The organism is Streptomyces sp. bgisy100 (assembly GCF_057709105.1).
The window spans coordinates 1-45,425 of the sequence record NZ_JBYITE010000055.1 but is presented as its reverse complement, the minus strand read 5'-3'; the positions used below and the strand labels follow the sequence as shown (position 1 = coordinate 45,425).

The window sequence follows — 45,425 nt, the reverse complement described above, 5'->3', positions numbered from 1 at the left end:
CGGTGTGTGCGTCCGCGAACGGCACCGCCCGCACCCCGGTACCGCAGCCCCGGGGCGCCCCGCCCGCACCCGGCCGCCCCCGGTGCCGCCCCAGGACACGGCCGGGTGGCTTCATGTGCCCGGACGGGGACCCTCTGTCGCCATTTCCCAGCGCCGCCGCCGCCCGGAGTGGCAGTCTGCTGAAACAAACAGCGGTACAAGTCGGAGGTGCAGCCGCGTGGCGTCCCATGTCAATCCAACGGTCAGACGACGCCGGTTGGGCCAGGAGCTGCGCAGGCTCCGCGAGCTCAAAGGGATGACGGCCGAAGAAGTCGCGGACCGGCTGCTGGTCTCCCAGTCGAAGATCAGCAGGCTGGAGAACGGCCGGCGCAGTATCAGTCAGCGCGACGTCCGCGATCTGTGCGGCGTCTACGAGGTCGAGGACCACCGGATCGTCGACTCGCTGATGCAGATGGCCAAGGACTCCCGCCAGCAGGGCTGGTGGCATGCGTTCGGCGACATCCCGTACAGCGTCTACATCGGGCTGGAGACCGACGCCGCCTCGCTGCGGGTGTACGAGCCGCAGGTGATGCCCGGCCTGCTGCAGACCCGGGCGTACGCGGAGGCGGTGATCACCGGTGCGCTCCCGGAGGCGTCCCAGACGGACATCGAGAAGCGGGTGCAGGTCCGGGTCCGGCGGCAGGAGCGGATCACCTCCGAGGAGAACCCGCTGCGGCTGTGGGCGGTGCTCGACGAGTCGACGGTCCGCCGCATGGTGGGCGGCCGGCAGATCATGCGCGACCAGCTGGACCATCTCATCGAGCTGTCCCAACTGCCGCATGTGACCGTGCAGATCATGCCGTACACCATGGGGGCGCATCCGGGGGTCACCGGGCAGTACACGATCCTCGAGTTCCCGGACGCCGCCGACTCCAGCGTGGTCTACCTCGAGGGCGTGACGAGCGACCTCTACCTGGAGAAGGCGAACGACGTGCAGAGCTACAGCGTGATGTACGAGCATCTGCGCGCGCAGGCGCTGAACGTGGAGCAGACACGGCAGTTCATCACGGATGTCGCCAAGGGCTACACGCGCTGAGCCGGAGCCGCACGGGTTGAGGCAGAACTTATCCACAGGGGAGGCGCCGGTACGGTACACCCCGCAGCGGCACCAGGGAAGCATCCCAGGAATATGCCATCCGGTCGAGTGAACGACCGCTTCTGGCAGGCAGGTTGGCGAGTAGCGTCGATCACGCCATCGAGCAAGGACCGCTGGCGAACCCCACCCCCTGGCACAAACCGGAGCAGAGCAATGGCCATTCAGCAAGGCGCCACGGACATCTGGACCAAGTCCTCGTACTCCGCCGGGAACGGCGCGTGTGTCGAGGTCAAGTCCCCCGCCCCGCGCACGGTCGCCGTGCGGGACTCCAAGGACCCGGAGGGCCCCTCGCTCGCCTTCGCTCCCGAGGCGTGGACCGCGTTCGTGGCGGAGGCCGGCCGAGGCGCCTTCGACCTCGACTGACCGGCCCCGGGCGGCCCCGCCGCCCGTCGCCTCACCTGGAGCCCTCTCGACTGGTCCGCCGTCCCGGCCGAGGGGGCTCAGCCATGCCCGGGAGCCCCGGCGAAGCGGGTTCCGGCACGGCCGCGCGGCCGCGGGGCCCTTGCGCCATGCCCGCCCGGGTCGCGCACTCATGGCGCACGGCCCCTCAGCGCAGCTCGTCCACGTAGCGGTCGGTCCCGGGGACGGTCGGGACGAAGGGGGCGACCAGCTCCACCCGGCCCCGGCCGGAGGCGGCGAGGTCGCCGTCCAGGCCGGCGAAGTGCTCCCCGAAGCACGCCCGCGGGTCCTGCTCCAGGAACCACAGCAGCGTGAGCCGGGTGTCGACGCCCGCCACCTGCGCCACGTACGACATACGGTCCGTCGGCAGCGGAGTGGGGCGGAAGACGGTCACCATGGCCGCCGGGGAGCCCTGCAGGCGCTGCGGGAGATGGCGGCGGCGCAGCCACTCCAGGAGTTCCGCCCGCTGCCGCGGCCCGTCGGTGTCGATCACCTGGAGGAGCAGGCCGGCGTAGGGGTGGTCGAGGGCGTGGAAGTCGCGGGGGCCGGCCGCGCCGTCGCGGTAGACGGTGGCCTCGTGGTCCTGGAACGCGGTGAAGACATGGGTGCGGTCGTGGTGCACCCGCTCGTCCCGGTTGAGCCGCTTGTTGACGGCGACGGTCCAGGCCATGTGGTCGTCGTAGCGGCCGTCGGTGATCCAGTAGACCGAGAGGTAGCAGCCCGCGGTGACCGGCCGGGCCACGGCGGACTCGGCCGGGTAGCGCAGCAGTTGGAGCTCCCGGGTGGCGACCCAGCGGCGGCCCGCGTAGAGCCAGGGCATGGCCATGGCGCCGGCGATGAAGTGGTCGTCCTCGTACCAGCGGTTGTACGCGTACTCACGGCCGGGGTGCGGCTCGACCATGGTGATGAGGGCGTGTCCCGGGTGCACTCCGTACGGGCCGACGGAGGCCAGCTCCCCGTAGTCCGTGCTGCGCGTCTCGTTCGTGCCGCGCGCCCTGTCCGCGCTGGCCGTCTCCTCCATGCTGCGCGTCTCGTCCGCGCTGCGCGTCTCGTCGCTCGTCTTGTCCGTGCCGCGTGTCTCGTCCGTCATGGCAACCGGTTTAGCTGACATCACGTCAGATGAGGAGAGGCATCGCGCCCCGGGGCACAACGGTCCCGCTCCGGGCCCGCCGCCCACCCCGCAGAACCCACGGCCGGGCTCTGGCCTTCACCGGGGCGCCACCGTAACCTGACGAACCGTCAGCAAGATGGAGCCGATGTGCCGGAGGTCGTCATGCTGCGAGGCAGGACCGTGCTCGTGTCCGGAGTCGGCGCGGGGCTGGGGCATCAGGTGGCGTCCGCGGTACTGCGGGAGGGCGGCAACGCCGTGCTGGGCGCCAGAACCCCGGAGAAGCTCGCCGACGCCGCGGCACGCCTCGACCCCGGCGGCGGGCGGACCGCGTGGCGGGCCACCGACATCGCCGACGAGGGCGCGTGCGCGGCGCTGGCGGAACTCGCCGTGGAGCGGTTCGGGCGGATCGACGCGGTGGTCCATGTCGCCGCACTCGACACCTGCTTCGGCGGTCTGGCGGACGCCGACTTCCCCACCTGGGCCGCGGTGCTGGATGTGAACCTGCTGGGCACGCTGCGGATGACCCGGGCCTGCCTGCCCGCGCTGACGGCACGCGGCGGCTCGGTGGTCGTGATCGGCACCCAGTCCTCGGTCGTGGCCCCGTCCCAGGTCCAGCAGGCGGCGTACGCGGCCTCGAAGGGGGCGCTCGTCTCCGCGATGTACTCCCTCGCGCGGGAGCTGGGCCCGCACCGCATCCGCGTCAACACCGTGCAGCCCGGCTGGATGTGGGGCCCGCCGGTGCAGGCCTTCGTCCAGCTGACGGCACAGGCCGAGGGCGTACCCGAGGGCGAGGTCCTCGGCAGGCTGGCGGAGCGGATGGCGCTTCCGGACCTGGCGACGGACGGGGACGTGGCGGAGGCCGTCGTCTTTCTGGCCTCCGACCGCGCCCGGGCGATCACCGGGCAGTCGCTGCTGGTCAACGCCGGTGAGGTGATGCGCTGAGCGGTGGTCCGGGAGGTGCGGGCTGCGGCACGGGGCACCCTGCGGCCCGGTAACGGCTCGATGACACGAGCATGATCACGCTAGGGTGCGGGGTCCTGCTCGGCCACGGGGGCCGAGAGCCTTTCCGTGGAGCCACGTTGAGCAGCCAGCAGCGCCTGAGCGCCGTGACCCGGTCGATACCGAACCCGGTCTCCTCGGCCGCCGCACTCACCCGACCCTCCCGCCCCGGGATGATCGAGGACCCCGTCATCAGCGGACTCCACCGCGGACGCACCGCGCTGGGGCTGCTCGCCACTGCGTGGCTGCTGCTGTCGTACCCGCTGCGCGAGGGCGGCGAGGCCTTCGTGCTGGGCAAGCTGGAGGAGCTGGTGATCGGCTGCGGCGTCCTGCTGGTGGGCGGGATCGTCGGCGTCGGCTTCTTCGTCCTCGCGGCCCGGCCGCCGCTCGGCGGGCGCTACGCCGGCCGGCTGGGCGGCCCGCTGCGCGCCGTGGCCGCGCCGCTGCTGGGGGCGTTCACGGTCTGGCTGATGGCGCGGGCGGTCTCGGGTGACATCATCTCGACGGCCGACATCGGCGCGCACGACTTCTTCATGGGCCTGCTGGGCGGCTTCCTCGGCACGCTCATCAGCGGCATCGTCATCGGCCTGGCGTTCGTGGCGGGGGCCCTGGCCTGTGTGGCCGTGCTCGTCGGAGCCGCGCTCTTCACCCTGATCGCGCTCGTGACGGGGCTGAATTCCTGCTTCCGCACGGCCGAGGTGCACGAGCTGCTGCCGGCGCTGCTCTCCCCGCTGCTGGTCTGGTCGCTCTTCGTCCTCAATCTCGTCGGCGACGCCGATGTCAACGCCCCGCCCGGGGTGCTGTACACCTTCCTGCTCGGCGGGCCGCTGTCGGTGACCGCGCTGTCCGTGTGGGAGGTGCGGCGCCTGCGCGGCCGGTACGGCGTGACGCTGCGGTCGGCGCTGGGGCGTGGGCCCGCTCGGTGAGGGACGCTCCCGGGCCGCCTTCGCGAGCGCCGGAGGGCCGGGACGGGCCGCGCCCGCCGACGTCCCGGCTCCGAACAGCGGCGGGCCCCGGAGGCCGACGACGGGCACCGGAGGCCGGCATCGGGCACCGCGGGCCGCGTCGGGCACCACAGGCCGGCGACGGGCACCGCGGGCCGCGTCGGGCACCGCAGACCGGCGGCGGGCACCGGAGGCCACGTCGGGCACCGCGGACCGGTTGAGGACCATCGGGGCTGCGGCGGTCCGGACGCGGCACACGCCGGAGCGCCGGCCGTCCGGCCGCTCCCTCAGGCCCGGGGGTAGCGGGCGAGCCAGCCCGGCACGGACTCCGCCGGGCTGTGCAGCGCGGGGCCCTGAGTCATCTCCATCGCGAAGTCGTCCGCGAGTTCGAGGATGGTGGGGCGGCCCTCGATCTCGGCCAGCCACCCCGGCGGCAGCGCCGTCTCACCGTGCAGGGTGCCGAGCAGATTCCCGCAGACCGAGCCGGTGGAGTCGGAGTCCCCGCCGTGGTTGACGGAGAGCAGCAGGCCGTGCCGGACGTCCTCGGCGATCAGCGCGCAGTAGACCCCGATGGCGAGGGCCTCGTCGGCGGTCCGGCCCCCGCCGAGGGACTCGACCCGGGAGGCGGTCGGCATGCCCTGGCGCACGGCACCCAGCGCCTGCCGCAGAGCGTCCGTGGTCTCCTCGTGGCCGGGGCGGGCGGCCAGCTGGCGCAGTGCGTGCTGGACGGCGCTGTCGAGGCTGTCCCCGCGGGCGAGTCCGTGCACGACGACGGCGAAGGCACCGGCCGCGAGATAGCCGGTGGGGTGTCCGTGGGTGTGCACGGCGCACTCGATGGCGAGCTGGAAGACGAGTTCCGGTTCCCAGCCGACGAGCAGCCCGAAGGGGGCGGACCGCATCACGGCGCCGCAGCCCTTGGAGTCCGGGTTCCGGGGCTGGTCGAGGGTGCCCATCACGCCGTCGGCCAGGCCGCTCAGGCAGGCCCGGCCGGGCTCCCGGCGGGCGTACAGCCACTCCTCGCGGGCGAGCCAGCCGTCGTCCTCGCGCCGTTCGTCGGGTCCCCAGTCGCTCTGGGTGACCGCCCAGCGCCGGTGGGCCCGGAAGACGTCGGTGGGCGGGTGCCAGGCCCCGGTGTCCCGGCGGACCTGGGCCCGGATGAGCCCGTCGAGGGTGAAGAGGGTCATCTGGGTGTCGTCGGTGACGGCACCGCGCCGCCCGTGCGCGGGGACGTAGTCGGTGATGCCGTTCGGGCCGTGCTCCTTGCGGATCCCCTCGAGCGACTCGAACGCGACCGGGGCACCGAGGGCGTCTCCGATCGCGCCGCCGAGCAGGCAGCCGCGGACGCGGCTGCGGAAGTCCTGCTGCTCGGCACGGCCCCAGACAGCTGTGCCTGCTGCGCTCACTCGCGTCCCTCCCGCTCCCGTTCCGGTTCCGACGCCCCAGGACATCCCGTCGCCGCTCGCGCAGCACTGTAATGGACCGGGAATGGTCGGCTCCGAGTCGAGAACGGAATGTGAGCAGTCGCCCCTGAGGTCGGGTTTGATCGAGTACGCAACGGGGTGGACCGCGCCCGCGGCAGCGCCGGACGGGGCCCGGCCGGGGCAATCCGTGCGGGCCGATCCGTGCGGGGGAGTCCGGCATGCGGGAATCCGGTGCGCGGGAAGCCGACGCGCGGGCTCCGGCGTGCGCGGGCTCCGGCGTGCGGGGGCTCCGGCATGCGGGGCTCCCGGACGCGCCCGGCGCTGGGCCGTGGAGGTCACGGCCCGGCGCCGCCGGGAGGCACACCGGCTCAGTCGTCCGCGGGCCGCACGGTCTTCATGATCTTCTGGATCTGCGCCGGGGACAGGGCGTTCTTGATCCCCTGGTCCGCGTAGAGCACCCAGCCGTGCATGGTCCCGTCCGGGAACTTCTGGGCGATGCTGACCGCGACGGCGGACGGCGGCACGCACTTGCTGGGACGGTTGGTGACCTTGACCTTGGCGGTGGCGGTGTACCCCTCGATGCCGTTGTGCTTCCACGGCTTGGCCTGGCCGACCTCCATCTTCGGCTTGTGCTCGTCGCCGCCATAGGCGATGTAGCCCCAGTTCCCGGCCCAGTTGCGGGCGTTCTCCTGGAGGGTGCCGTCCTTGCCGCCGCCCGTGGTGCCGACCGTGGCGAGCTGTCCCTTCCCCGCCTCCCCGATGCCGTCGGGGTTGGGCTGCGAGGAGCAGCCGCCCTCGCGGTAGTTGCCCGCGCCGGTCATCACGACGATCGGCTTGCCCTTGTCGTCGTTGTAGGACAGGGCGGTGTCGTCGTCGAAAACCTGCCACTTCTCGGCCTTGCCCGGGACGTCGTAGCTGAAGTCGTGCTCCTCCCGGGTCTGCGTCTGCCAGCCCTTCACCATCGGCCCGTCCGCCGTCGGGCCCGCGTTCGGGGCTTCGGGGCCCTCCGTGCGGCCGGCGGCCGGAGCGGAGACCGGCGGGGAGGAACGGATCTTCTTGCGGGCGCCGTTGGGCTTGTCGTCGCCGCCCGAGGCGAGGGCTATCGCGCCGCCGACGGCGCAGAGCACCACCACGGCTCCGGCAGCGATCAGCACCGTCCGGTTGGTGTTGCGGTGCGGCGGCCGAGGCGCGGGCGGCGGAGTCGGCTGCCAGGCGGGCGCCGGACCGAAGCCGGCCTGCTGGGGCGGCTGCTGGTACTGGGGCGGCTGCCCGGGCTGCTGGGGCCCGGGCTGCTGGGGCTGCTGCGGTTGGTGGGGCTGCTGGGGGTGCTGTTGCCAAGACATGACGGCCACCTTATGCAGGCGGCTGTCGCCGCCCTGTCCGTGTGCGGTGACAGGGCGGCGACAGGCCCCTGCCCATATGTGCGGCCAACTGCCCCGGCCCGCCCGGTTCGACCGGGCCGGTCCCGGAGATGGCCCCCCAGGTGGTACCCGGGGGGGCCGGCACCGGAGCGTGGAGCCGATGTCGCCGACGGCCTCCCCACCTTCGGTCGGCCGTCCGTACCGCACCCTCCCGGCGGAGGTCAGATGAGGAGTTCCCCTGCCTGCCAGCCGTGGCCGATCCGGGCGCGAGGCTGGTACCCGTCGGCACCGTTGCCCTTGTACAGCCAGAGATCACCGGCACCGTCACGACCGATCAGATCCGCCTTGCCGTCACCCGAGAAATCCCCGGGAGCCGCCAGCGCGTCGTACACCTGCCAGCCATGGCCGATCTTGGCGCGAGGCCGGTACCCGCCGGCACCGTTGCCCTTGTACAGCCAGAGATCACCGGCACCGTCACGACCGATCAGATCCGCCTTGCCGTCACCCGAGAAATCCCCGGGAGCCGCCAGCGCGTCGTACACCTGCCAGCCATGGCCGATCTTCGTGGGTGTCCCGTAGCGGCCGGACGCACTGCCGGGGTACAGCAACAGGTCACCCGCGCCGTCCCGGCCGATCAGATCGGCTCTGGCGTCACCGGAGAAGTCACCGGGGGCGAGCAGGGTGTTCATCGGCTGCCAGCCCTGGCCCACCTCGACCCGGGTGGAGCCGGAGTACGAACCGGAGGCGGCGTCGGCCGGGTAGCGCCAGAGCTTCCCGTCCGGGTCGACGGCGATCAGGTCCTTGCCGTTGCGGGCGACCATCCGCATGGGGTTCCAGCCCGTACCGACCTTGCACCCTCCGGACACGGTCCCGTCCGCACTGCGCGGGTGCGTGAACAGCGCCCCGTCCGCGTCCCGCCGGACGAGCGGCCCCGGTCCGGACGCCGAGGGTCCGCAGTCGGCCCAGGTGGCCGCGGCGCGGAGCATCCGGTGGTCGGAGACCTTGGGGTCGAGGGGCAGCGCATCGCCCTTGACGCCCTTGACGTAGCGGGAGCTGAGGAAGACGTAGTCGATCTTCCGTTCGCCGAAGGTGGGCTCACCGGACCGGCAACGGCGCGTCGCCGCGGTGCAGGCGGCCGGGTCGAAGTGGTCCTTGTCGGTCTCGTCGGCCTCGACGAAGGTGCCCTGCCCGCCGTCGTTGATGCCCCGGTCGTAGAAGCTGGACAGCGCTGTCGTACGGGGACGGTTGTTGAAGTCGCCGGCGAGCACCACCGGAACACCGGAGTCCTCCCACTGCTTCGCCTGCGCGGCCAAGGCGCGCGCTTCGGCGTTGCGGTACTCCTCCTCTCCCCAGTAGAGGTGGACCGAGCAGGCCCAGTTCGCCCGGCCCTGCAGAGAACTCTTCACGCAGGGGACTTTGATGGGCTCGCTTTCGCCGCCCACCGTGAGGTCGAGCACCTTGGTGTCCGAGAGCGGCCCCTTGACGAGCACGGCCACCCCGTAGTCGCTGCCGCCGCAGATGTTCGCGTCCCCGGACAGCGTCTCGGTGAACAGCCCCTGGAAACCCTTCGGGGCTAGGCGGCCGCGAATGGCGTCGTACTGTGTCCGGCACACCTCCTGGAGGTGGATCTGGTCGGCCTTCCAGCCGGAGCCGGACGCCTCCGCGACGACGGTGTCGATCCGTCGCTGATTGTCGTACCCGGCACCGCACTTGTTGCCGCAGATGTTGTAGCTGACGAACCGCAGCGGCGGTGCGCTGCCGGACGGCACGCTGTCCGCCAGGGCGGACGGCGCCAGGGCCGCGGTTCCGGCGAACGCCAGAGCCGCCGTGCTCAGGGCGGCCCAGAGGGTCCTGATGTGTCGCACAAGAATCTCCCGGTGAGGGGTCGGAGAGGTCGATCGGGCTCCCGCGCCTACCAGTGGGTGCCGATCTGGACGCGGCTGCCGCCCTTGAAGTCCGGCCCGGAGTAACGGAACAGCTTGCCCGTGGACTTCTCCACCGCGAGCAGGTCCGGGACCTTGTCCCCGGTGATGTCACCGACACCCGTGAGGTTGATCATCGAACCCCACTTGGTACCGATCTTCACCTTCGTGGCACCGCTGAAGTCCGGGCCCGAGTAGCGGTACAGGTTGCCGGTGGACTTCTCCACCGCGACGATGTCCGCCTTCCCGTCACCGGTCAGATCGCCGGCTCCCACGACGGAGGACATCGCGTTCCAGCCCGTGCCGATCTGGACGCGGCTGCCGCCCTTGAAGTCGGGACCGGAGTAACGGAACAGCTTGCCGGTGGACTTCTCCACCGCGACGATGTCCGCCTTCCCGTCACCGGTCAGGTCACCGACCGCCGCGATATTGGTCATGGAGTCCCACTTGGTGCCGATCCTGACCTTGGTGCGGCCGTTGTAGTGGGGTCCGGAGTAGCGGTACAGGTCACCGGATTGCTTGTCGAGGGCGATGATGTCCGCCACGCCGTCACCGGTCAGATCCCCGGTGCCCACGATGTCGCTCATGGCGTTCCAGCCGTAGCCGAGTTTCACCCGGGCACCGGAGCCTCCGTAGCCGGGCCCGGCGTAGCGGTACAGATCCCCGGTCGAGACCTCGACGGCGAGCATGTCGGGCTTCCCGTCTCCGGTGAGGTCGCCGACCGGGGTGAGGTTCGCCATCTCGGACTGTGGCGTGGGCGGTTCGGCCGGATACGGATCGGCGTGATCGTTCCCGAGGCCGGCGCGGGGGCCGCAGTCGGGCCAGGCACCCTCCCCCTGGGTGGCCAGGACCTTCTCACCGATGCGTATCTGCTGTTCCTTGCTGGCATTGTGCGGGTAGGACGCGTATCGCTTGCCGCCGAAGGCATCCCAGGTGGACTTCGCGAACTGGAGCCCGCCGTAGTAGCGGTTTCCGGTGTTGATGCTCCAGTTGCCGCCGGATTCGCACTGCGCCACCTTGTCCCAGGTGCTGACGGAGGCCGCCTGCGCTGCGGGGGCGGTGAGCAGGGAGAGAGTGAGTGCGGCGAGGGGAGCGCTGAGCAGCGCCGTCAGGACCGGCTTGGTGCGCCGGTGCTGCGGATGGTGAACGGGTCTGGGCATGCGGGTTCTTCCTCCGGTCGTGCGGTGACGGACTTCGAGGGGCACTCGTGGTGAGGCCGCCGCGGACGGCCTCACCACGAGTACGGGGACGTCAGTTCCTGGCCGGGGTCACCAGTGGGTGCCGATCTGGACGCGGCTGCCGCCCTTGAAGTCGGGGCCGGAGTAGCGGAACAGCTTGCCGGTGGCCTGCTCGACCGCGAGCAGGTCCGGGACCTTGTCCCCGGTGATGTCACCGACACCCGTGATGTTGATCATCGAACCCCACTTGGTGCCGATCTGGACGCGGGATCCGCCGTTGTACTTCGGGCCGGAGTAGCGGTACAGATTCCCGTTCTCCGCGTCGACCGCGACGATGTCGGCCACACCGTCACCCGTCAGATCGCCGACGCCCACGATGGTCGACATCGCGTTCCAGCCGTTGCCGATCTTGACCCGGGAACCACCGCTGTAGTTCGGGCCGGAGTAGCGGTACAGGTTGCCGGTGGACTTCTCCACCGCGATGATGTCCGGCTTCCCGTCACCGGTCAGATCGCCGACCGCCGCGATGTCGGTCATCGAGTCCCACTTGGTGCCGATCTTGACGCGGGATCCGCCGTTGTAGTTCGGGCCGGAGTAGCGGTACAGATTCCCGTTCTCCGCGTCGACCGCGATGATGTCGGCCACGCCGTCACCCGTCAGATCGCCGACACCCACGATGTTGCTGATGGAATTCCAGCCGTTGCCGATCTTCACTCGTGCTCTGGAGCCGACGTAATCGGGGCCGGCGTAGCGGTACAGGTCACCGGTCGCGGTCTCCACCGCGATGACGTCGTTCTTTCCGTCACCCGTGAGGTCCCCGACCGCGGTGACATTGGTCATGCCCTTGTCCGGATCGGGCACCGGGGCATCGGTGACCTTGTTGTAGCGGTAGGGCTTGAACCCGTTGCTGTTGATGTAGTTGCGGCTGTACGTGGACTTCCGGGCGTTGGTGCCGGTGCGGGCCTCTTCCATGATGTTCGCCGTCGTGTGGCTGGAGTCGGTCCAGCTCGCGAAGATCACCACATGCCGGTCGATGTTGTTGAGGATGTCGCCCGGCTTCAGGTCGTCGAGGCTGCCGAGGCGCGTGGAGTAGTTGGGCAGCGTCCAGGTGGTGGCGCTCGTGGGCAGATGCCAGGCCATGGACACCATGCCGGAGCAGTCCGTGCGGTAGGTACGCCCCTGGGGATCGCGGTAGTAGCGCGACTGGCTGTAGGGAACGCCCTCGTCGACCCAGTACTGCGCCCGCTGGATCATCTCGGTCCGGGATATGGCGCCGCCCACGCTGGAGACGCTCGGCGCGGCGACCGACGCCTTCGGTGCCCGGGAGACGGGCTCCGCCTGGGAGGGCGCGGTCACCCCGAGGACGACGGCGGCGAGGGAGGCCGCGACAACCGCGGTCCGGACGGCGGGGCGTGCGGGTCTTTGGGACATGCGGAATCTCCTGTGATCGGTGGTGCAGGGATGAGAAAGCCGGGCCGGTCCGGTGATCCGGAACCGGCTGCGGCACCACGAGCTCCTTTCGCTCGTGGGCGGGAGGCGGTCCTGGGCAACCGCCGGGCGCATCGGAACCGATGCCGGTCCCGACGGACGCCGGCGTCCCGGGGCTCCGTCTGCAGTGGTCGAGAGGTTCTCCGGGGACGGCGCGAGCAGGTACCGGCGGCGTGAGGTCCGCTCGGGCAGCGCTGCATCCGCCGTCCTCCGGACGGTGGTGAAACGTTTGGTCTGTGCTACGAGGCCGGTTCGCGCGTCCGGCGCGGGGCCAACCGGTGCCCGGGGCGCCCCTGGCGGGTGTTCCCCACGCCGGCCGGGTGCCGCCGGGCCTGACGAACTGCGGCCCGTGCGCCCCACCAGCAGATCAGGACCGTCAGGACCGCAAGTCCTCCTGCTGCGACGGCGAGAACGCCACCCGACAGTCCCACGCCGTCGCCGGCCGCTTCCCGGGGAGCAGCCAGCCAGCCGGCTGCGACCGCCCCCATGACGAACGCCGCCGACAACGGCGCGGCCAGGGCCCAGGCCGCCGACGCGTACGCAGCGGACCGCCTGCCGGCGAGCGCGCCGGGCTGCCCGCTCCTGCGACCGAAGTCGAGGAATGCGGAGAGACCGGCGAGGGCGAGGGCCAGGGCGAGGGTCAGCATGCCCGGCAGGCCGAGGAGGACGATCCACTTCCCGCGGGTGCCGGCGTCCCTCACGCCTCCGAGCCATTCGGCGCCCGGCGCGCCGACGCCCGCGGAGGCGACCGGCAGTTCGTCCCTCAGCGTCTGTTCGATCCTCGTCCGGGGCAGGGCGCCACCGTCGGAGGCGACGAGCACCAGCCTCACCGGGCGGACCGCCGAGCGGCCGGGAAGCGGCGCCCCCTGCCGCACCTCGAAGCGGTCCACCACGGGGCTCACCCAACGGAGCGCTTCCACCAGACGCGGGTCGGCCATGCGTGAGGAGACGAGCGTGGGCCGTTCCGGACAGCGGAGTTGGAGGGTCCGCAGGAGCGGACAGGCGCCCTGAATCCGGGCGGGCGTGCGGGATCCCGGATCGCCCGTCGGGTACACGGCGAGCGTCCCGACGCCTGCCGGGAGGCCGTGGAGCGCCGTGCTCACCCGCTCCCGGGGCAGGTGATCGGAGAGTTTCAGGAGCAGTACACGGTCACCGACGCGGCCGGCCGTGATCTGGGCGGCCCGTGCGTGCTCCCCCACCCGTGTGCCCTCGAGGTGCAGATGGCCGACGAGTGCGAGAGCGACGGCGACCCCGGCGGCCAGGCGCACCGTCACTCCCCGGTGTGCGGTGAGGTACCGGCCGGCGAGCAGGGCGCCCTCGTCACCGGTGCGGCTCGCCCGCCGGGCGAGCCGCCGGCCGAGCGCCGCGGCACCGACCGCGACCGCGCAGGGCAGGGTCGCCAGCACGGCCACGACCCCAGCGGTGTAGAGCGTCTCCCGGAGGGCGCCGGGGCCCGCGGGGTCCAGCTGCGCCGGTCCCCAGACGGTCGCGAAGAGCAGCAGAGGGCAGGCGAACGCCGCCCGCTCCGTCACCCGGTACCGGTGCAGGGCACGTCGCGTCGGTCCCGGTGTCCGCTGCCTTGCCGGACGGAGGAACGCGACGAGAAGCAGCGCCATCACCACCGCCCCGCCGCATCCGGCGAGAGCCGACGCCGGCCACCCGTTCCGCAGGTCCGCTGACGACAGCCAGTAGTCGACCCAGGGAAGCCGCACGTCGCCGACGGCCATCACGAACAGCGTGGGGAGGGTACCGACCACGGCGCCGGCCGCCACGGGCACCGCGGCCTCCGCGAGGGTGAACAGAGCCCGCTGGGCTCTGCCGACACCCAGCACGCCGAGCAGTGCCCTGCGCCGGTCCCGGCCCGGGGAGCCCAGCCGGACCGCGACGAGCGCCAGCACCGCGCCCGGCACGAGGAGCAGCAGGAGGACCGGGAGGAACGTCGCACGGTCGGGGATGAAGCGGATGTCACCGGTGGGCATACCGCGGTCGCCGAAGCCGACGACCGGATGCGAACGCCGGGTGTCCAGCTGTCGGTCCGTGGGATTGACATAGGCGAACCGCTCGCCGGGATGGGCCAGGCCCTCGTCACGGATCGTCCCCGCCGTCCGGCCGTACCGCTCCGGCGCCCCTTCGGACCGCAAGGCCCGGGCCAGCGCCGGGGACAGCACGGCTTCCCCGGGAGCGGGCCAGCGGTCGACACCCGGTGGCGGCTCCGGACGCGGGGACAGCGGACGCAGGTGGACCAGAGCGAACTGCCGTCCTTCGGCCTTCTCGAAGTCGAGCATCGCCGTTGCCGTCACCGGGCGCGAGGGAAAGTCGTCACGGAACCGCAGTGCGCGGTTCTGTGTCCGGTGCTCGATCCCGTCGTACACGGCGTACGTCGCCGCCACCGCCGACAGGCCGAGGCTCAGGACCGCGGTGGCCAGCAGCAGAGCGACGAACCGAACTCGGCCGGGGCCCGCGCCCTTGGCCGACGCCCGGCCCATCCGCAGCAGCCGCCACAGCGGCGAGGTCCGCTTCATGGGCCCGTCACCGCCCGGGCCCTCGTCCGGAGGGCCACGCCGTCCGGCAGGGCACGGCCGGCCCGTGCGTCATGCGGCCCTGTGCCGTTCAACGGGGTCCGGTCCTCCCCCGCTTCGTCCTTGTTGCGGCCCACTGGGTCCCTCTCCGCTTCCGCCGTCCCGCAGAGCCGGGCGGGAAGGCCGGTCGTCGAACCGCCCCTCCCGCCCTGCCTCACTCAGGTACTGCCTCACTCAGGCACTGCATCCGGGCGGCAGGCGCCGCCCGCCGCCCGGAGTGCCGTCAACCGGCGATTTCCCAGTCGCTGCAGGGGTCCCAACCCGTCTGCGAGTTGCACGTCCGCAGGTCGGTCACCTTGCCGCCGATGCCGCTGTACGTGGTGTTGCCCTTGATCCCCGACTTGTTCCACAGGGTGTAGAAGTTCTCGCTGTCCGTCGTGCGGTAGTAATTCGCATAGGCCTTCGTTCCCCTGGTGTGAATCTTCACCGCGACCTGGGTGTCGTTCTTCTGGCTCCAGGAACCGGCCTTGCCTTCGGGGGAATAGCTCTCGAAGGCAGCCGACGCCGGCGACGCCCCCAGAAGCGCCGCACCCGCAATGACGAGTCCCACAACCGTCTTCTTCATCATGGTGTGAATTCCTTCCGAGGAAGACCGGCGCGATGGGCGGGCCTTCCCGATTCCAAAACCGCCCCTGTCGGCGGATGTTCACCAGAATCATGGAAAGCCACCACAGCGTCGTTAGCATCGGGTGAACAGAACCGTTGACAATGAGCGCACACAAGAGCGGCTACGGCGCGTCGATATGACACAGCCCCCTCCGGATACCCGGGCCGCCATTCGCGACACCCGCCCGGCCGCGACCACGAGAACTGAAGTGCAGCATTCCGGAAGTGCGGGTGCCAGTACCGGCCTTGGATTCCCCGGTGCGCGAACTGCAGCAGAATGGGGCGCGGCTCGGTTGCCTGCACGCGAACGGGGAGAGAATTGTTGAACGAGACAGTGTTCCGGAGTGACACCGTGCCCGTGGCGGACCGGTTCGACTACTGGCAGGAACGCCTCGGGCAAACCCATGCGCCCATGCATCTCAGCAGCGAGCACGCCCATGACTACCGGGCTGTCCAGCGGATACTGGATCTGGGCACGGTGTCCGTGTGGCCGGCTGCCTACCATCCCCTCGTCTTCCGCCGCACGGCGAAACAGATCCGCCAGTCCGACCCGGAGGTCTTCCACCTCTCACTGTTGCTCAACGGATGCGGGGTGGCGGCCTGGAAAAAGCGGAATACCCAGTACCGACCCTACGACTTCCACTGCAACGACTCATCCGTGCCGTATGAGATCCACGCGCACGGGGAGGTGATCAGGACCATCGGACTCGAAATCCCCAAGGCGGTTCTGCCCTTGCCCCGCGGTGCCGCCGACCGCGTGGTCGGCAGCCGGCTGCCCGGCCGGACCGGAATGGGGGTCCTGCTGGCACAGTTCCTCACCCAGCTGGCGGACGACACCAGCAGCTACCTGCCGAGCGACGGCCCCCGCCTGGGAACTGTCGTGACAGACCTGGTCGCCATGCTCTTCGCGCACACGCTGGAGACAGCGGACGACCTGCCTCCCGAAACCCACCAGCGGATTCTCCTGCTGCGCGTCCAGGAATTCATCCGGCAGAACCTGCACGACTCTCAGCTCACCCCGGCCGCAATCGCCGCCGCGCACCACATTTCCGTCCGGTACCTTCACCGCCTCTTCCACAGCGAAGGCACCACAGTCGCTGCCCGAATACGCCACCTGCGCCTGGAAGCAGCCCTCCACGACCTCACCGACCCCGCGCTGCGCAGCACGCCGATCCACGCGATAGCCCGCCGCTGGGGCTATTCCCGGGCATCCGAATTCAGCCGCGCCTTCCGCGCCGCATACGGCCTTCCGCCCAAGGACTACCGGCAACAGCACCCGGGCTGAGCGCCCGGGTGGGTCGCGGCCGGGAGGACTACGGGTCGTGCGTCTCCGTGCGGACTCGCCCGAGACAGGGCCTAGTCCCCCACCACCGGCAGCAGTTCGGGGAGGTGTCCGTCGGAGGCGAGGGCCGACTCCTGGCGTTCGGCCGGGACCTCGCCGTAAGTGGTGGTCCGCTGCCGGGCGGGGCGTCCGGCGGCCTCGGCGATCGCCACCAGGTCCCGGATCGAGCGGTACGAGCCGTAACTCGATCCCGCCATCCGGGAGATGGTCTCCTCCATCAGCGTGCCGCCCAGGTCGTTGGCGCCCGACCGCAGCATCTCCGCCGCGCCCTCGGTGCCCAGCTTCACCCAGCTGGTCTGGATGTTGGGGATGTGCGGGTGCAGCAGCAGCCGGGCCATCGCGATGACCGCGCGGTTGTCCCGGTCGGTGGGGCCGGGCCGGGCGATACCGGCCAGGTAGACGGGCGCGTTGGTGTGGATGAACGGCAGCGTCACGAACTCGGTGAAGCCCTGGTGTCCCCCGGCGAGCGCCGCCTGCTGGATCTCGGCGAGCAGCCGGAAGTGGCCGAGCCAGTGCCGCGGCTGGTCCACATGGCCGTACATCATGGTGGAGGAGGAGCGGATGCCGAGCGCGTGCGCCGCCTTGATGACCTCGACCCAGGTGGCGGTGGGCAGTTTGCCCTTGGTCAGGATCCAGCGGACCTCGTCGTCCAGGATCTCGGCGGCGGTGCCGGGGATGCTGTCCAGGCCGGCTTCCTTGGCCGCCTCCAGCCACGCGGGGATGGACATGCCCGTGCGGGTGGCCCCGTTGACGACCTCCATCGGGGAGAAGGCGTGCACATGCATGCCGGGGACACGCTCCTTCACCGCCCGCGCGATGTCGAAGTACGCGGTGCCCGGCAGATCGGGGTGGATGCCGCCCTGCATGCAGACCTCGGTCGCGCCCACGTCCCACGCCTGCCCGGCCCGGTCGGCGACCTGGGACAGCGACAGGGTGTAGGCGTCGGCGTCGGTGCGGCGCTGGGCGAAGGCGCAGAACCGGCAGCCGGTGTAACAGACGTTGGTGAAGTTGATGTTGCGGGTGACGATGTAGGTGACGTCGTCGCCGACGGTCGAGCGGCGCAGGTCGTCGGCGATCCGGCAGAGGGCGTCCAGCGCGGGGCCGTCGGCGTGCAGCAGCGCCAGGGCCTCGGCGTCGGTGAGCTTCGTGGGGTCGTCGGCCGCGGTGGCGAGCGCGGCGCGGACGTCGCCGTCCAGCCGGGACGGCGCCATGCCGGGGGCCGCGGCCTCGCGCAGCACCTCCCAGTCGCCGTAGACCTCGTCGAAGTCCTCCCGCCGGTCGGCGGTGCGGCCGTCGGTGTCGATGGTGCGGTGCAGTTCGGTGCGGCCGGAGGCGGCGAAGCCCTCGTCGGGCTCCTGCCAGGGCAGCCCGACGGGCAGGGCGTCCTCCTTGGCCAGCCCGGTCTCCGGGTCGGCCAGCGCGCGGACGTGCGGCAGCAGCCGCGGGTCCAGCCAGGGCTCACCCTTCAGGACGTACTCGGGGTACACGGACAGGCGCTCCCGCAGCCGGAAGCCGGCGGCGGCGGAGCGCTCGGTGAGTTCATCGATCTGCGGCCAGGGGCGTTCGGGGTTGACGTGGTCCGGGGTGAGCGGCGAGACGCCGCCCCAGTCGTCGATCCCGGCGCCGATGAGCATCGCGTACTCCGCGTCGACCAGGTTCGGCGGTGCCTGGATGCAGCCGGAGGGGCCGAGGATGTGGCGGGCGACGGCGACGGTGGCGGCCAGTTCCTCCAGCTCGGCGTCCGGCATACCGCGCATGGCCGTGTCCGGCTTGGCGCGGAAGTTCTGCACGATGACTTCCTGGAGACCGTGGTAGGCGCGGGAGACGCGGCGCAGCGCGAACAGCGACTCGGCCCGCTCCTCGTGCGTCTCACCGATCCCGATCAGCAGTCCGCTGGTGAACGGGACGTTGGAGCGTCCCGCGTCCTCCAGGACCCGCAGCCGGACGGCCGGCTCCTTGTCCGGGGAGCCGTGGTGCGGGCCTCCGGGTTCGCTCCACAGCCGCTCGGCCGTGGTCTCCAGCATCATGCCCATCGAGGGCGCCACCGGCTTGAGCCGCTGGAAGTCCGTCCAGGACATGACGCCCGGGTTGAGGTGCGGCAGCAGCCCGGTCTCCTCCAGGACGCGGATCGCCATGGCCCGCACATAGGCGATCGTGTCGTCGTAGCCCTCGGCCTCCAGCCACTCGCGCGCCTCGGGCCAGCGGTCCTCGGGGCGGTCCCCGAGCGTGAAGAGGGCCTCCTTGCAGCCCATTTCGGCGCCGCGCCGGGCGATGTCCAGCACCTCGTCGGGAGACATGAACATCCCGTGGCCCGCCCGGCGGAGCTTGCCGGGCACGGTGGCGAACGTGCAGTAGTGGCAGCGGTCGCGACAGAGCCGGGTGAGCGGGATGAAGACACTGCGGGAGTAGGTGATCACTCCGGGGCGGCCGGCGGCCTCCAGTCCGGCGTCGCGCACCCGGGCGGCGGAGGCCATCAGGTCCTCCAGATCGGTCCCCCGGGCCCGGAGCAGGACGGCGGCCTCGGCCGTGTCCAGGGCCACGCCGTCGCGGGCCCGGCGCAACGCCCGGCGCATGGCGTTCGCGGTCGGTCCGGGCTGGTCGGTCCCCTGCGCGCTGGTCGTCATCCCCCGAGCATACGAGCGCTCACCAGCAGCGAAAGGCCCCGCGGGGGCCGGGGATGTGTGCGGCTGATCACGGCGCGGCGGCCCGGCCGCCGGGACGGGCCGGAGTGCGGGGCCGGCTCCGCGCGGGCCTGCCTCGGAGGTACCGGCCCGGCCGGCCTCAGAGGTACTGCGCGTAGGCGTCGAGGGTCCGCAGGACCTCCGCCTCGTCCGCGGGCGGCAGTTGCAGCACGACCTCCTCGATGCCCAGCTCGGCGTAGTGGGCGAGCTTCCCCGGGGAGGGGAGGACGGCGTACGGCACCACCTCCGGGCCGTCCCCGGGCCGCCCCGCCTCCTGCCAGACCCGGCGCAGCTCCGGCAGCGCCTCGGCCAGTCCCCGGCCGCCGACCGGCAGCCAGCCGTCCGCGTACTCCGCGATGTGTGCGAGCAGCGTGGGCCCGGCACGGCCGCCGAGCAGCGTGCGGGGTCCGGTGAGCGGCGGTGCGCCCGCCCGCTCCCGGGGCGCGTGCACCGGCTTGGGGTGCGCCTGGCTGGCGCTCACCGACCCGAACTCCCCGTCGTACGCCGTCGGCTCCGCCGCCCACAGGGCCCGCATCAGCGCCATCCGGTCCCGGACGATCGCGCGCCGGCTCCGCCAGTCCACCCCGTGGTCGGCGGCCTCCTCCGCGTTCCACCCGAAGCCGACGCCGAGGGTGAACCGGCCGCCGGAGAGGAAGTCCAGGGTGGCGGCCTGTTTGGCGAGGCCGATCGGGTCGTGCTGGGCGACGAGGGTGATGCCGGTGCCCAGACCGAGCCGCTCGGTGACGGCCGCGGCCTGGCCGAGGGCGACGAACGGGTCGAGGGTGCGGCCGTACTCGGGCGGCAGCGGGCCGCCGGCGGGGTACGGGCTCTCCCGGCTGACCGGGATGTGCGTGTGCTCCGGCAGGTAGAGCCCGTGGAAGCCGCGCTGCTCCAGCTCCTGGGCGAGCCGCACGGGCGTGATCGTCTCATCGGTCAGAAAGATCGTGGTCGCGATGCGCACGAGCACCTCCGGTGACGGCAACGGGCCGGGCCCTTGATCCTGCCCGTTTCCCGAGGCCGGCGCACCCGGCTCCCGGCACACGTCACCGGCCGTTCACAGACGGACCGGCGCGGGCCGCGCGGGCACCACGTCGCGGGACCGGCGGTGCCGGTGCGGGCCCCGTGGGTGCCGGTGCGGGACCGCGGACACCGGCGGCATCGGCGGCAGGAGCAGCAGCCAGGAGCGGGGAGGACGGGCCGGCTCGGCGGCGCACGGGCGCGGCACGGCACGGCACGGCACGGCACGGCACGGCACGGCACGGCACCGGAAGCCTCCGTCACCGGCGCGAAAGCGGCGTCACCTCTTCCCTTGTCGCCGCGTTCACGGCTCAATACGAGGGCACGGCGCACCACGGAACGGCCCTCGTCCGTCCTTCTCGACCCTGGGGAGTCAGCGCGATGTGCGAAGACCACGAGTCCGACCGCTGGAACCGCCGCGGACTGCTGCGCGCGTCCGCGGTGACGGGCGCGGCGACCGCGCTTACGGTGAGCGGCGTGAGTGTCGCCGGCGGCGCCGAGCCGCGCGAGCCCGTCCGGGACGGGAGCGGCCGGGAGCGGACCCGGACGCTCACCGGCCACCTGCCGCCCGGGGCGCCGGACTTCGTGTATCTCCCGGTCGAAGTGGACCGCGGGGTCCGCGAGATCGCCGTCTCCTACCGCTACGACAAGCCGGCCGTCCCGCCCGGCACCCAGACGAACGCCTGCGACATCGGGATCTTCGACGAGCGCGGCACCGAGCTGGGCGGCCGGGGCTTCCGCGGCTGGTCGGGCGGGGCCCGCACGGAGTTCACGATCGGCGCGGAACGGGCGACGCCCGGCTATCTGGCGGGCCCGGTACGGCCGGGCACCTGGCAGGTGGTCCTCGGCCCGTACACCGTCGCGCCGCAGGGCATGGACTACACCGTCACCGTCACCCAGCGGTACGGCGCACCGGGGACGACGCCGGAGCCGGTGTACCCGCCGCAGCGGGCCAGGGGCCGGGGCCGGGCCTGGTACCGCGGCGACTGCCATCTGCACACCGTCCACTCCGACGGGCTGCGCACCCCGGCCGAGACCGCCGCCGCGGCCCGCGCGGCGGGGCTGGACTTCATCACCACGACGGAGCACAACACCGTCTCGGGGCACGGTGCGTGGGAAAGCCTGTGGGGCGACGACCTGCTGGTGCTGCCCGGTGAGGAGGTCACCACCCGCAACGGCCATGTGATCGCACTCGGCATCGACGGGGGCACCTTCATCGACTGGCGGTACCGCGCCCGCGACAGCGTGTTCGGTCGGTTCGCGCGGCGGATCCGGCAGGCCGGCGGCCTGGTCGTCCCGGCGCATCCGCACGGCACCTGTGTCGGCTGCAACTGGAAGTTCGGTTTCGACGAGGCGGACGCGGTGGAGGTGTGGAACGGCGCGTTCACCCCGGACGACGAGGCGGCCGTCGCCGGGTGGGACAACACCCTGGTGGCGGCCGTCCGGTCCGGCCGCTCCGGGGCGGGGGCCGGGCGCCACGGCTGGCTGCCCGCGATGGGCAACAGCGACGCCCACCGCGAGCCGCAGCCGGTGGGCCATCCGCAGACCGTGGTCCTCGCCGACGACCTGTCGCGGGCGGCGGTCCTGGAGGGCATCCGGGCCGGCCGGAGCTGGATCGCCGAGTCCTCGGCGGTGGAGCTGACGTTCGGCGCCACCGGCGGGCGCGGGAAGCACGCGGGCATCGGCGGGCGGCTGGAGGTGGACCGGGACACGCCGGTGACGGTGCGGCTGGAGGTGTCCGGCGCCCCCGGCTGCTCGGTCCGCCTGGTGACCGACCAGGGCCAGTTGCACGCCGAGCAGCTCCCCGCCTCCGGCTCCGGGACGGTCGAGTGGCGGACGACGCCGCAGTACGCGGCCTATGTCCGGGCGGAGGTGCGGCACGCACCGGCCGACGGCGGGTCCTCCGGGCTGCCGGGCACGATGGCGGCGATGACCAACCCGGTGTTCCTGGGGCGGGACTGACCAGGCGGGGACGGGCGGGGCAGGGCTGACGGGGCAGCGACCGGCGAGGCGGGACCGAGGCCGGGACCGACCGAACGGGCCCGACCGAACGGGCCCGCCGCGGCACGGAACCCCGCCGACACGGAACCCCGCCGGTCCGGCACCCCACCGACGGTCCCGCAGCACGCCCCACTAGCCCGTCCCCCGGCACCGCGCCAACCGGGGAGGCCCGGTCGGGCGATCCGGCACGGCAGCGGAGCGTACTGCGCGCGCACCCGGTGCCGTGGGACGGCGCCCGGGTACCGCTGAGGATCGTCGGGCCTCATCTCGGCCCGCGTCCAGCACTGCTGCCCCAGTGCGCGGCCACGCCCCGAGTGGCTGCCTCCGGCCGGGTCCGACGGCTCATGGGGCACGCCCGAACAGCAAGGACTGCATCGATGACACGGAATGCTGCACGCCTCCGCCGCGGAGCGCGCGTCCTCGTCCCCCTTCTGGGTGCTGTCACCCTGACAGCCGCCATCACCACCTCGGCCGCCGCGAACCCGGCGGCCGTCGTCCGGGTGGGCGCCCAGGTCCGTCTCGCGGCCCTGCCCGGAGAGACCAACGCGGTGACCTTCTCCGCCACCACGGGGAACCTGATCGTCACCGACTCCACCAGCCTCACCGCCGGCCCCGGCTGCACCACGGTCACGGCCAACTCGGCGGACTGCGGCCCGGCCGGCACGCTGACCTCGATCCGCGCCGCCCTGGGTGACGGCAACGACTCGGCCGTCACCACGGACGAGGTGCTCGCCTCGGTCCTGCTCGACGGCGGCCGCGGGCAGGACTCGATCGACGGCGGCGGCGGCAGCGACCGGCTCTACGACAGCGACGGCTGGCCGAGCGCGCCCACCCAGCCCTCGTTCAGCGGCGGCCCGGGCAACGACGTGATCGTCGCCCTCAACGGCGGCTACGACAACGTGGACTGCGGCCCGGGTGTGGACACCGTGCTGGCCGACGCGGCGAGCAAGGACGTCCTGACGGACTGCGAGGTCGTCCAGCGCCTCTGACCAGGTGCTCGGCATTTCCGTACGGCCGGGTGCATGACCACCCGGCGCTTCCCCCTCGGACTCGTCGCGGGCCCGAGGGGGAAGCCACGTCCGGGCCCGCGTCGGGACCCACGTCCGGACCTGCTTCCGAGCCCACCTCCGGTGGAGATGCCGATGACGGCACTGGCCGTCAGCCCGGCGGAGCCGCCGCCCAGGCCCTTGGTGCGGACGTCCGCGGAGTCCGCCCGGTCCGCCCCGCTCAGTCCGCGGTGCTCACCGTCCGGGTGTCCCGGCCGGAGCGCAGCACCGTCCCCGGCACGGCGCCGGTGACCTCGCCGCCCCGGACCGTCTCCACCCCGCCGACCCGGACGCTCACCACGCCGACCGCGCGGGAGTCCAGCCGCGGGCTGTTCCCGGGCAGGTCGTGCACCAGCCGGGCCGGGCCGGCGTCGATCCGCTCCGGATCGAGCAGGACGAGATCCGCGTGGGCACCCTCGGTGATCCGGCCCCGGTCCCGCAGACCGAACAGCCGCGCGGGCTCGTCGGTGAGCATCTGCACCGCCCGCTCCAACCCGACCAGCCGCCGCCCGCGCAGACAGTCGCCGAGGAACCGGGTGGTGTACGGCGCGCCGCACATCCGGTCCAGATGGGCGCCCGCGTCCGAGCCGCCGAGCAGGACGTCCTCGTGCTTCCAGGCCTGCCGCCGCAGCTCCCAGCTGGCCGGGTCGTTGTCGGTCGGCATCGGCCACAGCACGGTGCGCAGCTCGTCGGCGGCACAGACCTCGACCATGGCCTGGAGCGGGTCCTGGCCCCGTTCGGCCGCGATGTCGCCGACGACCCGGCCGGTGAGCCCGTCGTTGGCGGCGGAGTAGGTGTCCCCGATGACGTACCGGGCGAAGTCGGTGAGCCGCCGGAAGACACCGGCCTCCTCGCTCTCCGCGGAGCGCCGCAGCCGGGCGCGGACCTCCGCGTCGCGCAGGGCGGCGATCCGCTCCGGCACGGGGAGGCCGAGCACCTCGCCCCAGCTGCCGGGCAGGAGGTTGAGGGCGCAGAAGGTGCCGAGCGACATGTTCATCGGGGTGAGGATCGGCATGGTCAGCGCCACGATCCGGCCGCCCGCCGCCCGCGCCCGCTCGGAGGCCAGCAACTGGCGGGGGACGCGGTCCGGCACGGCCGAGTCGATGGTGAGCACGTTCCAGTTCAGCGGGCGTCCGGCCGCGGCCGTCATCGCCACGAAGAGGTCGATCTCCTCGTCGCTGAACCGGTCGAGGCAGCCTCCGACGATGGCCTCCAGCTGGGTGCCCTCGTGTTCGGCCACGGCGTGGGAGAGGGCCAGCAGCTCGTCGGGCCGGGCGTGCCGCGAGGCCACCGGTTCGCCGTCGCCGTCGGAGTGGGTGGCGGACTGGGTGGTGGACAGCCCCCAGGCCCCGGCGTCCATGGCGTCGTGGAACAGCCGCAGCATCCGGTCCAGCTGTTCCGGTGTGGGCTGTCCGCCGATGGCGTCCGGGCCCATCACATGCCGGCGCAGCGCGCAGTGCCCCACCATGAAGCCGGCGTTGACGGCGATCCGCCCCTCCAGGGCGTCCAGGTAGTCGCCGAAGGACGACCAGTTCCAGGGCGCCCCCTCCTCCAGGGCGACCAGGGACATCCCCTCGACCTTGCTCATCATCCGGCGGGTGTAGTCGGCGTCCCCGGGCCGCTCCGGGTTGAGCGGTGCGAGCGTGAAACCGCAGTTGCCGCCGACGACGGTGGTCACGCCGTGGTGCATGGACGGGGTGGCGTACGGGTCCCAGAACAGCTGCGCGTCGTAGTGGGTGTGCGGGTCGACGAAGCCGGGGGTGAGCACCAGCCCGGTCGCGTCCTCGGTACTGCGCGCCTCCTCCGTGACGGTCCCGGGTGCGGCGACGACCGCGATCCGGCCCTGCCGGAGGCCGACATCGGCGACGTACCCGGGTGTGCCCGTGCCGTCCACGACGGTCGCGCCCCGGATGAGGTGGTCGAGCATGGCGGGATTCCCTTCTCGGCTGGTCGTCGTTCCGGTCCTGGGACGTGCCGTCGAGGCCGTCGGGGCCGTCGGCACGCATGCCCGGCCGCCTGCCGGTACCGGCCCCGGCCGGGGGCCCCGCGCGGCGGGCCGCCGCCGCGGAAGCCGTCCGGTCGGGGCCGCCACCGGGACGGCGGACCGGGATTCCGCCGTCCCGTCCGGGACGTCCCCTGCCGGACAGGGGGCGTCCCGGGTTCCGGGGAGGGAGCACGCCAGGTGGCGGCCCGGCCACCGCGCCCCCGGCTCGGCCCGGGGCGCCGGCTCGGCTCGAAGCCCCGGCTCGGCACACCGGACCGCTCCGGGAACACCGGACCGGCTCACCGCCCGGCCGCTCCCGGGCAGTGGGCACGGGCTCCGGCGCACCGGCTCCGGCGCGCTCAGCCGCTCGCGGCGGCCCGGCGGAAGCGCGTGGTGCGGTGCACCGGGTCGGTGTCGATCTTCGGGATCACATGCTCACCGATCAGCTTGATCGTGTTCATCGTGTCCTCGTACGGGATCCCGATCGGCAGGCCGAAGGAGAGCTGGTCGGCCCCCGCCTGCTCCCACCGCTTGCACTGCCGGAGCACCTCGTCCGGGTCGCCGCAGATCATCAGCTCCTCGCCGATGAGCAGTTCGACGATCTCCTCGGTGTACTCGGGCAGCAGCTCCGGCCACTCGGGGATGCCCTCGGGCCGGGGGAAGGTGTCGTGGTAGCGGAAGAGCAGCGACTGGAGGTAGTTCAGCCCGCCGTCGACCGCGATCCGGCGGGCCTTCTCGGAGGTCTCCGCGCAGATCGCGGTGGAGGTCACCATCACGTTGTCGTTGACGAAGCCGCCGACCGGCTCGGCCTGTTCGATCGCGGTCTTGTAGGAGTCGACGACCCACTCCATGTCGGCGACCTTCTGCACGCTGAAGCCGAGGACTCCCAGGCCCTTGCGGGCGGCCATGGCGTACGAGGAGGGGGAGCCGGCGGCGTACCACATGGCGGGGTGCGACGCCCCGTACGGCTTGGGCAGGACCTTCCGCGGCGGCAGCGACCAGTGCTTGCCCCGGAAGCCCGGGTACTCGTCCTGGAGCCACATCCGGGGGAACTCGGCGATGGTCTCTTCCCAGATCTCCTTGGTGTGGTTCATGTCGGTCACACCCGGCAGGAATCCCAGGATCTCGTGGCTGCCCGCGCCGCGCCCCGATCCGAACTCGAACCGTCCGCCCGAGAGGTGGTCGAGCATCGCGACCTTCTCGGCGACCTTGACCGGGTGGTTGACCTGCGGCAGCGGGTTGAAGATCCCGGAGCCGAGGTGGATGCGCTCGGTCGCGTGGGCCAGGTAGCCGAGGAAGACGTCGTTGGCCGAGAGATGCGAGTACTCCTCCAGGAAGTGGTGCTCCGAGGCCCAGGCGTACTTGAAGCCCGAGCGGTCGGCCTGGATGACGTACTCGGTCTCCTCGATCAGCGCGTGGTGCTCGGCCTCGGGGTCGGTCCGCGTCCGCGCCGCGGGCACATACCCCTGCACAAAGAGTCCGAATTCCAAGGAGGTTCACCGCCCCTCTGTTTCTGACGCTCCGTCAGATCATGGCTCGACTCTCGCACCGCGGCCCCGGACCGTCAAGAGACGCCGATGCGTCACGTCGGCCGGGGCCGGGGCGGGGCGAGGCGGCGCCGGCAGGACTCCGCAGGGCGTACGGGGCGGGCCCTGCGGGGCGCCGCCGGGCCGGGCGGAGCCGGTCAGCGGCGCGCGGTGGAGCGCTGGGGCGGCGCGATGCGCACCCGCTGCTCGACGGGCGCGCTCTCCAGGTCGTCGAGCTGCGCGACGATCGTGCTGCGCAGGTCGTCGTAGTCCTCGAAGCAGTGGTCCTGGAACAGGGTGTGCCCGGTCCACATCAGGTTGGCGCAGACCCGGGCCGGCACCCGGCCGGTCCGGGCCCCCATGCCGACCAGGGCCACCGACGTGATGCTGCCCGGCGTCTCCCGGTTCTGCCGGTGGATCGCCTGGAACGCGGCGGCGCACGCCAGGGCCACGTTCAGGGTCTCGCTCACGTTCTGCGAGGACGACTCCATCGTCGGCGTCGAGATGAGGAACTTCGGGGCGACCGCCCCGGACGGAACGCACACCGCGCTGCCCACCGGGAGGCTCCCCGCGAACCGGTCGCGGATCGCCCGCTGCACGCGCAGCTGTATGCCCGCCCCGAGATGCCGCTTGACGGCCGCGTCGACCCCGCCGTCCATCCGGCCCCGGGAGTTGGTCGGGCTGACCCAGGCGTCGACGTCCTCGTCGAGGATCGAGCCCTTGCGGATCTCGATTCCGGGGGTGTCGGCGAATGCCGCCCGCCACGCCTTCACCACATCGGCGTTGAGGTCGGTCAGGACCACCTTGAGCGGCGACTGCGGGTGGTTCACGGTCATCGTGCACTCCGATCGGGATACGGCTCTTCCGTCACTCAGGAAGCTACCGCGCCCCACTGACAACGCCCCTGTGCACAGCGGCCCGTGATGCGCCGTCACCCTTGTGGCCGGAGTGACCCGTGTTAGCCTTCCGCCAGTTTTCCGCGGAGCCCCCCCCCTGAAATGGGGCGCAGCGCAGGAATGTCAGCCCCCTCCGGTACACATGCCATTCCGGAGCCCTTTCCGTCACCTTCAGGGTTTCGCCCGGAATCGACCATCTCGCCAACCGCGCCTCCCAGCAGGCGTGGTTCGACCCTGCGGAGCTTCTTCACCATGAGCGATGCCACCACCCCGGCCGAGCCCGACCCGAATGACCCGCTGACCCTCGCCGAACTCTTCGCCGGCGGCGGTGAACCGTGGCTTCCGCTGCTGAAGCCGGTCATCGAGGCACAGCCGGGCGCGGCCGGATTCATCGGTTCCGGCCGGGCCCCGGAGGTCGTTCCGGCCCGGGAACTGACCTTTCAGGCGCTCAAGCCCCATCCGCCGCACAAGTGGAAGGTCGTCGTCTTCGGCCAGAATCCTTACCCGCGGCCGGAGAGCGCGACCGGCATCGCCATGTTCGACAACACCTTTCACGACTGGACTGACAGCCAGTTCGGCAGGGTCGTCAGCATTCGCTGCATCATCAAAGCGGCGGCGATGTGGAAGTACGGCATTCCCAAGAAGACCCCGATCGCCGATATTCGTTCGCTGCTGAAGAAGCAGGAGACCGTCCAGCCGCCGGAATGGTTCCAGGCCATGCTGACGCAGGGCGTTCTGCTGTTGAACGCGGCACTTACCGCGAGTACCGCCGAGGCGCGGGGAAGCGACCGGCACACCGCATTCTGGCGTCCGGTCGCCGAGCGGATCGTCGAGGAAATCCTCAAGGCGAAGCAGAATGCCGACGAGGAGGACCGCGGTGTCGTCTTCGCGTGGTGGGGAGCGCATGCCCGCAATCTGAAAAAGGTCGTCCTTCAGCTCCAGGAGAAGTACCCCGACGTCGATGTCCGGCACATCGACCACCCGAATCCCGCGGCGCAGGGCGACATATTCTGCGACGGCGACCACTTCGCCACGGTGAACGACGCCCTCGCGTCACTGGGCACCGATCCGGTCGACTGGCTGCCGAGCAAGGGGTGGAACGAGAGCGGGGCCGAGGACGGCGGTGCGGACGCCGGGACCGCCGAGCGCATGGGCGCGTTCATCACGTCCACCATGGAGCTGCACCAGCTCTATCTGGAACGGCTCGCGAGCGTCAAGGACGAGGGCCTCGCCCTCCCCGCGATCACCGGCGTGTTCGACACCCCGCTGATGGATTTCCGGAATGCCGTCGCCCCGGTCGTCGCCCTGATGCCGAACCTCGACCGGCATGTCGGGGAGTCGTACGAATTCGGCAAGCGGAGGGCGGACGAAGCGGCCGGGAGCCTGTCCGCAGACGCGATTGCCGCGCTCTATCTCTACACCTGTCCGTCCGCCTTCTACCGGAAGATCAACGCCGTACTGCGCGACCCGGACCGGGACCACGTCCTTCCCTATCTCCCGTATCTGCGGCTGCTGTTCTCCGCGGTGAGGGAGCTTCCGGTCCGCACGGATCCGTTGTGGCGCGGGGTCTCGCTGGACCTCCGGTCGCAGTACCCGGTCGGGCGGACGGTGACCTGGTGGGGCGTCTCCTCCTGCACGCCCGAGCTCGGCGTGGCACGGTCGTTCCTCGGCCGCAGCGGCAAGCGGACGCTCTTCGAGGTGACCCCCGCCCGGGCGGTGGGCATCCGCAATTTCTCCGCGTTCACCCACGAAGAGGAATTCATCCTCTCGCCGGGCACCCGGCTCAAGGTCACACAGGTCAAGTCCGAGCGCGGCGGCCTGTGCACGGTGCGGCTGACGGAGCTGGCGGAGCAGCACCTGGTGTCCTGAGCCGTCGGGCGCCCCGAGCAGACGACGTGACGGGAGGGGCTAACGGGAGGGACGGGTGCGCTGCGTTACGGGCGGGTGCAGGGCCCGCCCTCCCTGCTTCACATGGACCGGGACGGGGACATGGCACCGAATGGTCTTTCCCGTGGCAGTTAAGACCGTCTCCCAGTGACTGCTCAGCGCATCGACCAGGAGCATCCCGCGCCCGTGGGTCTCGAAGGGGTCTGGAGCACAGAGGTGCGGAAGTTTGTGCGAGCGATCGCTCACGCTGACCAGGATGCTGCACATTTCAGGCCGGCCAGCGACCGGAGACATCTCCGGTCTGACGAGGACGTCCGCCACCTGTCCCGACGCATGCAGGTGGACGTTGGCGAGAAGCTCCGTCAGGACGAGCGTGACGTCGGGAACCGCCGACCCCACTCCCCACGCACAGAGTTCTGACGCGACTTCAGAACGGACACCAGGGAGCAGTTCGGGGTCCGGCACGAGACTGCGCCGGTAGGGCGTGACGGTCAAGAGCTCCATGGCTCTCCTTACAGGTTCCGAGCGTCGGACCAGCAGCCGATGATCGACAGAGCGCGACGCATCAGTTGCACTGCGCGACAAGAGTCAGAGTGACGCAGCACACATCACTCCGTCAAGTAATCCGGCGGAATACATTCCGAGAGGCCTCGGTCGCACCTGTACAACCGTCAGGCGCTGGGCCATCATGCGAAGATGAGCCCAAGCGACAACCGCCAGCCGACGTGGCGGGGCCTCCGGATCGCCAGGGAGCTGAGGAAGCTCCGTGTCCAGACCGGACGCTCCCAGGAAGCCGCTGCTGAAGTGTTGCAATGTGGTCAGGCCAAGATCTCCCACATCGAGAGCGGCTACCGAGGCATCCGGAAACTGGACCTCAATCTCCTGCTCGACCTCTACGGCGTGGAGGACGAGGCGCACCGTGCGAGCCTGCATCGGCTCGCCTTGGACAGGCGCCAGAGGGGTTGGTCCTCTACGGCACCGCAGGGACCTCTGCTGTACGGCTTGCTGGAGGACTACCTCACCATTGAGGAGGAGAGTGAGCGGGTTCGGGCATACGAATCCGTGGTGCTTCCGGGAATTCTCCAGACAGCGGACTATGCCCGTCACATCATCCGCTACGGGGCTCCGGAAGATGAGGTGGACTCCCGGGTAGAGGCCCGAATCAAGAGGAAGGAACGCCTGTGCCACCCCGGCAGTGAGCCGCTTGAGTTGCGGACGATCATTGAGACTCCGGCTCTGCACCGGATTCCTGAACCGGTGCGAGAAGGGCAGTTGGAACACCTGCTGGAGATGGCGGAGCGCGACAACGTAACGCTCCAGGTTCTGCCTGTCGACGCCGCGATGCCTCTCGACCAGTATCCGCCCTTTACACTCTTCTCCACTTCTCGCCCACCAGCGTTCACGCTCGCCTGGCTGGAGCACAGGACCGGCGGAACTCTTCTTGAGGAAACCGAGGACGTGAGGTCCTACGAGCAGACTTGGGTCGAGATGGCGACAGCAGCCCTGGCTCCGGCTGATTCGAAGAAGTATCTGCGCAAACTCCTTGAGGACACGAAGCGATCATGAAGCCCATTCTGCCCCCGGTCTCGTACACCGATGATGCTGGCGTCCGCTGGCACAAGAGCACCTACAGCGGAAGCGCCAACGGTTGCATCGAGCGGGGCGCACTGAGCAGCGGCCTCCAGGCCGTCCGTGACACGAAGGATTCCGAGCGTTCCGTGATGCTCACATTCCAGCCGCAGGCGTGGCAGGAGTTCATCGAGGCGGTGAAGGCGGGCGAGTTCCCGGTTTAGTCGTGCAGAAGGGCCCTGCTCTCCTCCAGAGCTGGAGAGCAGGGCATTTCGTCTTTGTGCCAGTCCCGAACGAACTCCGTGAGACAGGTGAGGCTTTCGGTCCGGCCTGCGGACGCGGGGCCCGCGCCGCAACCGAGCCACCGTTCTCCGGAGCGGACGTCAGAGCACGGAGACCCCGGACAGCCAGCCGCCGTCGATGACGAAGGGCTGGCCGGTGACGTAGGAGGAGTCCTCGCAGGAGAGGAAGAGCGCCAGCCGGGCGATCTCCTCGGGGCGCCCGATCCGGCCCAGCGGCACGGCCTTGGCGCAGTAGTCGTACATGGCCTTGCTGTCGTCCCTCACCCCGCTGTCGTCCCTCGCCCTTCCGTCGTCCCTCGCCCCGCTGTCGTCCGTCACGCCGCTGCCCTCGTCGGACGTCCCGTTCCCGTCCTCCGGCCCGTGTCCCGGCCCGGCGGCCTTCCCGGGGTTGACCATCGGGGTGTCGACGGCCCCCGGGCACATCGCGTTCACCCGGATCCCCTTCCCCGCCAGCTCCAGCGCCGCGACCCGGGTCATCCCGAGGACCGCCGCCTTCGTCGCGGCGTACGCGGTGAGGAAGGCCATGCCGGTCAGCGCGGTGTACGAAGCGGTGTTGACGATGGTTCCGCCGCCCGCCGCCTCCAGCTCCGGGATCACCGCCTTCATCCCGAGGAACACCCCGGTCTGGTTGACCCGGACCACCTCCTCGTACTCCTCCAGCGGGGTGTTCACCAGCTCGTTGAACCGCAGGATCCCGGCGTTGTTGACCAGCCCGTCGAGCCTCCCGAACGCCGACCGGGCAACGTCCACGGCCGCGCTCCAGTCGTCCTCCCGGCCGACGTCGAGGTGCACGTACCGGGCGCGGTACCCCAGCTCCTGGGCCAGGTCCTTGCCGCGGTCGTCGAGGACGTCGCCGAGGATCACCCACGCCCCCTCCGCGGCGAACAGCCGTGCCTCCTGCTCGCCCTGTCCGCGTGCCGCACCGGTGATGATGACGACGCGCCCGTCCAGCTTGCCCATGCCTGCCTCCCCGGCCGTGGTCGACCGGCCGCCGGCCCGCACTCCTGAGCGGCGGGCGGCCGTCCGTCAGTGCTCGGTGCTCGGTGCCCCAGTCCTCAGCGCCCCAGTCCTCAGCGCTCAGCGCCTGATGCTCGGCCCTCAGTCCTCGAGATGCGGGCCGACCCCGGTAGCGAACGCCTCCATCTGCTCGATCAGTTCGCTCCGGCTCCGGCTCCGGAACCGGACCTGGAGCTGCCGCACCCCCATGGCCGGATAGGCGCGCAGCGACTCCGCGATCCGGTCGGGCTTGCCGCACAGCGTCCGTCGGCCGACGTCCCAGCCCGGTTCGCCGATGTACAGCGGCTCGGCGATGGCCCCGATGACGATCGGCGCGCGCACCCCGGCCCGCTCCCGCAGTTCCCGGATCCGGGCGATCTGTTCGGGCAGCCGGTCGCGCGGGTCGCCCTGCGGCAGCCAGCCGTCACCGCGGACCGCGGCCCGGCGGACCGCGGCGGGCGACGAACCGCCCACCCAGACCGGCGGCCCGGCGGGCTGCGCGGGCCGGGGCGCCTGTCCCAGCCCGCTGAACGCGAAGTGCTCACCGGCGAACTCCGGGAACTCCTCCGGCCCGAGCGCGGCCCGCAGCGCGTCGATCGCCTCGTCCAGCACCCGCCCGCGCCCGTCGAACTCCGCCCCGAGCGCCTCGAACTCCTCGCGCACATGCCCGGCGCCGACCCCCAGCAGCAGCCGCCCGCCGGAGAGCCGGTCGAGCGTGGCGTACTGCTTGGCGGTGGCCAGCGGGTGCCGCAGCCCGACGACCGCCACATGGCTCAGCAACCGCACCCGCTCGGTGACACCGGCCAGGAACGAGAGCGTGGCCACCGGGTCGTACCAGGTCGTCCCCATGGCGGCGGCCAGCCGCCGGGGAATCGCCACATGGTCGCAGCAGCCGATGTAGGCGAAGCCGAGCCGGTCGGCGGCCCGGGCGACGGCGGCGAGGTCCGCGGGCCCGCCGCCGGCCTCCCACGGCTCGGCGAACAGGGTGCTGAGCGACTGGACGGGAAGCTGCATCCCGTACCCGAGGCGCTCGGGGGGCGGAGTCCGATCCATACGACCTCCTTGGCCTTGGCCGTCCGCCGGGCGCACGGCGCCCCCGGCACGCAGGCTCATGGTTGTAGTCCGGCGTCACGTCGGACAAGACCGCCGACAGCGGGCTACCGGCCCGGCCAGAGTCCGTCCCCGGTCAGCCCCAGCAGGTCGATGGCGTTGCCCCGGACGATCCGCTCGACGACGTCGGGCGCCAGATGCCCCATCTGTTCCTCGCCGACCTCCCGGGACTTCGGCCAGGTGGAGTCCGAGTGCGGGTAGTCCGTCTCGTACAGGACGTTGCCCACCCCGATCGCGTCGAGGTTGCGCAGGCCGAACGCGTCGTCGAAGAAGCAGCCGTACACATGCTCGGCGAACAGCTCGGACGGCGGGCGCAGCACCTTGTCGGCCACTCCGCCCCAGCCGCGGTTCTCCTCCCACACCACGTCGGCGCGCTCCAGGATGTAGGGGATCCAGCCGATCTGGCCCTCCGCGTACATGATCCGCAGGTGGGGGAACCGGTCGAACACGCCGGACATCAGCCAGTCGGTCATCGAGAAGCAGCAGTTGGCGAAGGTGATGGTGGAGCCGACCGCCGCCGGGGCGTCGGCCGAGGTGGACGGCATCCGGGACGAGGACCCGATGTGCATGGCGACGACCGTTCCGGTCTCGTCACAGGCCCGCAGGAAGGGGTCCCAGGCGTCGGTGTGGATGGACGGCAGCCCCAGATGCGGCGGGATCTCGCTGAAGCACACGGCGCGGACGCCCCGGGCTGCGTTCCGGCGCACCTCGGCCGCCGCCAGCTCCGCGTCCCACAGCGGCACGATGGTCAGCGGGATGAGCCGGCCCTGCGCCTCGGGGCCGCACCACTCCTCCACCATCCAGTCGTTGTAGGCGCGGACGCCGAGCAGGCCCAGCTCGCGGTCCTTCGCCTCGGTGAAGGTCTGCCCGCAGAAGCGGGGGAAGGTGGGAAAGCAGAGGGCGGACTGCACATGGTTGACGTCCATGTCGGCCAGCCGTTCGGGCACGCTGAAGGATCCGGGGCGCATCTGCTCGTAGGTGATTCCTTCGAGTCTCACCTCGTCGCGGGAACAGCCGACGGCCGTGTCCAGACGCGTCAGCGGCCTGCGGAGGTCCTCGTACAGCCACCAGTCCGCGAGCGGTCCGTCGTCCCCGGGAGCACCCATCACCGGCGCGAACCGCCCGCCGACGAAGGTCATTTCCTTCAGTGGCGCACGGACGACACGCGGTCCGACGTCGTGATACTTCGACGGGAGCCGGTCCCGCCAGACATGTGCCGGCTCCACCGTGTGGTCGTCCACCGAGATTATCTTCGGGAAGCTCTCCATGGCTGCCACGGTAGCGCTGAACTGACGAACCGTCAGCTACGCGCCCCCCGGCCGGAACCCCCGCACGGTGTACGGGCCTTGTGCAGACCCGCCGCCCCTACTGACGCAGCCGTCATGAACAAGGCAAACTGGCTGGGGGCACCTCCCGGACGGGTCCGGGGGAGCGACAGGACTCCGAAATCATCTGGGGGCATCGATGGGCCAGGAACCGGCGCCCGGGCCACGCCTGCGTTTCGCCGTACTCGGTCCCGTACGGGCCTGGCGCGGCGAGCAGCCGCTCCCGACCGGTTCACCGCAGCAGCGCGCCCTCCTGGCCGCCCTGCTGCTCCGCGGCGGACGGACCGCCACCGCGTCCGAGCTGGTGGACGCGTTGTGGGGCGAGGAACCGCCGCATGCCGCCCTGGCCGCTCTGCGGACCTACGCCTCCCGGGTCCGGAAGGCCTTCGGCCCGGACTCGGACGCGCTGGTCAGCGAGTCCGGCGGGTACGCCATACGGGTCGAGGAGGGCGGGCTCGACATCGCGCTCGCCGAGAGCTACGTGACGGACGCCGAGAAGGCCCGGGGCCGCGGCGACCGCGGCCGGGCGCGGGAGCTCATCAACGCCGCGCTGGACCTGTGGGACGGGGAGCCGCTGGCCGGCCTGCCCGGCCCGTTCGTCGAGGCGCAGCGCACCCGGCTGGAGGAGTGGCAGCTCCAGCTCCTGGAGACCCGGCTGGACCTGGACCTGGAGGTCGGCTGCCACGCCGAGGCCGTCTCGGAGCTCACCGCCCTCACCGCCGCGCACCCGCTGCGCGAACGGCTGCGGGCGCTGCTCATGCTGGCGCTGTACCGCAGCGGACGGCAGGCGGAGGCGCTCGCGGTCTACGCGGACACCCGGCGGCTCCTCGCCGACGAGCTGGGCGTCGACCCGTGCACCGAGCTGAACGAGCTGCACCAGGGCATCCTGGAGGCCGACATCGGCCTCGCGGCACCGGACGGCGGGCACAGCGAGAACGCCCCGGTCGTCGTGCGGCCGGCGCAACTCCCCGCCAGCGTTCCGGACTTCACCGGGCGGGACTCCTTCGTCGGGGAGCTGAGCGACCAGCTGGACACCACGGAGGGCCGGGTCATGGCCGTGTCGGCGGTGGCCGGGATCGGCGGCGTCGGGAAGACCACCCTCGCCGTCCACGTCGCGCATGTGGCCCGGGACCGCTTCCCGGACGGACAGCTGTACGTCGACCTCCAGGGCGCGGGCGCCCGGGCCGCTGAGCCGGAGGCCGTCCTGGGCGCGTTCCTGCGGGCGCTGGGCACCCCGGACTCCGCCATCCCGGACTCCGTCGAGGAGCGGGCCGCGCTCTACCGCTCCACGCTCGACGGCCGGCGGGTCATGGTGCTGCTCGACAACGCGCGCGACGCGGCGCAGGTGCGCCCGCTGCTGCCGGGCACGGACGGCTGCGCGGCGCTGATCACCAGCCGGGTCCGGATGGTCGACCTGGCCGGCGCACACCTGGTCGACCTCGATGTGATGAACCCCGAGGAGGCCCTCCAGCTCTTCACCAAGATCGTGGGAGCCGAGCGGGTCGGCAGCGAGCGGGAGGCGGCCCTCGATGTCGTCGCGGCCTGCGGGTTCCTGCCGCTCGCCATCCGGATCGCCGCCTCCCGGCTGGCCGCGCGGCGGACGTGGACGGTGTCGGCGCTCGCGGCGAAGCTCGCCGACGAGCGGCGGCGGCTGGACGAACTCCAGGCGGGCGACCTCGCGGTGAAGGCCACCTTCGAACTGGGCTACGGCCAGCTCGAACCGCAGCAGGCCCGGGCCTTCCGGCTGCTGGGCCTGGCCGAGGGCCCGGACATCTCGCTGGCCGCGGCGGCCGCGGTGCTGGACCTCGACCCGTACGACGCGGAGGAGCTGCTGGAGTCCCTGGTGGACACCTCGCTGCTGGAGTCCGCGGCGCCGGGCCGCTACCGCTACCACGACCTGGTGCGCCTCTACGCGCGTTCGTGCGCCGAGCGGGACGAGCAGCCCCCGGCGGAGCGGCACGCCGCGATGTCCCGGCTGCTGGACTTCTACCTGGCGACCGCGGCGGGCATCTACGCCCTGGAGCGCCCCGGCGACCACGTCGTGAACCACCTGGCCTACACCCCCGGCGACGGGCTGGCCTTCGAGGACCGGACGCAGGCGCTCGACTGGCTGTTCAGCGAGGCGGCCTGCCTGCTCGCCGCCGCCCGCCAGGCGGCCACCGGCGACACCCTGCGGCGGGCGGCCGATCTGCTGCTGGCCACCCAGGACCTCTCCGAGTCGGGTGCGGTCGCCCGGCAGTACGAGCAGTCGGCACGGGCCGTCATCGCCGCCGCGAGCGAGCAGGGCGACGCGCAGGCCGAGGCCCGCGCGCGGACGGTGCTCGCCCACGGGCACAGCCTGGCGGGCCGGTTCCAGGAGGCCGGGGCGGAGTCCGGGCGCGCCCTGGAGCTCGGCCGGGCCGCCCAGGACCCGATCCCCTGCTGCACCGCGCCGAACGACCTGGGCATCATCGCCATCTACGAGAACCGGCACCACGACGCCCAGACCCACCTCAACGAGGCGCTGGCCGCCTTCCGGGCCGACCGCAACCGGCACGGCGAGGCGAGCGCGCTGAGCAACCTCTCGCGGGTGCAGCTCAACATGGGCAACCCGACGCACGCGGTGGAGCTCGCCGAACAGGCGCTGGCCATCTACCGGGGCCTCGGCGGCACGCTGCGGATGGCCAACGGGCTGTACGCCCTGGGGCTGGCCCTCACCGCGCTGGGCCAGCACGACGCGGCGCTGGAGCGGCTCGGCGACGCACTGGCCGTGTTCCGGGAGAACCGGCAGCGGTTCTGGGTCGGCATGACGCTCTACCGGATCGCCGAGACCCATCTCGCCGACGACCGCCCGGCGCAGGCCGCGGCCCATGCGGAACAGGCCCTGGCACAGCTGCACGGCATCGGTGGCGACTGGCGGCGCGGCAACATCCTCACGCTGCTCGGCCGGGCGCTGGAGTGCCTCGGCCAGTCGGACCGGGCCCGGGCGTGCTGGCGCGAGGCACTGGGCCTCTTCGAGGGTGCGGGGATGGCCGAATCGGAGGACGTCCGGGCGCTGCTGGCGCCCGCCACCGCCGCCTGACCGCCATCCGGACGGGCGCGTTCATCGATCGTTTATCGCGGCACGCCACTCTTGGGTACATCGACTCGCCGCAACGGGGGGCAGGCGGGTCGGGGGATGCCTCACCGTCAGGTGGACAGGTTCACCGTCAGGTGACAGGCCCTGAGATGCCCGGCCGGCGACCCACGGGGGAGTCGCCGGACGGGCACCGCAGAATGGGTCCCCCTTGCGACCCAACGGAGTTGAGAACGATGAGCACGACCGCGAAGACCACGCCCGCGCCCGGTGTCGACCCCAGCAAGGTGGAGGCCGACCACGACGCCGACGTCACCACCGAGGACCATCACGCCTCGGGCGGGGACGTCCGGACCGCGGACCATCACGCGTCGGGTGGCGGCATGAAGCCGAAGGACCACCACGCGTCCGGGGGCGACATGAAGCCGAAGGACCACCATGCGTCCGGCGGGGGTGTCCGGACCATGGATCACCACGCGTCCGGCGGGGGCAAGTAGCCGCCGGACGCCCGCGCCGCCGCCGGTGAGGCGGAGGCGCGGGCCGGGTCCTGGTTCCTCATGACGGGGGAGGCATGACGGGGGGGAGGCCGCGACGGCACGGAGGGGGAGCCGTCGCGGCCGGCCGCATGCCGGGAGGGTTGGATCACGCCACCCTTGGGTTATTTCGGGCCAATGGTGCAAACGTTTGCAATTCCATCGCTAAGTTCTCCCAGTGAACGACCTTCCGCGCCACACAGAGGAGTTGACATGACCCGCACCAAGCAGATTCTCGTCACGTTCGCAATCGCCGCGGCGACGGCGGGAATCGGAGCCGCCCCGGCCATGGCCGACAGCCACCGGCCGGTCAGCGTCAGCACCGAGGACCACCACGCGGGCGTCGCCCCGGTCGAGGACACCGCCGTCCAGGCGCTCCCCGGGGACCACCACACCAGCTGAACCAGCCGCAGCACAGCGGCGTGCCCCGTCCGGCACGCCCGACGGGGGCCGAGCGCGTCACGCACGGCCCCCGTTGCCATGCCGGGGGTTGCCTCTACCGGGAGTTGCCGGGTGCGGGAGTTGCCGGGCGAGAGAGCCGCCTTGCCGGAGCGGCTGCAGGAACGCCCGCCGGGGGACTGCGCCTTCATCCCGACCGCAGCTCGGTCTTCAGCACCTTCCCGCTCGCGTTCCGCGGCAGCTCCGCCAGGAACTCCACCGCCCTGGGCACCTTGTAGTTCGCCATCTCCCGGCGCGACCAGGCGATCAGATCGTCCGCGGTGAGCGTCGCGCCCGGCCTGCGCACCACATACGCCTTGCCCACCTCGCCCAGCCGCGCGTCCGGAATCCCGACGACCGCCACCTCCGTCACATCCTTGTGCCGGCCCAGGAGTTGCTCGATCTCCGCCGGATACGCGTTGAAGCCGCCGACGATGAACATGTCCTTGATCCGGTCGGTGATCCGGAGGTTGCCGTCCGCGTCCAGCACCCCGACGTCGCCGGTCCGCAGCCAGCCGTCCGGCGTGATCGCCTTCCTGGTCTCCTGCGGGTCCTCGAAGTAGCCGGACATCACATGGTGTCCGCGGACCAGGACCTCGCCCGGCAGGCCCGGCGCCGTCTCCGCGCCGTCCGGGCCGACGACCCGGACCTCGGTGTCCGGGATGGCCCGGCCCGAGGTGGACGCCACGACCTCGGCCGGGTCGCCGCGGCGGCACATGGTCACGGTGCCGGACGCCTCGCTGAGCCCGTAGGCGGTCAGGACCGTGGCGACGCCCAGTTCGCCGCGGAGCCGCTCCACCAGGTCCAGCGGGACGACCGCCGCCCCCGTCACCACCAGCCGCAGCGCGCTGAGGTCGTGCCGGGAGCGGGCGGGGTGGTCCAGCAGCGCCTGGTGGAGCGTGGGCGGGCCGGGCAGCACGGTGATGCGTTCGGCCGCCAGGTTGGCGAGCGCGGTGTCCACGTTGAAGACCGGCTGCGGGACCATCGTCGCCCCGCGCAGCAGACAGGCGATGATCCCGGCCTTGTAGCCGAAGGTGTGGAAGAACGGGTTCACGATCAGATAGCGGTCCCCCGCCTCCAGCCCCGCCAGTTCGCTCCAGACCTCGTAGACCCGGAGGGTCTGGGCGTGGGTGATGACCACGCCCTTCGGCCGGCCGGTCGTGCCCGAGGTGAAGGTGATGTCCGAGGGGTCGCCGGGGCGGACCCCCTCCGCCCGCTCCCGCACCGCACCGGGCGGCACCGCGGCGCCGTCGGCCAGGAACTCCCGCCAGGTGCGGAAGTCCGCCGGGGCGTCCTCGGCCAGCACGACCACCTCGCGCAGCCGGGGCAGCCCCGGGAGCGGCCCCTCCCCCGGCCCCTGCCCGGCGGCGCGCCGCAGCGAGGCGACGTAGGAGGTACCCAGGAAGGTCCCGGTGACGAAGAGCAGCTTCGCCCGCGTCCGCTCCAGCACGTACGCCGCCTCCGCGCCCTTGAAACGGGTGTTGACCGGGACGAGGACACCGCCCGCGGTGACGGCGCCGAGCGCGGCGACGATCCACTCCAGGGTGTTCGGCGCCCAGACCGCGACCCGGTCGCCGGGCTCCACCCCCCGGGCGATGCAGGCGGCGGCCGCCCGCTCGACCCGCTCGCTCAGCTCCCCGTAGGTGATCCGGGTGCGCCCGTCGACCACCGCCTCGCGGTCGCGGTGGCGCTCGGCGGCCCGGCGGACCAGCCCCGGAATGGCCGCGCGGTCCGCCGGAGGTCCGGAGGCCGCTCCCCGGAGAGCCGCTGTACCCCGCATCGCCCGCCTCCCGTTCCGGCCCGCACTGCCGCCGTCCGCACTGCCGCCGTCCGCATTGCCGCCGTTCACATTGCTGACTGACCGTCAGATTAACGGTAGCCTTCCCCGCTGTCAGCAGTGACGGCCGACCACGGAGGTGGCGATGGGGACGGCGCTCAAGGACGCCACGGCGATCGTCGGCATAGGCCGGACCGCCTTTGCCAAGCAGCTTCCCGAGCCCGAGAAGACCCTCGCCTGCCGGGCGGTGCTGGCGGCGCTCGACGACGCCGGCATCGCGCCGTCGGAGGTCGACGCGTTCGCCTCGTACACCATGGAGGAGACCGACGAGGTCGAGCTCGCCAAGGCCATCGGCGCCGGGGACGTCACCTTCTTCTCCCGGGTCGGCTTCGGCGGCGGCGGCGCCTGCGCCACCGTCGGCCACCTCGCCGCCGCCATCGCGGCCGGGCAGGCGACCGTCGGCGTGGCCTGGCGGTCGCGCAAGCGCGGCTCCGGCCCCCGGCCCTGGCGGAACACCGCCGTCCAGCTCCCCACACCCGGCCAGTGGACCCGGCCGTTCGGCCTGCTCCGCCCCGCCGACGAGATCGGGATGCTGGCCCGCCGCTACATGCACGAGTACGGCGCCACCCGCGACCACTTCTTCAATGTGGCGCTGGCCTGCCGCAACCGCGCCAACCAGAACCCCGCCGCGATGATGTACGACCGGCCGCTGACCCGCGAGATGTACATGACCGCGCGCTGGATCAGCGAGCCGCTCTGCCTCTACGACAACTGCCTGGAGACCGACGGCGCCCTGGCCTGCGTCGTGGTCTCCGCCGAACGGGCCCGCGACTGCCGCCGGCGCCCCGTCCGCATCCACGCCGCCGCCCAGGGGCTGCCCGCCCAGCACCACGGGATGGTCAACTACTGGAACGACGACCCGCTCACCGGCCCCGCCTGGACCGCCGCCCGACACCTGTGGAAGTCCGCCGACTTCGGGCCGCAGGACGTCGATGTGGCCCAGATCTACGACGCGTTCACCCCGCTCATCCCGCTCTCCCTGGAGGGCTACGGCTTCTGCGGCCGGGGCGAGGGCGCGGCCTTCACCGAGGGCGGGGCGCTGGAGATCGGCGGGCGGCTGCCGGTCAACACCAGCGGCGGCGGGCTCTCCGAGGCCTACGTCCACGGCTTCAACCTGATCACCGAAGGCGTGCGCCAGCTGCGCGGGACCTCCACCGCCCAGGTCCCCGGTGCCGCCACCTGCCTGGTCACCGCGGGCGAGGGCGTCCCCACGTCCGCCCTGCTCCTGAGGAGCTGATACCGGATGCCGGAAACCGCCGACGGACTGCTGTCCCCCGTCGCCGACGACGACGGCGCGCCCTTCTGGGAGTTCGCCGCCCGGGGGGAACTGCGCGTCCAGGCCTGTGCCGACTGCGGCCGGCTGCGCTTCCCGCCCCGGCCCTGCTGCCCGCACTGCCACTCCTTCGGCCAGGAGTGGCTGCGGATGAGCGGACGCGGCCGGATCTGGTCGTACGTCGTCGCGCACCCGCCGCTGCTGCCCGCCTACGCCGCCCAGGCCCCGTACAACGCGATCGTCGTGGAACTGGCCGAGGACCCGCTGATCCGGCTGGTCGGCAATCTGGTCACCGCCCCGGACGCGCCACTGGACTCCGCCGCCCCCGGTGCGCTGCGGATCGGGGCGCCCGTCCGGGCCGTGTTCACCCGGCCTCCGGGCAGCACCGTCACGGTGCCCCGCTGGCTCCCGGACCGGTCATGACGGTCCGCACCGAGATCCGGGACGGTGTCGCGGTCGTCACCCTCGACCGGCCCGAGCGCCACCATGCGATCGACCTCCCGACCGCCGCCGGACTGCGCCGCACCTGGCAGGCGTTCCGCCGGGACGACGCGGTGCGCGCGGTGGTGCTCACCGGCTCCGGCGAGCGGGCGTTCTGCACCGGCATCGACCGGTCGGCCGAGGTCCCCCAGCCCGGCAGCCCGTACTCGGTCGACGACCCGCTCCTGACGGTCGGCCCGAAGGCGAACGACCTGTGGAAGCCGGTCATCGGGGCGGTCAACGGCATGGCCTGCGGCGGCGCGTTCTACCTGCTCGGCGAGTGCGAGTTCCTCATCGCCTCCACCACCGCCACCTTCTTCGACCCGCACACCGGCTACGGCATGGTCAGCGCCTACGAGGCCATCGCCATGGCGCAGCGGATGCCGTTCGGCGAGGTGGCGCGGATGTCCCTGATGGGCACGGCGGAACGGCTGTCGGCGCACCGGGCGTACGAGACCGGGCTCGTCTCCGAGGTGGTGGAACCGGACGAGCTGATGACGGCCGCGCTGCGGGCGGCGTCGGTCATCGCGTCTTACCCCACCGCCGCGGTGCAGGGCACCGTACGGGCCGTGTGGTCGGCCCGTGAGGCGGCCCGCGGCCAGGCGTTCGCGGGTGCCGCGGCGCTGATCGCCCTCGGCAATGCGCCCCCGGAGCTGCAGGCGGAGCTGTTCACCCGGCGCACCCGGGACTTCCGCACCCGCTGACCGGCCGGCACCGGCCCCTGGAGTCGAGGGGTGCCGCGACCGGGCGGGCCCGGCCGGCCGGTGGCCGGAGCCCGGCCACGGGGCCCGGTCACAGCGCCTGGCCACAGCGCCTGGCCATAAGGCGGCTTCCCATGGCGGAGGCGCGGCTCCCGGCGTAGCGTCGGAAGGGAGGTGATCCGCGCTCATGGCACGTAACGCCCTCGGCTCCACGGTCGCCCTCCTCGGGGCGGCGGCCGCTGTGGCGAGCCCCTTCCGAGCCTGGTACGGCAACCGCCAGGGCCGTGACATCCGCATGGAGGACCTCTTCGACGGCATCACCACGGTCTCCGCCGAACTCTGGGAGTCGGTGTTCGTGGTGATGCTCTTCGTCGCCCTGCTGACCCTGGTGGGAGTGATCTTCCGGTCCCGGCTGACGGTCGCCCTGGCCGGGATCGTGTCACTGGGCTTCACGGTGCTGTGGATGGTGCGGCAGGGGCAGGCGACCGGAAGCCTCACGGCCGGTGGCGCCGAAGGGCTGGGCGCGGGCGCCGCCCTGGCCGTCGGCGGCTCGCTGCTGATCCTGCTCGGCGCGCTCCTGATGGCCGGCCGCAAGCGCCGCCGGTCCCGGCACGGCCGCGGCGGGGAACTGACCGAACCCGAGCCGTACGGCTACGAGCCGGAGCCCGAGCCCTACTACGGTCCCGGTCCCGGCGGTCCGGGCGGCCCTGGCGGTCGCGGCGGTCCCGTCGACGAGGACACCCCCACACAGCCCTACCCGCCACCGCCCCCGCCGGACGAGCCCTGGCCGCCGGACCACCGCCCGCCTCCCAGGCGGTAGCGTCCTCGGGCGCCGACGGGCCCGTCCCGCAGTCCGGCACCCCAGCCCCGCGGTCCTGCCGGTCCCGCAGCTCACGTCAACGGCGTTCGAGCGATCACGCCATCGGCTGATCCAGCGCCATGAGCGCCCCATGACGGTCGGCACTGTGGGATTTTTGCTGTTCCCCGGGTTTCTCCCGGCCGACCGGGCCACGGCGACACCCGGCGCACACGCAGGCCGCAGCGGAACTCCCCCGGGGAGACGGGCGCACCCCGGCGCAGCGATTCCCCGATGGTCTTTTACACATATGGTCATATTCACCCCATGGTGCGTCCGATGCGCTCTGTCGGGGCCGTGACCTCCTCGGTTTCAATGTTTTCCAGGCAAAGGGTCGAAGGCCTGTCTCCGAGGTCACCGGCCGCTCGCCCGCTCCCATTCCGGCGACCCCGCACCGCGGCGGGCACGCCGTCGCGCACTCCCCCAGGGCACGCAGCACGGGGCCCCTGTGCCCTGGGGGGCTCCGCACGGACCTGCACAGTGCCCTGCTCCGGCGTCACCACCGGGCCGATACCCCCGGGAACCCTTCGGCCGGCCCTCCCGGCCGAGTCGGTCCGCCCCGGTATCCCATCCGGCGGGAGCCCACCCATGCGAGGAAAGGGACAACGTCGTGGCGACTATCAACCCCACTCAGGGCCCCGCGTCAGGCGGGAACTCGGTGGTCATCACCGGCACCAACTTCACGGGCGCGACCGCCGTGAAGTTCGGAACGAAGTCGGCCTCCTACACCGTCAACAGCGCCACCCAGATCACGGCGACGGCTCCGTCCGGCACCGGCTCGGTCGGCGTGACCGTGACGACTCCGGGCGGCGTCACCACGCCGGTGGCGTACTACTACATCAGCCCGCCCATCAAGTCGACGCTCAGCGCGACGTCGGGACCGCTCGACGGATCGACCACCACGGTCACCGGAGCCAATCTGACGACCGCGACCTCCGTCACCTTCGGCGCGGTCGGCTCGGCGACCCCGACCGTGGTGAACGACAGCACGCTGAACGTCACGGCGCCCACCGCGGAGGACCCGGGAACCGTGCCCGTCACGGTGACCACCCGGGGCGGCAGCACCAACGGGCTCTTCTTCACCTACGTCGACGCACCCACCGTCGGCACCATCAGCCCGGCCACCGGCCCCGAGTCCGGCGGCACCGCGGTCACCGTCCCGGGCACCGGGCTGAGCACGACCCAGACCGTCACGTTCGGCGCGACCTCGGCGGCGTTCCAGGTGATCGACGACTCCACGCTGATCGCCTACTCGCCCGCGGGCACCGGCACGGTGGCCGTCAACGTCACCACCGAGGGCGGCACCGACGCCAGTGCCAACAGCTTCGTCTACGTGGCACCTCCCGGTTAACAGGCCGGGGTGGGCGGCGGGTTCCCGCCGTCCACCCCACCCCGGGCCGTCTCGGGGGGCGGGAGCCCCCGGCTTC

36 protein-coding genes are annotated in these 45,425 nt (G+C 72.1%); 18 read left to right on the top strand and 18 right to left on the bottom strand.

All coding sequences use genetic code 11. From position 1 onward, the window contains the following. Positions 1-217: 217 nt before the first annotated feature. Both AC3EQ1_RS27210 and AC3EQ1_RS27205 read left to right on the top strand, forming a co-directional pair. Positions 218-1,075, top strand: a complete 858-nt coding sequence (locus tag AC3EQ1_RS27210; RefSeq protein WP_432096978.1) for a helix-turn-helix domain-containing protein — start codon at positions 218-220, stop codon at positions 1,073-1,075. Positions 1,076-1,288: 213 nt separating this feature from the next. Continuing rightward, the gene (locus tag AC3EQ1_RS27205; RefSeq protein WP_388853388.1) at positions 1,289-1,498 is read left to right on the top strand and encodes a DUF397 domain-containing protein; all 210 of its coding nucleotides are present in this window, start codon (positions 1,289-1,291) and stop codon (positions 1,496-1,498) included. A gap of 184 nt (positions 1,499-1,682) precedes the next feature. On the opposite strand, the gene AC3EQ1_RS27200 is transcribed toward AC3EQ1_RS27205, so the two are convergent. Next, on the bottom strand, positions 1,683-2,555 hold the full coding sequence (locus AC3EQ1_RS27200; protein ID WP_432096980.1) for a hypothetical protein: 873 nt from the start codon (positions 2,553-2,555) through the stop codon (positions 1,683-1,685). 252 nt (positions 2,556-2,807) lie between these two features. Here AC3EQ1_RS27200 and AC3EQ1_RS27195 point away from each other — a divergent pair, with 252 nt between their 5' ends. Together AC3EQ1_RS27195 and AC3EQ1_RS27190 are read left to right on the top strand one after the other, a co-directional pair. Continuing rightward, entirely contained in the window at positions 2,808-3,587 is a 780-nt protein-coding gene (locus AC3EQ1_RS27195; protein WP_432096979.1) for an SDR family oxidoreductase, read from the top strand. 137 nt (positions 3,588-3,724) lie between these two features. After that, positions 3,725-4,570: a hypothetical protein gene (locus AC3EQ1_RS27190; RefSeq protein WP_432096977.1), complete on the top strand. Its 846-nt coding sequence runs from the start codon at positions 3,725-3,727 to the stop codon at positions 4,568-4,570. Between the two features lie 305 nt (positions 4,571-4,875). Here the strand turns inward: AC3EQ1_RS27190 and AC3EQ1_RS27185 are convergent, their stop codons facing one another. From AC3EQ1_RS27185 to AC3EQ1_RS27155, 7 genes are all read right to left on the bottom strand, one after another. Beyond that, positions 4,876-6,036, bottom strand: a complete 1,161-nt coding sequence (locus tag AC3EQ1_RS27185; protein ID WP_432096976.1) for an ADP-ribosylglycohydrolase family protein — start codon at positions 6,034-6,036, stop codon at positions 4,876-4,878. Positions 6,037-6,377: 341 nt separating this feature from the next. Then, entirely contained in the window at positions 6,378-7,352 is a 975-nt protein-coding gene (locus AC3EQ1_RS27180; RefSeq protein ID WP_432096975.1) for a DUF8017 domain-containing protein, read from the bottom strand. Positions 7,353-7,591: 239 nt separating this feature from the next. Next, positions 7,592-9,235 carry an FG-GAP-like repeat-containing protein gene (locus AC3EQ1_RS27175; protein WP_432096974.1) on the bottom strand — a complete coding sequence of 548 codons (1,644 nt, stop codon included), beginning with the start codon at positions 9,233-9,235 and terminating at the stop codon, positions 7,592-7,594. A 47-nt stretch (positions 9,236-9,282) separates the two neighbouring features. Continuing rightward, the gene (locus tag AC3EQ1_RS27170) at positions 9,283-10,452 is read right to left on the bottom strand and encodes an FG-GAP-like repeat-containing protein (RefSeq protein ID WP_432096973.1); all 1,170 of its coding nucleotides are present in this window, start codon (positions 10,450-10,452) and stop codon (positions 9,283-9,285) included. A gap of 108 nt (positions 10,453-10,560) precedes the next feature. Beyond that, positions 10,561-11,901, bottom strand: coding sequence for an FG-GAP repeat domain-containing protein (locus AC3EQ1_RS27165; RefSeq protein ID WP_432096972.1), 1,341 nt, complete (start codon positions 11,899-11,901; stop codon positions 10,561-10,563). Positions 11,902-12,197: 296 nt separating this feature from the next. Further along, on the bottom strand, positions 12,198-14,480 hold the full coding sequence (locus AC3EQ1_RS27160; protein ID WP_432096971.1) for a hypothetical protein: 2,283 nt from the start codon (positions 14,478-14,480) through the stop codon (positions 12,198-12,200). 280 nt (positions 14,481-14,760) lie between these two features. Next, positions 14,761-15,105, bottom strand: coding sequence for a hypothetical protein (locus tag AC3EQ1_RS27155; protein WP_432096970.1), 345 nt, complete (start codon positions 15,103-15,105; stop codon positions 14,761-14,763). A gap of 357 nt (positions 15,106-15,462) precedes the next feature. Between AC3EQ1_RS27155 and AC3EQ1_RS27150 the strand changes: the two genes are divergently transcribed. After that, positions 15,463-16,428 (top strand): helix-turn-helix domain-containing protein, encoded by a 966-nt coding sequence (locus tag AC3EQ1_RS27150; RefSeq protein WP_432096969.1) that lies wholly within the window; start codon positions 15,463-15,465, stop codon positions 16,426-16,428. 71 nt (positions 16,429-16,499) lie between these two features. Here the strand turns inward: AC3EQ1_RS27150 and AC3EQ1_RS27145 are convergent, their stop codons facing one another. Together AC3EQ1_RS27145 and AC3EQ1_RS27140 are read right to left on the bottom strand one after the other, a co-directional pair. Beyond that, positions 16,500-19,109: a bifunctional FO biosynthesis protein CofGH gene (locus AC3EQ1_RS27145; RefSeq protein WP_432096968.1), complete on the bottom strand. Its 2,610-nt coding sequence runs from the start codon at positions 19,107-19,109 to the stop codon at positions 16,500-16,502. Positions 19,110-19,266: 157 nt separating this feature from the next. Further along, complete coding sequence (locus tag AC3EQ1_RS27140; protein WP_432096967.1) at positions 19,267-20,127, bottom strand: LLM class F420-dependent oxidoreductase; 861 nt, start codon at positions 20,125-20,127, stop codon at positions 19,267-19,269. Between the two features lie 437 nt (positions 20,128-20,564). On the opposite strand from AC3EQ1_RS27140, the gene AC3EQ1_RS27135 reads away from it, so the two are divergent. Both AC3EQ1_RS27135 and AC3EQ1_RS27130 read left to right on the top strand, forming a co-directional pair. Next, positions 20,565-22,145, top strand: a complete 1,581-nt coding sequence (locus tag AC3EQ1_RS27135) for a CehA/McbA family metallohydrolase (protein WP_432096966.1) — start codon at positions 20,565-20,567, stop codon at positions 22,143-22,145. A 416-nt stretch (positions 22,146-22,561) separates the two neighbouring features. Continuing rightward, positions 22,562-23,173 carry a hypothetical protein gene (locus AC3EQ1_RS27130; protein WP_432096965.1) on the top strand — a complete coding sequence of 204 codons (612 nt, stop codon included), beginning with the start codon at positions 22,562-22,564 and terminating at the stop codon, positions 23,171-23,173. A gap of 238 nt (positions 23,174-23,411) precedes the next feature. On the opposite strand, the gene AC3EQ1_RS27125 is transcribed toward AC3EQ1_RS27130, so the two are convergent. The 3 genes from AC3EQ1_RS27125 to AC3EQ1_RS27115 all read right to left on the bottom strand — a co-directional run bounded on the left by AC3EQ1_RS27125 (position 23,412) and on the right by AC3EQ1_RS27115 (position 27,576). Then, positions 23,412-25,157 (bottom strand): N-acyl-D-amino-acid deacylase family protein, encoded by a 1,746-nt coding sequence (locus AC3EQ1_RS27125; protein WP_432096964.1) that lies wholly within the window; start codon positions 25,155-25,157, stop codon positions 23,412-23,414. A 416-nt stretch (positions 25,158-25,573) separates the two neighbouring features. Continuing rightward, the gene (locus tag AC3EQ1_RS27120) at positions 25,574-26,704 is read right to left on the bottom strand and encodes an LLM class flavin-dependent oxidoreductase (protein WP_432096963.1); all 1,131 of its coding nucleotides are present in this window, start codon (positions 26,702-26,704) and stop codon (positions 25,574-25,576) included. 194 nt (positions 26,705-26,898) lie between these two features. Next, positions 26,899-27,576, bottom strand: coding sequence for a macro domain-containing protein (locus tag AC3EQ1_RS27115; protein ID WP_432096962.1), 678 nt, complete (start codon positions 27,574-27,576; stop codon positions 26,899-26,901). 312 nt (positions 27,577-27,888) lie between these two features. On the opposite strand from AC3EQ1_RS27115, the gene AC3EQ1_RS27110 reads away from it, so the two are divergent. Continuing rightward, positions 27,889-29,505, top strand: coding sequence for an ADP-ribosyltransferase domain-containing protein (locus AC3EQ1_RS27110; RefSeq protein WP_432096961.1), 1,617 nt, complete (start codon positions 27,889-27,891; stop codon positions 29,503-29,505). 39 nt (positions 29,506-29,544) lie between these two features. Here AC3EQ1_RS27110 and AC3EQ1_RS27105 read toward each other — a convergent pair whose 3' ends face one another. Continuing rightward, the gene (locus AC3EQ1_RS27105) at positions 29,545-30,027 is read right to left on the bottom strand and encodes an ATP-binding protein (protein ID WP_432096960.1); all 483 of its coding nucleotides are present in this window, start codon (positions 30,025-30,027) and stop codon (positions 29,545-29,547) included. Between the two features lie 192 nt (positions 30,028-30,219). Here AC3EQ1_RS27105 and AC3EQ1_RS27100 point away from each other — a divergent pair, with 192 nt between their 5' ends. Next, on the top strand, positions 30,220-31,089 hold the full coding sequence (locus AC3EQ1_RS27100; RefSeq protein ID WP_432096959.1) for a helix-turn-helix domain-containing protein: 870 nt from the start codon (positions 30,220-30,222) through the stop codon (positions 31,087-31,089). Beyond that, positions 31,086-31,316, top strand: a complete 231-nt coding sequence (locus AC3EQ1_RS27095) for a DUF397 domain-containing protein (protein WP_432096958.1) — start codon at positions 31,086-31,088, stop codon at positions 31,314-31,316. Before AC3EQ1_RS27100 ends, AC3EQ1_RS27095 begins: the two co-directional genes overlap by 4 nt. A gap of 159 nt (positions 31,317-31,475) precedes the next feature. On the opposite strand, the gene AC3EQ1_RS27090 is transcribed toward AC3EQ1_RS27095, so the two are convergent. The 3 genes from AC3EQ1_RS27090 to AC3EQ1_RS27080 form a co-directional block, all read right to left on the bottom strand. Beyond that, positions 31,476-32,354 (bottom strand): SDR family NAD(P)-dependent oxidoreductase, encoded by an 879-nt coding sequence (locus AC3EQ1_RS27090; protein WP_432096957.1) that lies wholly within the window; start codon positions 32,352-32,354, stop codon positions 31,476-31,478. Positions 32,355-32,492: 138 nt separating this feature from the next. Then, positions 32,493-33,443: an LLM class F420-dependent oxidoreductase gene (locus AC3EQ1_RS27085; protein ID WP_432096956.1), complete on the bottom strand. Its 951-nt coding sequence runs from the start codon at positions 33,441-33,443 to the stop codon at positions 32,493-32,495. 104 nt (positions 33,444-33,547) lie between these two features. After that, positions 33,548-34,768 carry an amidohydrolase family protein gene (locus AC3EQ1_RS27080; protein ID WP_432096955.1) on the bottom strand — a complete coding sequence of 407 codons (1,221 nt, stop codon included), beginning with the start codon at positions 34,766-34,768 and terminating at the stop codon, positions 33,548-33,550. 196 nt (positions 34,769-34,964) lie between these two features. Between AC3EQ1_RS27080 and afsR the strand changes: the two genes are divergently transcribed. The 3 genes from afsR (at position 34,965) to AC3EQ1_RS27065 (ending at position 38,815) form a co-directional block, all read left to right on the top strand. Then, on the top strand, positions 34,965-37,886 hold the full coding sequence (gene afsR / locus AC3EQ1_RS27075; protein WP_432096954.1) for an SARP-family global regulator AfsR: 2,922 nt from the start codon (positions 34,965-34,967) through the stop codon (positions 37,884-37,886). A gap of 230 nt (positions 37,887-38,116) precedes the next feature. Next, positions 38,117-38,377 carry a hypothetical protein gene (locus tag AC3EQ1_RS27070; protein ID WP_432096953.1) on the top strand — a complete coding sequence of 87 codons (261 nt, stop codon included), beginning with the start codon at positions 38,117-38,119 and terminating at the stop codon, positions 38,375-38,377. Between the two features lie 249 nt (positions 38,378-38,626). Then, positions 38,627-38,815, top strand: coding sequence for a hypothetical protein (locus AC3EQ1_RS27065; protein WP_432096952.1), 189 nt, complete (start codon positions 38,627-38,629; stop codon positions 38,813-38,815). A gap of 184 nt (positions 38,816-38,999) precedes the next feature. Here the strand turns inward: AC3EQ1_RS27065 and AC3EQ1_RS27060 are convergent, their stop codons facing one another. Then, on the bottom strand, positions 39,000-40,631 hold the full coding sequence (locus AC3EQ1_RS27060; protein ID WP_432096951.1) for a FadD3 family acyl-CoA ligase: 1,632 nt from the start codon (positions 40,629-40,631) through the stop codon (positions 39,000-39,002). Positions 40,632-40,773: 142 nt separating this feature from the next. On the opposite strand from AC3EQ1_RS27060, the gene AC3EQ1_RS27055 reads away from it, so the two are divergent. The 5 genes from AC3EQ1_RS27055 to AC3EQ1_RS27035 all read left to right on the top strand — a co-directional run bounded on the left by AC3EQ1_RS27055 (position 40,774) and on the right by AC3EQ1_RS27035 (position 45,349). Beyond that, positions 40,774-41,925 carry a lipid-transfer protein gene (locus AC3EQ1_RS27055; RefSeq protein WP_432096950.1) on the top strand — a complete coding sequence of 384 codons (1,152 nt, stop codon included), beginning with the start codon at positions 40,774-40,776 and terminating at the stop codon, positions 41,923-41,925. Between the two features lie 6 nt (positions 41,926-41,931). Next, on the top strand, positions 41,932-42,384 hold the full coding sequence (locus AC3EQ1_RS27050; RefSeq protein ID WP_432096949.1) for a Zn-ribbon domain-containing OB-fold protein: 453 nt from the start codon (positions 41,932-41,934) through the stop codon (positions 42,382-42,384). Beyond that, positions 42,381-43,145 (top strand): enoyl-CoA hydratase/isomerase family protein, encoded by a 765-nt coding sequence (locus AC3EQ1_RS27045; RefSeq protein ID WP_432096948.1) that lies wholly within the window; start codon positions 42,381-42,383, stop codon positions 43,143-43,145. The genes AC3EQ1_RS27050 and AC3EQ1_RS27045 overlap by 4 nt, the downstream gene beginning before the upstream one ends. Before the next feature lie 184 nt (positions 43,146-43,329). Next, the gene (locus tag AC3EQ1_RS27040; protein ID WP_432096947.1) at positions 43,330-43,962 is read left to right on the top strand and encodes a hypothetical protein; all 633 of its coding nucleotides are present in this window, start codon (positions 43,330-43,332) and stop codon (positions 43,960-43,962) included. A gap of 646 nt (positions 43,963-44,608) precedes the next feature. Next, positions 44,609-45,349, top strand: coding sequence for an IPT/TIG domain-containing protein (locus AC3EQ1_RS27035; RefSeq protein WP_432096946.1), 741 nt, complete (start codon positions 44,609-44,611; stop codon positions 45,347-45,349). Positions 45,350-45,425: the final 76 nt, after the last annotated feature.

What these genes read in the sequence shown, in the direction of transcription:
- AC3EQ1_RS27070 (WP_432096953.1), top strand. Translation starts at nt 38,117, where the DNA reads ATGAGCACGACCGCGAAGACCACGCCCGCGCCCGGTGTCGACCCCAGC.
- AC3EQ1_RS27095 (WP_432096958.1), top strand. Translation starts at nt 31,086, where the DNA reads ATGAAGCCCATTCTGCCCCCGGTCTCGTACACCGATGATGCTGGCGTC.
- AC3EQ1_RS27055 (WP_432096950.1), top strand. Translation starts at nt 40,774, where the DNA reads ATGGGGACGGCGCTCAAGGACGCCACGGCGATCGTCGGCATAGGCCGG.
- AC3EQ1_RS27100 (WP_432096959.1), top strand. Translation starts at nt 30,220, where the DNA reads ATGAGCCCAAGCGACAACCGCCAGCCGACGTGGCGGGGCCTCCGGATC.
- AC3EQ1_RS27180 (WP_432096975.1), bottom strand. Translation starts at nt 7,352, where the DNA reads ATGTCTTGGCAACAGCACCCCCAGCAGCCCCACCAACCGCAGCAGCCC.
- AC3EQ1_RS27050 (WP_432096949.1), top strand. Translation starts at nt 41,932, where the DNA reads ATGCCGGAAACCGCCGACGGACTGCTGTCCCCCGTCGCCGACGACGAC.
- AC3EQ1_RS27195 (WP_432096979.1), top strand. Translation starts at nt 2,808, where the DNA reads ATGCTGCGAGGCAGGACCGTGCTCGTGTCCGGAGTCGGCGCGGGGCTG.
- AC3EQ1_RS27145 (WP_432096968.1), bottom strand. Translation starts at nt 19,109, where the DNA reads ATGACGACCAGCGCGCAGGGGACCGACCAGCCCGGACCGACCGCGAAC.
- AC3EQ1_RS27045 (WP_432096948.1), top strand. Translation starts at nt 42,381, where the DNA reads ATGACGGTCCGCACCGAGATCCGGGACGGTGTCGCGGTCGTCACCCTC.
- AC3EQ1_RS27090 (WP_432096957.1), bottom strand. Translation starts at nt 32,354, where the DNA reads ATGGGCAAGCTGGACGGGCGCGTCGTCATCATCACCGGTGCGGCACGC.
- AC3EQ1_RS27130 (WP_432096965.1), top strand. Translation starts at nt 22,562, where the DNA reads ATGACACGGAATGCTGCACGCCTCCGCCGCGGAGCGCGCGTCCTCGTC.
- AC3EQ1_RS27065 (WP_432096952.1), top strand. Translation starts at nt 38,627, where the DNA reads ATGACCCGCACCAAGCAGATTCTCGTCACGTTCGCAATCGCCGCGGCG.
- AC3EQ1_RS27125 (WP_432096964.1), bottom strand. Translation starts at nt 25,157, where the DNA reads ATGCTCGACCACCTCATCCGGGGCGCGACCGTCGTGGACGGCACGGGC.
- AC3EQ1_RS27105 (WP_432096960.1), bottom strand. Translation starts at nt 30,027, where the DNA reads ATGGAGCTCTTGACCGTCACGCCCTACCGGCGCAGTCTCGTGCCGGAC.
- AC3EQ1_RS27060 (WP_432096951.1), bottom strand. Translation starts at nt 40,631, where the DNA reads ATGCGGGGTACAGCGGCTCTCCGGGGAGCGGCCTCCGGACCTCCGGCG.
- AC3EQ1_RS27110 (WP_432096961.1), top strand. Translation starts at nt 27,889, where the DNA reads ATGAGCGATGCCACCACCCCGGCCGAGCCCGACCCGAATGACCCGCTG.
- AC3EQ1_RS27165 (WP_432096972.1), bottom strand. Translation starts at nt 11,901, where the DNA reads ATGTCCCAAAGACCCGCACGCCCCGCCGTCCGGACCGCGGTTGTCGCG.
- AC3EQ1_RS27160 (WP_432096971.1), bottom strand. Translation starts at nt 14,480, where the DNA reads ATGAAGCGGACCTCGCCGCTGTGGCGGCTGCTGCGGATGGGCCGGGCG.
- AC3EQ1_RS27080 (WP_432096955.1), bottom strand. Translation starts at nt 34,768, where the DNA reads ATGGAGAGCTTCCCGAAGATAATCTCGGTGGACGACCACACGGTGGAG.
- AC3EQ1_RS27115 (WP_432096962.1), bottom strand. Translation starts at nt 27,576, where the DNA reads ATGACCGTGAACCACCCGCAGTCGCCGCTCAAGGTGGTCCTGACCGAC.
- afsR (WP_432096954.1), top strand. Translation starts at nt 34,965, where the DNA reads ATGGGCCAGGAACCGGCGCCCGGGCCACGCCTGCGTTTCGCCGTACTC.
- AC3EQ1_RS27170 (WP_432096973.1), bottom strand. Translation starts at nt 10,452, where the DNA reads ATGCCCAGACCCGTTCACCATCCGCAGCACCGGCGCACCAAGCCGGTC.
- AC3EQ1_RS27135 (WP_432096966.1), top strand. Translation starts at nt 20,565, where the DNA reads ATGTGCGAAGACCACGAGTCCGACCGCTGGAACCGCCGCGGACTGCTG.
- AC3EQ1_RS27200 (WP_432096980.1), bottom strand. Translation starts at nt 2,555, where the DNA reads ATGGAGGAGACGGCCAGCGCGGACAGGGCGCGCGGCACGAACGAGACG.
- AC3EQ1_RS27205 (WP_388853388.1), top strand. Translation starts at nt 1,289, where the DNA reads ATGGCCATTCAGCAAGGCGCCACGGACATCTGGACCAAGTCCTCGTAC.
- AC3EQ1_RS27155 (WP_432096970.1), bottom strand. Translation starts at nt 15,105, where the DNA reads ATGATGAAGAAGACGGTTGTGGGACTCGTCATTGCGGGTGCGGCGCTT.
- AC3EQ1_RS27185 (WP_432096976.1), bottom strand. Translation starts at nt 6,036, where the DNA reads ATGTCCTGGGGCGTCGGAACCGGAACGGGAGCGGGAGGGACGCGAGTG.
- AC3EQ1_RS27040 (WP_432096947.1), top strand. Translation starts at nt 43,330, where the DNA reads ATGGCACGTAACGCCCTCGGCTCCACGGTCGCCCTCCTCGGGGCGGCG.
- AC3EQ1_RS27085 (WP_432096956.1), bottom strand. Translation starts at nt 33,443, where the DNA reads ATGGATCGGACTCCGCCCCCCGAGCGCCTCGGGTACGGGATGCAGCTT.